Here is a 51,676-nt window from a genome sequence, read left to right as displayed (position 1 = left end):
TGCGGCTTTTGCCATGCGTTCAAACGGGAACACTGAGTGAAGCCTGCCAAGCTCACTCTCATTAAAACTTTTGCGGTATTTTTCCAGAACATCAAATTCTGTGAAGCCCAAAGTTGGGTGAATTTCGGAAATATTTTGTATCTTAGCCATATCTTAGTCGGGGAATTTCCCCCGTTTTGGCCTTCAAACCTTATTTGCGGGGGAATACCTAAAGATACAAAAAAGCCAGCTAATTCGCAATATTTTGTGTATGAATTAGTTGGCTGATTTTATATTATTTACTGAATGTCCCTTTTTTTAATGCTATCGTCATAGGCGGATAATTTAAAATCGCTATCTTTGTTTATCCGTAAGAGTGCGGTAGCTTATAGGCAACCTTATTTAGACAACTTCAAATAAATAGACTTATGAAACGATTGATGTATGTGTTGTTCTTTGTCCTGCTGGCAGGCACATCCTATGCAGGGCAGGCAAAGTATGTATTCTATTTCATCGGCGATGGAATGGGAGTGAATCAGGTAAACGGTACGGAGATGTACCTGGCGGAACAGGAAGGGCGTATCGGGGTGAAACCGCTTTTGTTCACCACCTTCCCGGTTGCTTCCGTGGCTACCACCTTTTCCGCTACCAATTCCGTAACGGACTCTTCGGCGGCGGGCACGGCTCTTGCTACCGGCGAAAAGACATATAACGGTGCTATCGGCATGGACGATGAAAAGAATGTCCTGCAAACCGTTGCCGAGAGAGCGAAGAAGGCCGGGAAGAAGGTAGGCATCACTACCAGCGTCAGTGTAGACCATGCCACTCCTGCGGCGTTCTATGCCCACCAACCCAACCGTAGCATGTACTACGAGATAGCTCTGGACCTTCCGAAAGCAGGTTTCGACTTCCATGCCGGCGGCGGTTTCCTGAAACCCGCCACGACTGCCGATAAGAAGGCGGCGCCGAGTATCTTCCCCATTTTGGAAGAAGCGGGCTATACCATTGCCAGGGGGCTGGACGAATACAAAGCTAAGGCGGCAGATGCGAAGAAGATGATTCTTATTCAGAAAGAGGGTGCGCAGCCTTCTTGCTTGCCTTATGCTATCGACCGCAAGGAGGGCGACCTTACCCTGGCGGAGATAACGGAGAGTGCTATTTCTTTCTTGACCAAAGGAAACAATAAAGGTTTCTTCCTTATGGTGGAAGGCGGTAAGATAGACTGGGCTTGCCACAGCAACGACCCTGCCACGGTTTTCGAAGAAGTAATAGACATGGATAATGCCGTAAAGGTGGCTTATGAATTCTACAAGAAGCATCCGAAGGAAACGTTGATTGTCGTAACTGCCGACCACGAAACCGGCGGCTTGGGACTGGGAACCGGCAAATACGAACTGCACCTGAAATCCTTGCTGAACCAAAAACAATCCCAAGACCTCCTTTCCAAAGCGATTACCGACCTGCGGAAAGAGAAATCGGGCAGAGCCTCATGGGAACAGGTCAAGGCATTGCTTGCCGATAAAATGGGTTTCTGGAAAGAGCTGCCCCTGACCTGGGAACAGGAGAAGATGCTCCGCGACGAATACGAAACATCTTTCGTAAAGAACAAGGTCGTTTTCGAGGAGAGCCTGTATGCCAAGACCGAACCTTTGGCTGCCGCTGCCCGGAAAGTGATGAGTCAGATAGCAATGGTAGGGTGGACCAGCACGGGACATACGGCGGGATACGTTCCTGTATTTGCCATAGGTGCGGGCTCCGACCTGTTTACCGGCAAAATGGACAATACGGAGATACCGAAGCGCATAGCGAAAGCGGCGGGGTATAAATAAGCTTTCTTTCACCACAGATTATACGGATTGGTATGGATTTTATTCTCGATAAAGAAAATATCCGTACCAATCCGTATTAATTCGTGCTAATTCGTATCGCTTCGTACCGACCTGTACCAATCCGTATTAATTCGTATCGCTTCGTACCGACCTGTACCAATTCGCACTAATTCATTTTACTTCGTACTAACTGTACTCAATCCGTACCAATCTGTGTCGCTTCGTGTAATCTGTTGTGGTGAACCTTTATTTCAGTTCCTCCTTGATTATCTCGTCCATTTCTTTAATCAGCTTTTTCCGCTTCCTGGCAGATTTTACTTTCTTGTTTTTGTATCCGAGGTCTGTACGTTCGGTAACTTCCTCACTCCACTCCTCGAACTCGTTTTTTGCCGGGCGGCCGTTGGGGTCTATATTCTCTTCGGCAATAGAATCATTTCTGTAAATCATATCATCCATAACGGTGTTGTTTTAATAGTTATGATGATATTACAAGATTGCAGGCGAAAAAGTTCCGTAACCCGTCGCTTTTTCGTAATCATTTAATAAGAATAAACAATTCTTGCCCGTCGGGGCGAATAGTCTACAGCTTGGTTTCCCCTTCGATGAACTCCTCCAGGAACAGGTTCTCGCCGTCGAATACGGCATACGAGAAGTAGTTTATCCAGTCGCCCAGGATAAGTACACGGGTGGTGGAGCTCAGCATCAGGTCTAACTCGATGTGGCGGTGTCCGTAGATGAAGAAGTTGATGTCCGGGTGGCTTTTCAGGTACTCTTTGGTGTACAGCACCAGGTGTTCGTTGTTCTCGCCCATATAGTCGGGCTCTTTCCCGTCTATCCTTTTCAGGCGGCTGTGTTTGGCCCATGTCAGTCCGAGCTCTACGCTCCAGCGGGGGTGGAGGGCGGAGAACAGAGCCTGGAGGGTGCGGCTGTGGAACATGGTACGCAGCAGTTTGAACTTCTTGTCCGGGTCGCCCAGCCCGTCGCCGTGGGCAAGGTAGAACTCTTTCCCGTAGATTTCCGTGGTGAGGGGCTCGCGGTGGATGATTACCCCGCATTCCTTACTCAGGTAATCCCCGCACCAGATGTCGTGGTTGCCGGTGAAGAAGTGTACCTCCACGCCCCTGTCTGTCAGCTCGGACAGCTTGCCGAGAAAACGGGTGTAACCCTTGGGCACGACCGTGCGGAACTCGTACCAGAAGTCGAACATGTCTCCCAGCAGGTATACGGCAGATGCCTTGTGTTTGATACTGTCGAGGAAGTTCACCAACCGTCGTTCCTGTGTCCGTCCGTGTTCAATGGCGCGTGAACCCAGATGCGCGTCCGAGAGGAAATATACGTTCTTCATCTTATTATCCGTTATTAGCAGTGTGGTTAATCAAAGGAAACCCAGTTCCAGCTTGGCTTCTTCGCTCATCATATCCTTGTCCCATTCGGGCTCGAATACCAGGTTGATAACGGCGGAGGACACGCCGTCTATCGACTCTATCTTCTGGCGGATATCTTCCATGATGAAGTCCGCCGCAGGGCAGTTGGGAGCTGTCAGGGTCATATCTATGATTGCCTCTCCGCTGTCGGAAACATCTATCTTGTAGATTAGCCCCAGGTCGTACACGTTCACCGGAATTTCCGGGTCGAATACGGTTTTCAGCATGGCAACGATTTTCTCTTCTATCTCAAATCGGGTCATATTCGTACGGTTTGTTGGTTTAGCGAAGCAAATCTAAAGATTTTAATTGAAACTGCAAAGAATGTACCGGTTACATTACAGCACTCCTTCGTCATTGAAACTGTAATATCTGCCGTCCGTCACTATAACGTGGTCAATCAGGCGGATGTTCATGGTCTGGGCGCCTTTCCGTACGAACTGTGTCAGTTGCCGGTCGTCTGTGCTGGGCTGCGTGTTTCCCGAAGGGTGGTTGTGCACCAGTACGATTTGCGTGGCGCGTTGCAGCAGCGCTTCGCGCAGGATGCTCCTTACATCGGCGGTGGTCTGGTCTATACCGCCCCGGCTGATGCGCACCTTGTCTATGACGCGGGCTGCCCGGTTGAGCAGGAGTACCCAGAACTCCTCCGTTGTGAGGTCGCACAGCAGCGGGTGGAAAATCTCGTAGATGTCTTTGGACGAGCGTATGGCAGCACGTTCCGGATGCGCCTGTTGCTTCCTGCGCTTGCCCAGTTCGAGGGCGGCCATAATGGTGACGCTTTTGGCGGGACCGAGGCCTTTAAAGCGGGAGAAGTCGTGCACTTCCCATTTCCCCAACCGGTTCAGGTCGTTGTCGCAGCAGGCAAGTGCCCGTTGCATCAGTGCTACGGCGCTTTCTTCCGTATTTCCCGAGCCGATGAGTATTGCCAGCAGTTCTGCATCGCTGAGGGCTTCCGCACCTTTCAGCATCATTTTCTCCCGCGGGCGGTCTTCCGCTGCCCATTGGTTTATTGTTAATTTCTCCATTCCTTTTCTTTTACCGCCTGCTACTCCTTCATTGCCCGTCATTTATAAAAGTTCTTCTTGAATGCCTCGAACTCGTCTTTACCGAGTATGCAACGATTCCACCAGGCACGCCAGAAACCGGTTCCGTATCCGATAAGCTGAATGAAAGATGCGGCAATGGAATAGATGCCGATGCGCAGGCTTCTGTTCTGAATGGTGGAGTCCGCGCAGACAAGCAATGCGTACAATGCAATCGGGAGCAGACTGTATGGGCAGAATAGTGCGCCTGCCAGCAATACGGCTACCCCTAATGTGAATGCGCCCGGCAGCAGGTGAACTATTTTCAATGATTCGGGATATTTCTTGTACAGGTTGATACGGGCGATGCCGGAATTGTGTACCTGCTTGAAGAACTTCTTCAAGTCCGTCCGCCGTTTATGATATACCCATGCTCCGGGAAATAGCCTGCATCTGTATCCGCCTTTGAAGATGCGGATGCTGAAATCGATGTCCTCTCCGAAACGCATCTGCGAGAAGCCGCCCAATGCTTCATAGACCTCGCGGCGTACTCCCATATTGAAGCTCCGCGGATAGAACTTATCCATTTTCTTTTTCCCGCCGCGGATACCGCCGGTGGTAAAAAACGAGGTCATGGAGTAGTTGATAGCCTTCTGTATATCGGTAAAGGACTCGTGCGCCCGGTCTGGTCCGCCGAAAGCATCGACGGGGGCTTTCCGCAGTTCTTTTTCCACAGCCTCGAAGTAGCCTTCGGGAAGAATGCAGTCGGAGTCCAGTATAATCAGGTATTCCCCCCTGCTGTGTCTGGCGCCGTAGTTGCGCGTTTGCCCCGGCCCGGAATTGGGCTTAGCATAATAGTGTATGTCCAGGCGATTCCGGTATTTATCTGCCACATCCTTGCAGGGAATTGCAGAGCCGTCCTCTACAACGACGACCTCGAAATCCCTGAAGCTTTGCAGGGTGAGGCTCTGTAAAAGTTCGTCCACTTCATCGGGGCGGTTATATACGGGGATGATAACGGAATATCGCATATCTCTGTGTCTTTTTACCGGGTTGCGGGGTTGATGTTGCAAAGATACATTTTTATTCGATGCGCGGATTATCATTTGGCCGCGCATTCTCCGGATAGGCGGAAAAAAGAGGTGCAGTGGCAGGACTTCGTATATATAAACCGGATTCGGTAGCGTTCCCTGTGGATTTGGAAAAAGGCTTTATCCGTCATGCTGTCACACCGATACTGCATTGTTTTATGTTACAGCCTATCGAAGTGTAAGAGATATAAGAGATAGATGTGATAGATACCTTTCCCTCAAAAACTATCTTTCCCCAAAATTATCTGTCACACTTGTTTCATAGGGTATGGCGGCAGGTACATGCCTTTCTTTTATTCGTTAAGCAGGATACTTTATTAGTTCACAGCGGTGAACACTTTGTTTCATCGCATAAAAACACTTTGTTCGTGCATGCTGAAACAAAATGTTTCTATTGACCGAACACTCTGTTTCAACGTACTGAACAAAGTGTTTCACCGTGCTGAACACTTTGTTTCATGCCTTGAAACTTATCGTATCCCTGGTTGAAACCCGAAGTCTTTATGGGGATAACGGGAGGGAACTCTGTGCGAATGGAGGGATGTGCTGAAAAGAAGAAGCCCGTCGGGATAAGCTATCCGGACAGGCTTCCAAATATCGGAAGAGGTAAGTATGTCGCTATTACGCGGTTTACGTAGAAACAGCGTTTCGCTCTTTTATCGTTGCAGTTTTAAAAGTTGCCAATGGCTTTCCTGCTAATGTATGGCATATAGCAATGAGCTTTCCAGTACCTTTCCCCGTTTGGTGTACTTTTCTGTTTTCACAACACCTATATTGGGGGCATACCAGGTTATGCTGTATTCCGATTGAGAGATGAACATGAGACTGCCTTTGGATTCTGTGTAGATTTTAACACACTCAAAATCTCCTGCCGGGGTGTGTATCGTTTCTTTTCCCTTGTATTTCCCTTTGAGGGAAGCATTTATTTTCATCGGTCCCATTTTTTGAAAGTACTTGCATGGAGGCAGTTCCTCATCCATATAGGCATTTCCCTTGATAGGAATGCATATGCGCCCTTCGGCTCTTATATACTTGCTATATCCTTGATACTCTTTTTCGGCTTTGATGCTGTCTTTTGGGGGATAGTGGGCAATGAACCCCTTCCGTGTCTGTGCATTTTCTGTTTCTGCATCCAGCATGATATAATCTGTGACACCGCTCTTTTTATGATATATGAGTATCTCCCGATTAGTACCGTCCATAATGCTTGCTATACTGTAACTGTCGCCATACCACCGTTGTTCTACTACGGTGCGTTCTTCGTCGTCGGCTACATCTTTAATGAAAATCGAGTCTTTCAATGTCTTTCCCTCTTTCTTATCGGTGGTGACATAGTGGAGAACCTTTCCTGCTTCTGTGCAGCAATACTGTGCGCTCATGGAGAGCACATTGGATAAAAATAATAAAATAATGACTGCTCTCATAACGCTTTTAAATAAAATTTTGCAATTATGCAAATATAATTAAAAACATTGATTATGAAAGCATTATCGGTAGAATTTGTCTCCGAGCTTGAATGTTGTTTTGATTATAGGAGTCTCAGGCTCGGTATTGGATTGGTTGGGAACCAATCTGCTTTTTAATCCGGGGTAGTAAAAAGAAACGGTTTCCCTTGCCGGATTTCTTGTGTACAAGCCTTGCGGGTAAACGGACGCCGGAGTGTTTGCTATCCGGAGTGCTTGCTATTCGGAATGTTTGTTATCCGAGATACTTGTTATCCGGAATCCTTATTACAAAGTCCGCATAAAAAATCCCGTCCGGTTCGAAACGAACCGGGCGGGATAATTCTCATATTTCACTTAATTATAAAATTCGTTTATGCTTTTACACGGCCTACGTAAGAACCGTCGCGGGTATCGATTTCAATCGTTTCGCCTTCGTTGATAAACAGCGGCACACGTACGGTTGCACCCGATTCTACGGTTGCGGGTTTCAGCGTGTTGGTAGCTGTATCGCCTTTCAGCCCCGGTTCGGTGTAAGTAATCTTCTGCTGTACTTTGATAGGCACATCAGCATACAGAACCGTTTCGGTGGAGGCATCGGACACAACGTCTACAATCATTCCTTCCAGCAGGAAGTCTACGCCGTTAATCAAGTCGTGGGCGATAGGAATCTGGTCGAAAGTCTCCTGGTTCATGAACTGGTAGTTGTCGCCGTCGTGGTAGAGGTATTGGTGGGGACGACGCTCTACACGTACGTCTTCCAGTTTTTCACCGATGTTGAAACGGCGTTCGAGCACGTAACCGTTCACTACGTCTTTCAATTTGGTACGCATGAAAGTGTTGCCTTTTCCCGGTTTTACATGCAGGAAGTCAATGCAGAAATACAGCTTGCCGTCCATGCGGATGCAAGTTCCGATTTTAATGTCTTGAGCATTAATCATACTTTGTTATTATTATAATGTTATTAAGATATTTCCTTGCGATTTGCGGATGCAAAAGTAATGGAAATCGGTAAAAAACACAAAAAGTTTTGAGATAAAATGAGTTATCTCTTGGTTATTTTAGAAAAAGTATCTATTTTTGCAGCCCGATTACGTAGAATAATAACATAAAACAAGATACAGTAATGAAAAGAACATTTCAACCCTCTAACAGAAAGAGAAAAAACAAACACGGATTCCGTGAGAGAATGGCTACAGCCAATGGTCGCAGAGTATTGGCCGCACGTCGTGCCAAAGGCAGAAAGAAACTGACTGTTTCCGACGAATACAACGGAGTGAAGGCATAAGTCATTCCTCTTGATAGAAATAAGGAAGCCGCAAAGGACTGGTGACAGTGTTTTGCGGCTTTTCTTTTGTGAAACTTTCAAGAAAACACTATTGTAATGCGCCCAAATTACATTATCTTTGCAACAAAAGCGAAGATAAGCTGCACCTCGGCATAAAAAATGAACAAGTTCATTTTATTCTGCTCTCGGTTTGCATTATCTTTGCACCAAATTGTAGTGATTATGACTATAAAGGAATTTTTTTCTTTCCGTCAGAACAAATACTTCTGGATAAACATCGTGGCGATGATTGTCGTGGTGGCGCTGTTGCTGTTCGGAACATTAAAAGGAATAGATATATACACTCACCACGGTGAGGCCGTGGTAGTGCCTGATGTAAAGGGCATGACGGTGGGAGAGGCCGGAAAGGTATTCGGAAACAGGGGGCTGGTCTGCATTGTTTCCGACTCCACTTACGTCAAGGACAAGCCTGCGGGTTGTATCCTGGACTATAATCCGACAGCCGGACAGAAGGTGAAGGAAGGCCGTATCATTTACCTGACAATCAATGCTGTGAATATACCTTTGCAGGAAGTGCCCGATGTGGCGGACAACAGCTCCCTGCGTCAGGCGGAGGCACGCATCCTGGCATCCGGTTTCAAGCTGAACGACATCCGCTACATAGCCGGTGAGAAAGACTGGGTGTACGGCGTGGAATACCGGGAACGCATGCTGGCTATGGGCGAGAAAGTGCCTATGGGAGCCACGCTGACCCTGGTGGTGGGCAACGGCGAAAAAGAAGTGCTTGAAGGCGATTCCCTGGCAGTGGACGAAGGGGCGGAGATACAGGAAACTGTTGGTTCCGGAGAGTCTGCGGCCGATGAATCCTGGTTCTGATGTTAAACGTATGTGTACGGGAATGAGCTGTCTTTAATTCTTAAAGAGGACAAACGATGATTGAAGAATTACCGGACGACATAGAGAACGATGTACTGGACGATATAGAGCCTGTCGGTGACGAGTCGCAGCTTTACGAGCACTTCCGCGTAGTGGTGGACAAAGGGCAGGAGATGATGCGTGTGGACAAATACCTGTTCGACCGGTTGACCAATGCTTCGCGCAACCGTATACAGAAGGCCGCCGATGCCGGATTCGTAATGGCGAACGGCCAGCCGGTCAAGAGCAGCTACAAGGTGAAGCCCCTGGATGTGATAACGGTGATGATGGACCGTCCCCGTTATGAGAACGAGGTGATTCCCGAAGACATTCCCCTGGATATCGTTTACGAGGACAAATACCTTATGGTCGTCAACAAGCCGGCAGGTCTGGTCGTGCATCCCGGACACGGCAACTACCGCGGCACACTCGTCAACGCCATTGCCTGGCACATGAAAGATATTCCCGACTACGATGCCAATGACCCGCACGTAGGGTTGGTGCACCGCATCGATAAAGATACCTCCGGTCTGCTGGTTATTGCCAAGACGCCGGATGCCAAGACCAACCTCGGTCTTCAATTCTTCAATAAAACTACCAAGCGTCGTTACCGTGCCCTCGTCTGGGGAAATGTGGAACAGGACGAAGGGACGATTACGGGTAACGTGGGGCGCAATCCTAAAGACCGTATGCAGATGACCGTTCTCCCCGACGACCAGGGGAAGCACGCCGTTACCCATTATCGCGTGCTGGAGCGCCTGGGATATGTAACGCTTGTGGAGTGTATCCTCGAAACGGGGCGTACTCACCAAATCCGTGTGCATATGAAGCACATCGGGCACATCCTCTTTAACGACGAACGCTATGGCGGGCATGAAATCCTGAAAGGAACCCGTTTTGCCAAATACAAACAGTTTGTAAATAATTGCTTCGATACTTGCCCGCGACAGGCGTTGCACGCCATGACGCTGGGATTCGTACATCCCGTTACCGGGGAGGAAATGTATTTCACCTCGGAGTTGCCGGACGATATGGCACGGCTGATAGACAAGTGGAGGGGCTACATCAGTAATAGAGATTTAGAATGAAACGCACGATTGCTATTGTATGCGGGGGAGACACATCCGAGTTCGAGGTTTCCCTACGCAGCGCACAAGGAATTTACTCCTTCATCGATAAGGAGAGATACACATTATATATCGTAGAAATGCGCGGAGCAGACTGGCACGTGCAGCTTCCCGACGGAACGAAAGCCCCGGTAGACCGCAACGATTTCAGCTTCCGGCTGGGCGGCGATAAGGTGGTGTTCGATTTTGCCTATATCACCATTCACGGAACGCCGGGTGAGGACGGACGCCTGCAAGGATATTTCGACATGCTGCACATACCGTATTCCTGTTGCGGGGTGCTTGCCGCCGCATTGACTTACGACAAGTTCGTATGCAACCAGTACCTGAAAACCTTCGGGGTACGCATTGCAGACTCTTTGATGCTCCGCCGGGGGCAGTCGGTTTCCGACGAAGACGTAATCGGGAAAATCGGTTTGCCCTGCTTCATCAAACCCGGTCTGGGCGGCTCCAGCTTTGGCGTAACGAAGGTAAAGACGAAAGAGCAGATACAGCCCGCCATTGCGAAAGCTTTCGGGGAAGCGGAAGAAGTATTGGTAGAGGCTTTCATGGACGGCACGGAGCTTACCTGCGGTTGCTACAAAACCCGCGGGAAGTCGGTCGTATTCCCCATTACGGAGGTGATATCGCACAACGAGTATTTCGACTATAAAGCCAAGTACGACGGTGAGTCGGACGAGATAACCCCGGCACGCATCCCCGACGAGCTGCGTGACCGCGTGCAGAAGCTCACTTCCGCCATTTACGATATCCTCGGCGCTTCCGGTATTATCCGCGTAGACTATATCGTTACCGAGGGAGACAAGATTAACCTGCTGGAAGTGAACACTACTCCCGGAATGACCTCCACCAGCTTCATCCCGCAGCAGGTGCGTGCGGCGAACATGGATATTAAAGATGTGATGACAGATATAATAGAAAACCAATTTTAGATATTAACTATTAGGTATCAACCGACTATCGGATGCCCGTTTGATTAGTCTTGAAACCGAATACTTATTGTTTAGAATTTAAAATTGCATATCATGGAATTTGAAGAAATCCGCCCTTATCATGACGAAGAACTACCTCAGATTTTTGAGGAATTAATTGCTGACCCGGCATTCCAACAAGTGGCTTGCGCCGTTATGCCGGGTGTTCCTTTCGAGGCTATCGCACAGAAAATGCGTGCAAGCAAGACCAAGCAGGAGTTCCAGGAAAACCTCTGCTACGGCATCTTGCATAAACTTGCCAAGGATACTACAGACGGACTGATACTCGAGAGTATGGCTGTGCTGAACAAGCAGTCTGCCTATACCTACGTTTCCAACCACAGGGATATCATCCTCGATTCCGGGTTCTTGTCCGTTCTTCTGGTAGAGCAAGGGCTGGATACCGTGGAAATCGCTATCGGCGACAATCTGCTGATTTATCCCTGGATTAAGAAACTGGTGCGTATAAATAAATGCTTCACCGTGCAGCGTGCACTGACCATGCGCCAGATGCTGGAGTCCTCCATTCGCATGTCGCGCTATATGCACTATACCATTGCCGAGAAGAAGCAGTCTATCTGGATTGCCCAGCGCGAGGGACGCGCCAAGGATTCCAATGATATCACGCAGGATAGCGTCCTGAAGATGCTGGCTATGGGCGGCGACGGGGATATCATCACCAATCTCCAGGAATTGAATATCGTGCCGCTTTCCATATCTTACGAATACGACCCCTGCGACTATCTGAAAGCGCAGGAGTTCCAGTTGAAACGCGACATACCCGACTATAAGAAAACCACGGACGACGACCTGCTGAATATGCAGACCGGGCTGCTGGGCTATAAAGGGCGCGTATGCTTTCGTATGGCATCCTGCATCAATGACGACTTGGGCGAACTGGAGCGCACATTGCCCAAACCGGAACTATTCGTAGCCATATCCGCTTTGATTGACAAGCGTATCCATGCCAACTACCGTATCTTTGCCAACAACTACGTGGCTCATGACCTGCTGTATGGCAAGGAGGAGTTTGCCGGCCATTATACTGCCGAAGACAAGAAACGCTTTACGGGATATATCGACGGGCAGTTGGACCGTATCGCCATTCCCAACAAAGATGTGGACTTCCTGCGCGGAAAGCTGCTGATGATGTATGCTAACCCGTTGACGAATTACCTGGCTGCAACCAAGTAAGCTGCCGGGAAGCTATAACCGAGTGTGGTAAACGAATATGAAGAAGTATTGCTGTGGACTATTGGCCGTTGTCTGGTCGTGGCTGCTGGTATCGTGCGGCGACGATGATTACTATTATCCTTCCGTGAAGCAGGATTTCCTGACTGCATTCTACGGTGCGGACGGGCAGTTGGAGGCGGTGCAGACCGACGACGGCGAAAAACTCCGGGTCGTCGAGGATATGTCGGGCTCGCGTGCGGACGCGGATGCGTCTGTCCGCATCATTGCCAATTACGAAACGGTGCTGTCCGACAATGAAGTTGCCGGCGTCAAGTTGTATGCTTTGTCGCAGACGATTTCTCCCGTTCCCCTGCCTGCCGACAAGTTCGAGGAAGGCATAAAGACGGAGCCCTCGGAGGTGCAGAGCATCTGGCGGGGGCAGGATTACCTGAATATCGTCCTGGAGGTAAAGCAGCAGGGGCAGCACCTTCTGCATTTTGTAGAGGACGAGGTTGTCGTAGACGAAACCGGCGGACGCGCCACCGTGCGGCTCACCTTGTATCATGCCGTAAGCAGTACCGTGCAGGACTATGGCAAGCGTGCGTATCTGTCCGTTCCCTTAAAGCAATATATGGTCGGAGGCGTGCAGGAGGTGGATGTCTATTTCAGCGTTTATACTTATTCCGACTGTTTTAAAACGTATATCCTGGATGAGACGGGACTTCGTATAGAAAAAAACTGATTTTTATATATATAATAAGGTGAAACGAAAACCGCTCCTTGTGCGGCGGGTAAGAAACGGATTACACGGAATATCGCGAATAAGCCTTAAGAAATAAGGAAAGCCGCGATATTCCGTGTAATCCGTTTCCGGGGACAAGACTGCCTGTCTTTCTTCCCGCTTTAAATGTTATTGTGGTGGCCGGCATCGGCAATCGTCAGCTCGATACCCATTTCCTCTATACGCAAGGCAGTGGAAGGAGGGATGCGGGAATCGGTGATGATATGGTCTATATCCTCCATTTCGGCTATTTTGCTGAATCCGCGCCGCCCGAACTTGGAGGAGTCCGCGAGTACGATTGTCTTTTGGGCGGTTTGCATCATGACACGGTTCAAGCTCGCTTCCATCATATTGGTAGTGGTGATGCCGAAGTCGAGGTCGATGCCGTCCACCCCGATAAACAGCTTGCTGCACGAAAAGTCCGCCAATATATTCTCCGCATATTTTCCTACTACGGAGAGGCTGCTATGGCGCAGGATGCCGCCGAGCTGGATAATATAAATATTCTTTTCGCTTGCCAGAATACTGGATACCTCCATAGAGGCAGTAATCACGGTCAGCTCGTCCACCGGTACTATGCTGCGTGCCAGGGCGTGCATGGTAGTGCCCGATGCTATCAGTATGGAATCCTTGGGAGCGATGAGGCTGGCGGCTTTCATTCCTATCAGCCGTTTTTCCTCCACATACAGCTTTTCCTTCTCGCTGACATTCCTGTTGTCGATATAAGGGTCTATCAAAATAGCTTTCCCGTGGTTCCGGTATAGTTTCTTTTCTCTTTCGAGGTCGGTTAAATCCTTCCGTATCGTAACTGATGAAACGTTGAGATGTGCGGCTAAGTCTGTTACCAAAATAGAATTATGCTGCAGCAACAATTCTAATATAATAGATTGTCTCTCTTCTTTTGTCATATTAAGCCCGAAAATTGTATTTAATGCGCTAATATACTTGAAAAAAACAGTATAAGGAAACTCTTGATGCTAAGAAATGGTAAAAGCCGCCCCGAAACACTATCTTATGAAACGTAAACTGTATTACCCCCGTTTTTACGCCGAAATTACTGTTCGAAGAACTTTTTTTCTTATTTTCGAGAAATAAATAAGGAAAAGTTTCGTTATTCTAAAAATAGAATTTATATTTGTTGCGAAATGAAACCTTGAAAGTTTTGATAAGAAAGTTTGGTGCTCTGATACGAAACCCGAATATCGAACGACGTTAACTAATATTATAAAAACATGGTACTTAATAGCGAAATGAACGAATTTGACATCATCATCATAGGTGGAGGTGCTACCGGAGCGGGTACGGCGAGGGATTGCTCCTTGCGCGGAATGCGGGTTCTGCTTGTAGAACGTTTTGATTTTGCTGCCGGCGCTACCGGGCGAAACCATGGATTGCTCCATAGCGGCGCCCGTTATGCGGTAACCGACAGGGAGTCCGCTGCCGAGTGCATCACGGAGAATATGATTCTTCGGAAGATAGCACGCCATTGCGTAGAAGAAAACGGAGGATTGTTCATTTCCCTACCGGAAGACGACCTCTCCTACCAGGATTTGTTCGTAGAGTCGTGCCGGGCTGCGGGCATCGATGCGCAGGTAATAGACCCTGCCGAGGCAAGGCTGATAGAACCTTCCGTAAACCCCTCGATTATAGGTGCGGTGAAAGTACCCGACGGGTCGATAGACCCTTTCAGGCTCACCCTGGCAAATATCATCGACGCCAAAGCTCATGGAGCGAAAGTACTGGTGTACCATGAGGTGACGGCACTTATTCAGGAGCGGGGAAGCATCGTCGGAGTCACCGTATTCAATCATAAAACAAAAACCGGACATAATTATTATGCGCCTCTGACTATTAACGCAGGAGGCATCTGGGGACATGGCATTGCTGCAAAAGCAGGCATAAGGGTGGACATGTTCCCGGCAAAAGGCTCGTTATTGATTTTTGGGCATCGAATCAATAACATCGTACTCAACCGCTGCCGTAAACCGGCCAATGCAGATATTCTCGTTCCTGGCGATACAATCTGCTTGATTGGAACGACGTCGAGCCGTGTAGGTTTCGACGAGGTGGATGAAGTACGGGTTACATCGGAAGAGGTCGATTTGTTGTTGTCGGAAGGAGAAAAGTTGGCTCCCGCCCTGGCTACGACCCGCATTTTGAGGGCATATGCCGGCGTTCGTCCGCTGGTGGCTGCCGATAACGACCCTTCCGGCCGTAATATAAGCCGGGGTATCGTGTTACTGGACCATGAGGTGCGTGATGGTGTTCCGGGTTTTGCCACTATCACCGGCGGAAAACTGATGACTTACCGGCTAATGGCGGAATGGGCTACGGATTTGGCATGTAAGAAGCTGGGGATTGACAAACCCTGCACTACGATGCACGAACCCCTTCCCGGCTCGCGCCTGGAAGAGGGGCAACCCGGCGGCAGGCAGGCGGCAGACCGCCCGAAACGCTCCTCGGTGGGGCGTCACGGCGAAATGGCCGATAAGATAGCATCGGAAAGCAAGTACGACAACAGCCTGGTTTGCGAGTGCGAGGATGTCACCGTAGGCGAGGTGAACTATGCGGTGAACGAGCTCGATGTGCACAACCTGGTAGACCTGCGCCGCCGTACGCGCGTAGGCATGGGTACATGCCAGGGAGAACTTTGCGCATGCCGTGCGGCAGGCTTGCTCGGCGAGGCGCATAACTGCTCGCAAAAGGCGAGGACAGACTTGGCATCGTTCCTGAACGAGCGCTGGAAAGGATTGTATCCCGTGGCGTGGGGCGAAGCCCTGCGTGAGAGCGAATATACCCAGTGGATATACGGTGGAGTTTGTGGAATGGAATAAAACGAATTGGAAATGAAATTTGATACATTGATAATAGGTGGAGGACTTGCCGGCTTAACGTGTGGAATCCGTTTGCAGAAGAATGGCGTGAGATGTGCTATCATCTCCACCGGGCAGAGTGCATTGCATTTTTCCTCCGGTTCATTCGACTTGCTCAACGGGTTGTCCGACGGAACGAAGGTAGATAACCCGGTTGCCGCCGCCGGGAAAGTGGGCAGCAACCACCCATATACGAAGTTAGGCGAGCATTTTGCATACTATGCCCGGGAAGCAAAACAGCAATTGCTGGAGTGCGGCATCGAGGTGAACGGCGACGCAAAGCATAACCATTTCCGCATAACCCCTATGGGCACGCTGAAACCTACATGGCTTACGTTTTCCGATTTCACACCGCTCCCGTCGGCAGATGATATGGCAGGCAGGAAAATCCTGGTAGCCAATATAGCGGGTTTCCTCGACTTCAATACGAAATTCGTGGCGGACAGCTTCGAAAAGCAAGGAGCCGAATGCCGTATTGCCTCCATTAACCTCCCCGAGTTGGAAAGGTTGCGGATTAGCCCCACGGAGATGCGTTCCACCAATATTGCCAGGGTACTGGAAAACGAAAAGGTGCTTGAAGCCCTGATTGCGGAACTGGCGGGGCATACAGCCGGTTTTGATACTGTTGCACTGCCTGCCGTATTCGGATTGTCGTCTGCAACACCTGCAAAGAAATTGAAGGAAGCGCTGGATATTCCGGTATGGCTGATTCCTACGATGCCGCCTTCCGTTCCCGGTATTCGCGCACAACAGCAGCTTCGCCGTTCTTTCGAGGAGCTGGGCGGAGTTTATATGCTGGGCGATACGGTCGTAAAGGCAGATTTCCAGGGGAATAAGGTGCAGGCGGTATATTCCGTCAATCACGGAGACATCTCGTTTGCGGCAGAAAACTTTGTCCTTGCATCGGGCAGTTATTTCAGCAACGGGCTGGTTGCCCGGCCTAACAGCGTCATCGAGCCCGTTTTCGGTTGCGATGTCGATTTTACCCCCGGACGCGACAGTTGGTACGACAAATCCTTCTTCAACAAACAGAACTACATGACATTCGGTGTGGCTACTGACGAAAAGTTACGGGTCAGCATCGGGGGCGATACGCAGCAGAACCTGTTTGCGGCGGGCTCTGTCCTGAGCGGCTCCAACACCATACATGAGGGTTGCGGCGCCGGGATTTCCATGCTTACGGCATTATATGTAGCGGATAACTTAATAAAAGGATGATGTCATGAATATGCAGAACAATATAAGCGAGAACAATTTTGAGCAATGCATCAAGTGTACGGTTTGCACGGTATATTGTCCGGTTATTCCGGTAAATCCCGAATATCCCGGGCCGAAGCAGGCCGGACCGGACGAAGAACGCCTTCGCCTGAAAAGGGGAGAGTACTTTGATGAAGCGCTGAAATACTGCCTGAACTGCAAGCGTTGTGAGGTAGCCTGCCCGTCGAATGTAAGGATTGGTGATATCATCCAGTTGGCACGCATCAAATACAGCAAGAAGAAACCGGCACTGCGCGACATAATGCTGGCAAATACGGATTTCGTAGGTACAATGGCATCCGCCTTCGCCCCTGTGGTAAATACGACGCTCTCCCTGAAACCGGTAAAAATGGTAATGGACGGAGTGCTGAAGATAGACAGCCACCGTGTTTTCCCGAAATACTCCTCCCGGACATTCGAAAGCTGGTTCCGAAAGAACGTAATGGCATCGCAGGATAACTACAAGAAACATGTAAGCTTTTTCCACGGCTGCTATATCAATTATAATTTCCCCCAGTTGGGAAAGGATATGGTGAGTGTGCTTAATGCAATCGGTTACGGGGTACACCTGCTCGAAAAAGAGAAGTGCTGCGGAGTGGCTTTGATATCCAACGGTCTGATAAACCAGGCGCGCAAGCAGGCCGAAACGAACCTGCACTCTATCCGCAAATCGATTTTTGAGGACAAGCGTCCGGTAATCGGAGCCTCGTCCACCTGCATTTTTACGATGCGCGACGAATACCCGCACCTGCTCGGAGTTGACAATGCGGATGTGCGCGACGGTATCGAGCTGGCTACCCGTTTCATCTTCCGCCTGCTCGAGGACAAGAATATAAAGCTGAAGTTCCGCAATGACACGAAGCTGAAGATTGCCTATCACACCCCTTGCCACATGGAAAAGCTGGGTTGGGCATATTACTCTATCGCATTGCTGCGCAGCATTCCCAACATACATCTTACCGTACTCAACTCCCAGTGTTGCGGGATAGCCGGTACATACGGTTTTAAAAAAGAGAATTACGAAACATCGCAAGGAATCGGCGCTTCGCTGTTCCGCCAGATAGAAGAAGTGGCGGCCGACTTTGTAGCTACCGATTGCGAAACCTGCAAATGGCAGATTGAGATGTCTACCTCCGCCAAAGTAAAACACCCCATTTCGATACTTGCAGAAGCTCTGGACTTGGAAGAAACCAGTAAACTAAATAAGTAACAAATAACATTATTCTTAAAATCTTAGTACTATGTGGAATTTTTTAGCACCACCTGCTTATAAGCAGGAACTACCGGCGGAAAAGATTGAGTCAGCGTACAAAAGCTATCGTTGGCAGGTCTTTCTGGGTATATTTATCGGTTACGCAGGTTTTTATATCGTGCGTAAGAACTTTTCGATGGCCATTCCGGAGCTTGCCCAGTTCGGTTTCGAAAAAGGTGAGTTGAGTATCGTTCTTTCCATGAACGCCGTTGCCTATGCGCTGTCCAAATTCTTAATGGGAAGCGTGTCCGACCGCAGCAACTCGCGCGTGTTCCTTCCGTTGGGGCTGGTCTTGGCTGCCGTTTCCATGATGTTCATGGTGGTGCCGGTACAGTTCTTCGGTCCGGAAAACAAGTCGTTGGCTATTATCGTAATGGCTGCCCTCAACTTCCTGGTAGGCTGGTTTAACGGTATGGGTTGGCCTCCTTGCGGACGTGTCATGACCCACTGGTTTTCGGTAACCGAACGCGGAACGATGATGTCCGTCTGGAATTGCGCCCATAATGTGGGCGGTGCGCTGGTAGGGCCAATGGCTGTATATGGTGCATTGTGGTTCGGCTCTTGGTTCTATGGCGCCGATTCGTCCCGTTACTTTCTCATCGGTACATACGTATTCCCGGCAGCAGTCGCTCTCCTTGTGGCATTGGTGGCATATTGCCTGATTCGCGATACTCCCCAATCGTGCGGTCTTCCTTCTATCGAGAAGTACCGTAACGACTATCCCAAAAATTACAGCGCGAAGCAGGAAGAAGTGCTTACGGTAAAAGAGATTTTCTTCAAGCATGTGTTCAACAACAAGATGCTTTGGTACATCGCTATCGCCAACGCCTTTGTCTACATGGTACGTTACGGCTGCCTCGACTGGGCTCCCACTTTCCTGAAAGAGGCGCAAGGATATGATATCAAACAGGCAGGCTGGGCATATTTTGCATATGAGTTCGCCGCCATACCCGGAACATTGGTTTGCGGTTGGTTGAGCGATAAAGTCTTTAAGGGCGGACGTGCGATGACTACTATCATCTTCATGGCTATCGTAGCCGTATTTATCTTCCTCTACTGGCATTTCTCCGACAACTACATAATTGTAACCTTGTCCTTGATTGCTATCGGTTTCTTCATCTACGGCCCGGTAATGCTGATAGGCGTCCAGGCACTCGACCTCGCTCCCAAAAACGCCGCCGGTACAGCCGCCGGACTTACCGGGTTCTTCGGGTACTTCTTCGGAACCGCTATCCTTGCCAACGTAGTGCTCGGCTACGTAGCCGAAATGGCAGGCTGGGACTGGACTTTCATATTGTTGCTCATAGCCTGTGCCTTGTCCATTTTGTTGATGTCTTTCACTTACAAAGACGAGAAGGCATTGCTGGAGGAAAGGAAAAAGAAATAATCTTTCGATAGATAATTATAAAATGAATTTTACTCAGTATTTACCTTAATTTATTAACCATGTTGAAGAATCCAATCAAGTTAAGTGCAGCCTTATTAGGTGTGGCCTTAATGACTTTTACTTCCTGTGAAGACCAAGATTTTACAGATGTGAATAATGACGCAACACGCGTTGAAGTGAACACGATTTCTGCCGAAATGGCGAAAGTACGCGATTATGTACCTGCTTATGCTGTAATGGCGCATCGCGGTTCTACTTTTTGGACTCCGGAAGAAACAGAGACTGCATGGCGTTGGGCACGTGAAATGGGTGCGGACTACCTCGAATCGGACTTGCAATGTTCTAAAGACGGTGTTATCCTGGCTAATCATGATGATAACCTGAAACGTACCACCAATATCGAAAACCTGTATGGCGAGTTGGTTCCGAGTACCCGCAAGCAGTTCTATATGAATCACGGCATGAGCGAAGCCAAAGCCGAGGAACTTGTAAAAGAAGACCAGAAGAATTTCCGCCCCTACTATGCAATGTCTTATATGTACGACGAACTGGCTAAGCTTGATGCCGGAACATGGTTCAATGAGGCAAGCCTCGAGCAGGCACGCGAGGGGTTCACGGAGCATCACCAATATATTTCGGCGCTCGAAGACCAAATCCGTTATGCGGAAGGTAAAATGCTGAAACGCGATGCCAGCGGCGAACGGATATATACCATAACCGGAACCTGGGACCCGGAAAATCCGAGAGATTGCCTGAAATATGTTTTTGAGTACGAGAATGACCCGCAAGATACGGGCAACCGTCCGGGCGTTTACATCGAGTTTAAAGAATCCTGGTTGAATCCGTCGGACTTCGAGCAACGTGTATATAACAAGCTCGACGAACTGGGCTGGAACATCATGACAAAACCCTGCAACGGAGAACCTTTCTATAAGAATGGTAAAGTGAATGTAGGCAACACCAATGGTAAGGTCATTCTCCAGACATTCTCCCTCGAAAGCCTCCGCCGTTCGGCCGAGATATTTAAAGGCCAGATTCCGATGTGCTTCCTTTTCTGGGAAGGCACAGCAGCTACCGATTTGAAAGTCGATACGCCTCAGGGCTATGCCTCTTTCATCAATATCGGATTGGAATACAAGGCACATATCATCGGCCCTTCTATTGCAGGCGCTCCGAACGATTATCCCGAGATGAACGCACCCTGGCAGGCTTACCTTATCAAGAGAGCCGGTATGCTGAATCACCCGTACTCATTCGACTCTTATGCACAAATGGCAAAGTATTTCGGTACGTATAACTGGGGAAATACCGTAATGTACGATGAGCTGCTGCATGGCATCTACGGCGACGGTCTGTTTACCAACCGTTCCGAAATGAGTATTAAGTATTTGATAGATAACGGACTGCGCGACAAGAATGCTCCGCAAATCGTTCCCGATGCAGTCAAGACGCTCGAAAGACTCGGTTACGGAAAGTAAAATGTTTGATTATTTATTTAATATAGAATGTATCTTATGAAAAAGTATATATTAATGCCTGTTTTAGCAGCTTTATCGCTGGCAGGTACGGCTGTGCAGGCCCAGGACTTTGACAACAAGCCAGTTGTAAATGTAAGTAATGATAAGGAAAACCTGAATTTCACCATTGGTGCGCGTTTCATGATGGACGGTGCGTACTATCATTCTGATTTTACTCCAGTGAAGTCGGGAGCCGCTATCACCGATGCACGTATCCGTACATCGCTCTCTTATGAGGATTGGTATTTCTATGCGGATTTCGATTTCTCCAAAGGCAAATTCTCGCAGAAAAATATCTTTCTGCAATATACACTGCAAGGTATGAAAGGCAACCACCTATTCAAAGCCGGTTATTACAACAATCCGGCTACTATGGCTAATAATACCAGCCGCGGCAGTTTGCATTTCATTTCACGTTCGGCAGCGTCCAACGCTTTGTCGACAGGACGTGAACTGGGTTTGAGCTACATTTTCTATAACGACCACTTTTTTGCCAATCAGGGTGTGTTTGCCGAAAACAAGTACAATAACCAGATTGACGGTTATCAAGGCGTGTCGTTCGGAGGCCGCTGGATATGGCGTCCTGTCAACAACGACGATGCTACCTTCCATGTCGGTGCTACTTTCCGCTATGCCAACATAGCTACGGGCGAAGCACAAGGTGGCAACGTACTGAAAACATCACTGGATTTGGGCACTTCATTGGAAACTTATACAGACCCTACTACGGAGTTCGTATCGGCCACCCTGCCTTGGGCAAAGAATGTGTACGATGTGGGTGCTGAATTCCTCTACAAGAATGATAACTTTTTTGCAAGAGGCGAATATATGTACAAATACGTTACGAAGGAACGCGACGACGAAGCTCTTTTCGAGGCCAATCTCGGCTCTATCGACTCTTGGACGACTTTGGAATCCTGGCAAGCAGGCAATCCCCTCGGAGCCAACTCTTTTCATGGCGCATACGTAGAGGCCGGCTATAAAATCTTCGGTAATTCTTATCAGTACAGTAATTCCGACGCTTTGCTGAAGGGATTGGACGGCAGGTCTTTGGAAGTCGTTGCACGTTATAGCTACGTAGGCCTTAATGACATCCGCAGCGGAGAAAAGTATGTATTGGGACGCGACCAGTACTATCCTGAAGGTTTGTTGAAAGATTATCCTGCAACTTCCAAGAGTGTCGGCGGCGGTAATATGCATTCGGCTACTTTGGGGGTAAACTATGCTTTCAATAAGTTTGCCCAGGTTATGTTGAGCTATACCTACAACCGCCTTGACCGTGATAAATATCCTTCGGATAAGAATTTCCATGTACTTCAGGCACGATTGATGTTCCAGTTCTAATTGTGTGCGTTTGTTTACAATAGTGGTTAGTATGCCTCTGGGATAGGGGTAAAACAGAAAAGAGGGTACTGTAAAGTATCCTCTTTTTGCTGTATGGGATGAAAGTGCAACAGATATTTTCCGGTATATTCTGGTATCATAAGTGAAAAAGTGATAACTTTGATTACATTTTCAACCTACATTAAAATGAGTAAACTTATGAAGGCATTCTTTGCAGGCGTTTGCCTGTTCTTTTCCACCCTCTTTTCCTGCCAACAGAAGGGGGGAGATTTCAAGTCTGTTTCGGCAGATGAATTTGCAACACTGATAACCGACCCCGATATTCAGCGGTTGGACGTGCGTACGGTTGCCGAATATTCGGAGGAGCATATTCCCGGCAGTATCAATATCAATGTGCTGGACAAACAGTTTGCTGCCATAGCGGATTCTACACTCCAAAAAGACAAACCGGTAGCTCTTTATTGCCGTAGCGGAAAGCGCAGCAAAAAAGCCGCCGCTATCCTAAGCCAAAAGGGATATACGGTTTACGACCTCGACAATGGTTTTATCAGTTGGAAAGAAGCCGGGAAAGAAACGGAGAAATAGTGAAAATTCTCGTCACTCGTCACTTTTAGGGATAATCTCCTGTATATGATGAAGTTGGTGAGTGATGACAACCGATATGACGAGTGACGACCGACATCCGGTCATCACTCGTTTTTTAGGGAATATACTTACCTTCTCTACTGTAATTTTCTTATAATCAGTATTGTATATAGGATAATCGCCATTATTCCCATACTGGAACAAAGTGGGGAAATGGTGGTTAGTACTGTTGTTTTTGCCTCTTTAGTGCAGCCAAGATACCGCTATACTTACAGTAAAATCCCGTTTTGCAGTTGCGGGCTGTGCAGTTGCCAACTGTGGGCTGTCGGGCACACAATTGAAAACCGTTCGTCCCGCAGTTGCGGGACGAAGAAAAGCATAAGGAGCAATGGCATTTTACATCGGATACAAGCGCATTATCCACAAGGGATGCAGCGATTATATTGCGGGGAAATGCTTCTTACCGTAGCAGCCCGTTCCTTTTTTGAACGTAAAAACGCTTTTACAGGCCTTCTATCAGGCGTTTCAATACCACCGTTGCCGAAATCTCACGGTTGGCGGCTTCCGGTATCACGATAGACTGCGGGCTTTCAATCACGTCGTCCGTTACAATCATATTGCGGCGTACCGGCAGGCAGTGCATAAAGTAAGCATTATCGGTTACAGCCATTTGGCGGTCGCTTACGGTCCATGCACGGTCTTTACTCAGTATCTGCCCGTAGTTGTCGCCGGTATAGGCAGCCCAGTTCTTGGCATATACGAAGTCCGCACCTTCAAAGGCTTTCATCTGGTCGTATTCCACACGGGCATTGCCCACGAATTTCGAATCGAGTTCGTAACCCTCGGGGTGAGTAATGACGAATTCATAATCCGTAGCATTCATCCACTCGGCAAAAGAGTTGGGAACGGCCTGCGGCAACGGACGCGGATGCGGAGCCCATGTCATAACGACTTTGGGACGCGCCTTTTTCTTGTATTCCTCAATCGTAATGAGGTCTGCGAAGCTTTGCAGCGGGTGGCGTGTGGCGGCTTCCATAGAGAATACCGGCCGGCCGGAATATTTGATGAACTGGTTCAGTATTACTTCGTTGTAGTCGTATTCGCGGTTTTCGAAACGGGCGAAAGAGCGCACGCCGATTACATCGCAATAGCAGCCCATTACCGGAATCGCTTCCAGCAGGTGCTCCGGCTTGTCGCCGTCCATGATGACGCCGCGCTCGGTTTCCAACTTCCACGCTCCCTGGTTGATGTCCAGCACAATAACGTTCATGCCCAGGTTCAGGGCGGCTTTTTGGGTGCTGAGGCGGGTACGCAGGCTCGAGTTGAAGAATATCATCATTAACGTCTTGTTACGTCCCAGCTCTACATATTTGAAACGGTCTTTCTTGATTTCAAATGCTTCGTCCAGCGCAGTTCTCAGGTTGCCGATGTCCTGCACGCAAGTAAAGTTCTTCATACTTTTTTGGTAATTAATGATTAATGTTCTTACTTTCTTATCTGTCCTTCTCCTTCGATAATCCATTTGTACGTGGTGATTTCCTCTAAAGCCATAGGGCCGCGTGCATGCAGTTTCTGTGTACTGATGCCGATTTCGGCTCCCAGCCCGAACTGTGCGCCGTCTGTAAAGGAGGTCGGGGCGTTTACGTAGACGCAAGCCGCATCCACCTCGCGGCAGAACCATTCGGCATGTGCCTTGTCTTCGGTTACGATACATTCGCTGTGCCTGGAGCCATACTGCTGTATGTGCGCTATGGCGCTATCTATGCCTTCAACGACTTTCACGGCCATTTTGTAATCCAGGAATTCCGTACCGAAATCTTCTGCCGTGGCTTCCTGCAACAGCCCGGCAGGATAATGCCCCTGCAGGGAGGCGTATGCAAACGGGTCTGCATAGATAATTACATTGCTTTCCTGCAACGGCGCACAGAGCGCGGGCAGGTCTTTCATACGGTCGCCGTCTACGAGCAGGCAGTCCAGGGCGTTGCACACGCTGACGCGGCGTGTCTTGGCATTGTTGATAATGGCAGCTCCTTTCTTTACATCTCCATAGCGGTCGAAAAATGTATGGCATATGCCCGCACCGGTTTCTATCACCGGGATAGTGGCATTTTGGCGGACGAAGTCGATGAGGCTGCTACTGCCGCGCGGGATAATCAGGTCTACATAGCCGTTGGCATGCAGCAGCTCTGTCGTGGCTTCACGGTCGGCGGGAAGCAGCTCTACGATATGCGGGTCTGCCCCGAATTGTTTTAGTACATCGTGTATCACGCTGATAATGGTGCGATTGGAGCAATCTGCATCGCTTCCGCCTTTCAGTATGCAGGCGTTGCCGCTTTTCAGGCAAAGCGAAAATACGTCGAAGCTCACATTGGGGCGTGCCTCGTAGATGATGCCTATCACTCCGAAGGGCACGCTTATACGTTTTATTTTCAGTCCGTTGGGCATTACTCCCTGCTTCTGTATGCGTCCTACCGGTGAGGGGAGCTTGGCAACCTTGCGGATATCGTTTGCAATACCTTTCAAGCGGTCTGCGGTCAGCATCAGGCGGTCGTACTTGGGGTTGGAGGGCTCCATGCGTTCCAGGTCTTTCCGGTTTTCGGCAAGGATAAAGTCTGTTCTCTCCTTGGCTGCATCTGCAACGGCCAGTAATATCCGGTCAATCTCTTCGCCGTTCAGCGCCGATAGCTTACGGCTGGCGTACTGCACGGCAGCAAAGGTTTTGTTTAAATCCATTATTTTGTAGTTTATTAATTGATTGTTCTGCAAATGTAGTGATTATATCGATAAGTAGTACATTAAATGTAATATCATATAAACGTAAACCCTATATGGATAATAGAGACGATATCTTGAATGAAAAACACCTTTCCGCAGGCATTGCTCCAATGACTTACGGAAAGGTGTTTTCATTTAGAATTTTATTCGGGCTGGCTATTCCTCTTTAGGTGTTTCACAGCTTTCTACAGGTTGTGAGGTGAAAACGTGTTTGGCATAGTTCAATCCTTCTCTTTGGTAGAGTTTTACAAGGTTGTCCAGGCGTTGCAGGAAGTTTTCATAGTTTTTTTTGGCAGGTTGCATCCATTGTACTTCCGATAATGCTGCCATGCGCGGTAGAAGCATGTATTCTATTTGGTCGACAGAAGTAATGTATTCTGTCCATAAATTAGCTTGCACACCGACGATGTATTTCTTTTGTTCTTCTTTAAGGCCGTTGGTCGGTTCCAGACTATAAACTTTTTCAACCGGTACATAACCGCCGATAGCCATATAGGGTTCATTCTCGGTATCTTTTGCCTGGTAGTAATCGAAGTAACAGAAGTCGTTGGGAACCATAATTACATCGTGTCCCAGTTGGGCGGCTTTGATACCACCGGTACTGCCCCTCCAGGACATAACGGTGGCAGTCGGGGTGATGTCGCCTTCCAGAATTTCATCCCAGCCAATGACTTTGCGCCCTTTGCTGTTGAGGAATTTCTCGATGCGTGCCATGCAGTAGCTTTGCAGACGGTCTTCGGCAGAGTGTTTTCCATCGTCTTTCAACCCTTCTGCTTTGATGCGTGCCTGGCATTTCGGGCACTTCTCCCAACGGGTGCGTGGTACTTCGTCTCCACCGATGTGTATGTATTCGGAAGGGAATATGTCGATGATTTCACTCATGACATCTTCCAGAAATTTTAGAGTCTTGTCGTTTCCGAGGCAGAGTACATCTTCGAATATTCCCCAGTTGGGACATACTTCGTATGGACCGCCGGTACATCCTAACTCGGGATAGGCTGCAAGGGCTGCTAACATATGTCCGGGCATGTCGACTTCCGGAATAACGGTGATATAACGTTCTTGGGCGTATTTCACGATTTCACGGGCTTCCTTTTGGGTATAGAAGCCACCGTGGGGGATGCTGTCGTATTCGGGAGTGTTGTGGCCGATAACCGTACGGTTACGCATGGAACCGATTTCGGTAAGTTTGGGGTATCGTTTGATTTCAATTCTCCAACCTTGGTCGTCGGTTAGGTGCCAGTGCAGGGTGTTCATGTTGTGTAGTGCCAACAAATCTATGTATTCTTTGACAACTTTGATCGGATAGAAGTGGCGGCAGATGTCAAAGTGCATAGCACGGTAACCGAAGCGAGGCTCATCCTTGATTTCTCCTGCCGGAAACAGAATGTCGGCGCCGGTGGCTTTTGCCGGAATGGATTTACGTAAGGTCTGTATGCCATAGAATACCCCCTTTTCTGTTTGTCCCTTTAAAATGATGTTATCGGCGGTAGTCGTCATTACATATCCTTCTTTATTGGGGATATCGGCATCCAATGTCAGGGAGATAGCTCGTTTGACACTTTCTCCTTGAGGGATTGCTTCTATTGGGGGGGCATATCCTGTAGCCTGCCGGATGTACTCGGACAGGAATTGTGCGTTACGTTGTAATAGTCCGTTCCCTTCCGGATAGACGATGCGTGTACTGTTGTTTAATTTAAACCCGCTTTCTTGTGTCGTATTTATCTCCTGTGGCAAGGGGATTACGGAATAAGAAGCTGATTGCTCGTTGTGGCTACATGCTGCAAAAGCACATGCCATAAGCGGTACTAATAGTTTGTTCATGGCTTTGATTATGTAATGTTTTACGTATAGGTTGATTAATTATGTTCAGAATATTCTTTAAGATGTTTGTATTGTTGTTGCAATGTTTCGTAGAGACCCTGCATTTTTTCATCTTTTGAGAAAATGATTGCTTCTGCCTGGCAGGGTTTCAAATAGTTCCGGTTGATAGTAGTAAAGCGTTGGTTTAATTTTTTTGCGTCGGCTATAATTACTTTCAAACGCTCTGCCAAGTTTCCGGATTGGCTAATTTCATAATTGTTTGATTCGTAGGCTGCCTCTACTTCTTTGAATTGCAGGTAGTTTATGCGTAAATCCAGCATCAAGCAGTAATGCTCGAATTCTTCCGTATGCGTACGGGGGGCTAATCGGCTGAAATCCTTTTTCAGCTTTTCACACTCCTCTATAAGGGTGGCAATAGGTTGTCCTTTTGTATCCTTGCCCTGTTGAATGGTTTCTTGAGGCATTTGGAAGTAATGGAGAAAAATAGATGCTTCTTTTGCCGAAAGCCCGTAGCGTTCTTGTGCATAGTTTTTAATGAACGTTTCCGGATGAATCGGCTCAGGGCTATCGGCTGCTCGGCAGAAAGCGTCAATCAGTATCTGAAAACCCGACATTGGGTACACTTGCCGGATAGGTTGCATTTCGGTAATTTCCCAGTTTGTATCATAATGGAATCCATACGTTCCGCTGGTAGACCAGGATGTTTGTATGATGCCTTCGTAACCTTGTTGACGGGCGAAAGGCAGGAATGTTGCCAGGTTCTCGAAATGTTTCATCCATTGTGTCAAATAGATGTTGTCCGGATGGGAGCGTAAAGAAGGAGCACCCCACATTTTTACACCTAAGTTAATCAGGTTGTCCAGCTTGCCGAAATAATCGGGTTCCCAACCGTAATTCCAATCTACGTAGATAATATCTTTAGGAAGTTCCTGTATGGCTTCGGGATGTTTTAAAATGATGTCTGCCCAAATAACAGGCTGTTTCCCCATTTCCCGGACAAGGTCGGACATGGCTTTTACATAGTTTACGAATAAACGCGACTTGTCTACTTTGGAGCATTGCCGGCAGCTCCCCAACAGGTAGGTTTCATCTGCTCCTATATGGAAATAAGGAGAGGGATGCAGTGCTGCCACTTCCTGGAATATTTCTCTGAATATAGCTTTGGCATCTTCAATTTTGAGTGGGCACACTTGTGATACCTCTTTGGAATCTTCGCGTAATAGTGCATAGCGTTCGTGCCTGAGAATATATTCGCAATGTCCGAAACAATTTTGCAGAGGGATGACATCAATACCCAAAGAGTTGCAATAACCAACTATGTCTTTGACCTCTGCTTGTGTAAATGCTTGTTTGTTACGGAGTGTGGCATGCTTTTGAAAAGGAAAGGATGCTTCGTACTCTAAAATCAATGTGTTGATTCCTTTTTGGGAAAGGTCATATGCCAATTTTTTAATGGCAGAAACGGACATGACTTGTGTACGGAAATCCAAATGAAAAGCTCTTACGGCAAATGGTTTTTCTGCCGGATTGGCATACAAGGGAAAACTGATGCACAAGAGGAAATAGAATATGAATATTTTATGAAGTCTTGTTTTCATAACAGGTTTGTTTTTAAGGGTAATAAAGATGCGCTGTCTTTGTCGCAAAAGAGGGTAGCTTGTGGATGCGTACGCAAAATGGAAGCAGGGCATTGGGTACTGATAGGACCATATAATGTTTCTTTTACGGCATGAGCCTTTTGAACTCCGGGAACCATGCATAATAAGCATTGGGCTTTCATGATAGTAGGGATAGTAACGGTAACGGCTTGTTGGGGGACTTCACTTAAACTACGGAAACAGCCGTCGTGTACCTGCTGCATCCGGCATATTTCGTCCAGGAATACGGTTTTTACAGACTGTGGGTCGTTGAACGATGCAACATGCGGGTCATTGAAAGCTATATGGCCATTTTCGCCGATTCCCATGAATACAATGTCGATAGGATACTGGTTTAGAACTTTTTCATATCGTTGGCAAATGGATTGGGGTATTTCGTTTTCTCTATACAAATAATGAATCGATTTGAAAGGAACAATGTCGAAAATGCGTTCTTTCAGAAAATTGCCGAAACGTTGAGGAGCGTCCTGGGCTAATCCGATATATTCGTCCATGTGCAGTGCATTGATGCGCTTCCAGGGAATGTCTTGGTTTTGTAGAGCAGCAAGGAACTCGTTTTGAGAGGGTGCGGCTGCAAACAGAATATTGATTTCTTCTTTTTGGTTCAGCAGCTTATTTACTTTAACGGCCGCCAGGCGAGCGGCTTCTTCCCCCAACATTTCTCTGTCGGGGTATATCCGGGTGAGCAAAGTTTCTGTTTTGATTTCTTGAATGTTCATGGTTGTCGTCATTATATTAGTTTTTCTCCGTTAATAAATACTTGTTGAATTTGTACTTCTTTATCAAAAATAACGATGTCGGCATCATAGCCCCGTGCTATTTGCCCTTTGCGGTTTTGGATACCCATGATTTCAGCAGGTGTCTGCGTCATCATACGGACTGCTTCGGTCAAAGGGCGTTCTCCCATTCGGTGCATATTACGTACCAGGCGGTCGGCCGTTGCCACACTACCGGCAAAAGCTTGACGGTCGGGCAATTTGGCAACACCGTCTTCGATAATGACCTTTTGACCTTTTTCACGGCCTCCCAGGATGCTCTCCCCTTCGGGCATACCGGCTCCGCGCATAGAGTCTGTAATAAGTGCTACCTTTTCTGCACCTTTGTTTTTTACGGCAAGTTTCATTAGCGGTGCAGGAACATGGATTCCGTCGGCAATGAGCTCAATGGTTATGTTGTCCAACAGGTAACCTGCTTCTATACAGCCGGCATAACGGAATGCATTTCTACGGGTAATGCCATTCATACAGGAATAGAAATGGGTGATGTGCGTAAATCCGTGTTTCACGGCTTCGACAATGTCTTCATAAATTGCATCTGTATGGGCAATAGAAGGAAGAATACCTCGTTGACAAAGTAAATCCCCGAATTCAAGTGCACCCGGAAGTTCGGGAGCAATGCTCCAACGAACGATGTCCTGGCTTCTTTCTAATATTGCCAAGTATTCGCTGGGGATAGGGTTACGCAGGTAACGGGCATCTTGCGCTCCGCGGAAAGCATGTGCAAAGTAGGGACCTTCCAGATGCAAGCCTCCGAATGCCGCTCCTTGATGTTGTGTTTTTACTTTGTCGTAAACGTCGAGAAAACGCAATAGTTCTTGATTGTCCGAAGCCAATGTGGTCGGAAACAGCAGGGTTGTACCGTGGCAAAGGTGTGTGCGGGCTATGTTGAGGCAATCTTCTTCCGTACAGTCCATAAAATCGGAGTTACCGGCTCCATGGGTATGAATGTCTATAAATCCCGGTGCGATATAACTACCGTGGGCATCATAGCAGATGCAGTTTGCTACTTCGTAGTCCCCGCTTTCTACACCAATGATTTTTCCGTCGGTGATGATAACGGAACCGATGCCTAAATCTTTACCTGATGTCAGAATATGACCGTTATAGATTTTTGTTATTTGTTTTTTTTCAGTTTCCATAATTCAGACCAATGATTGAGTTTATATCCGTAAAAAGCGTAAAATATCAAGTAAAGAAAACATGGTATGAGTACTACATACCCGATACGTAATCCATAGTTATCAGCTATCAAGCCATAGATGACTGGCATGAATGCGTTACCGCACAAAGCCATTACCATGAACGACGAACCTAAATTAGTCCATTTACCCAAATCGTGGATAGCGAGTGGCCAGATACCGGCATAAATAAGTGCATTGCATACTCCCATTAAACTTAGGCATAGGATAGAGAGCGAAGTATCGTGGTCGTAAATTTCGATGCTTCCTGGAATAAATAAAACGCAGAGTGATAAAATAAGTCCCCCTATCGTACAAAGACGGAATAGCTGTTGCTGACTGGCAAAACGAGGTATTAACAAAATGCCCAGGAAATAACCGAGTAAAGCGCATGTCAGGGTTAAGCTGGGAAAGATTTTAGCTTCGTGCAGATTAAATCCCATGCTTTCGGCATAACTGATAATCGTGTCGATAGAAATGACTTGTGCCGCGACGTGGAAAAAGATGGCAAACACTCCGAGTACCAGGTAAGGAAAAGAGCCGATGCTTCTATGGCCGTTCTCGCTGGGAATACTTCCTTTTTCTTCTTTTTCATTCCCTAATTCTGGTAACCGGATGAAATGTACAAGGCAACCGAAAAGGAAAAGAAATACGGAAAGAACTGTGTAGGGGATGATAACGCGTTGTATCAGTTCGTTCAGTAAAGGCTCTTTGTCTATTACAGATAAATTACCCGATTTCAATGTCTCAAACAATATCGTATCGGAGTTTCTCAGGATAATAGCAGCAAATAATAATGGTGCAAGGATACCTGCCACTTTATTACATAATCCCATGATACTGATGCGTCGTGCTGCCGACTCGATAGGACCTAAAATTGTAACGTAAGGGTTGGCAACCGTTTGTAAAATGGATAGTCCTGTTCCTATGGTAAATAGTCCTGTTAAGAAAATCGGATAAGCCCTGGTGTAGGCGGCAGGAACAAAAAGCAGGGTTCCTACGGCCATTAACCACAGTCCGGCAATAATCCCTTTTTTAGAGCCAATATGCCCTATCAGTTTGGCTGCCGGAATGGACATTACCAAATAAGCAATATAAAAAGCCAATGCTACGAAATAAGATTGTGTGTGGGTTAGCTCGCATGCCACTTTAAAGTAGGGTATCAGAATGGAGTTGACCCATGATACCAATCCGAAAATGAAAAACAGCATGCCCAGCATAATCATAGGTAGCAGGTTGGGCACTATTGGAGATTTAGAGTTATCTTTCAACATATCTTTTTACAGTTTTATATAAATGCGTCTGCGATATAATAAATAGCCTGGTATCCAAATAAGGCCTATATATAATAAAGCATATAGTAGGGAACTTGCCTTTTCGTCTAATACCGGTTGTAGTACTTGCTGATAGACTAAGGCTTTAATGCTAAGGGTTTGTCCTTCATAAGGGATGAAGGACAGGTTGAATAGTACGCTGACAATCCATGCTAAGCAATACATGAATAAGGGATTAACTCCAAATGCTTCGAAAAAGCGGGTCCATTTCTTTTGTTGGCGAATGTCTATTACTTCAATTAACAACACTAAAAATAAAGATGCAGCACCACAAGTTACCAATGTGTAAGATGTAGTCCATAACTTTTTGTTGATAGGGTCTAGGTATTGCAGCAAAAAGCCCATAAATAATATGATAATACCGAATAGAGCGATTTTCCGGATTTTCTCCTTGTTGTCGAAAGTACTTGTGATAAGATATCCTACATATGTACCCAATAATACATGTGCCCAGCAGGGTATGGTACTGAGCAATCCTTCTGGTTCGAAAGGGAAATTTCCGCCTTTTGCAATTTCCTGGGTTAAATGGTTTGCTCCCAATAATTTGACATCTATAACAGATATCAAGTTATCTGTAGAATGTACATATCCATTGAAATATTGTAATAGAATAATATAGGTTAATAGCAAAATCCCTGCCGTACCGAGATAATATTTCTGAGGTAACAATATAGTTAAAAAAGCACCTCCACAGTAAGCCAGCGCTAGACGTTGCATTACTCCTAATATCCGTAAGTTTTCCCATGAGAATATTCCATTGCATAAATTGGAAAAGCATTCTAATGCGATACCCACTGCAAAAAGTGCTACTGTGCGACGAATGATTTTGAATGTTACCCGTTTATCTATTCTATTAAATTTTTGCATGGAAAAATGTATTGCAATACCCATAATGAACATAAAAAAAGGATATACTAAGTCGGTTGGTGTCAATCCGTTCCATTGGCTGTGTTGCAAAGGAGAATAAATGTATTGCCAGGAGCCCGGATTATTTACCATAATCATGCCAGCAATAGTAATTCCTCTTATTACATCAAGAGCCAGCAATCTGTGGTTTGACGTTTGTGCCATATTCATTTTTGACTTTGTGTAATAGTTACTTGTTGTTGAGGTACATTCCAACCAGACATAACAAGGGTTATGTTTTGGGAAAGTACAGTCGACTTAGGAATAAGACATTGTATCGTCCGCTTTTCTCCAGGAGCTAATGTTAAGTAGTTGTCTTCCCAGAAAATAGGCGATATTAATTCCCCTTGTTCATCTTTTAAGCTGAGACGGATGAAAAATGCCAATGCTTGGGGGGTATTCTCCAAAGTAATCTGCAATACTTTGTCTTTACCTTGGGGGACAAATTGGGCATTGATTTTACAGTTGCTTTTTGCCATTGTTGATAATTGGGTAAAATCTGCGGTTTGCTTTAACGGTGTTCTTATCCATGTCGTTTTATCCCAATCGGGCTGGTCGGGTTGTGCTGCAAGATAATAAAAATTGTCTGCTTTATACTCTTTTTGGGTATCTTTCGTATTTAAAAATAAGAATGAATTTTGAGATAATGCAGGAAGCTTAAAAACTTCGACCACATTGTATGGTGCAATAACCAAAGATTTTGTTTGTTGATTTTGCAGGCGGTTGTCAATACCGTACAAAGACATACTTGCCTGTATGTTACAAGTATCTGCTCCTTCATTGACTGCATAAACTTTATTTTGTATGTAGTCATAAATTAATTGTTGTGGCATATTCGCTTTTTTTACAGAGTAATATGCGGCTGTAGGAATCAGATAGTAATCATATAGTTGCCAGTAGAAAGACGGCCATGCCGAATTCAACATCCATTGTACAATACCTGTTGCTTTAGGAATGTTTACACGAAATGCTTCGAACATAGCACGTGTACCTTCGTAGTTCAATAAGTCGGCCTTTTTTAAGAAATTATCCAGGTTGTTAGGGGTGCCATATCGTGCGGTAATGCTGTTTTTTAATACATCCAGCGTGTTCATTGCTTCTGTTGCTGTTGTACAATGATAGTCCCATGTCTTATTTATCGGCCAAAGTTGATTGGCAGGAATCATTTTCTTTATGGATTCTATTACGGGTAATTGTGCTCCGATTCCTGTTTCTGTATTGAATCCGAATGCACCTCCCGGAGCTTTGGGTGAGTACCAATAGTTAGGTGAGACATAGTCGTATGGCCCTGCCATTTTCATACCCGTTGCGCCTGTAACATTACTTGTTAACTCTTTTGCGGCACATATATAGGGGCGGTTGTCTATTTGTGACAATATTGCTATGTATTTTTTTTCAAGTTCTGGTCTTGGCAGCATGTCGCTTCCTAAAAACCATGCAATAATACTTGGATGATTGCGTAGCCAAAGGACTTGGTCTTTTAATGAGGTTGCGATAAGCTCCATGTCCGTTTCGGATTTGATGCCACCGAATTCATCACAGGGACTTCCTAAATAATGTTCCCACTCCCAATGGCAGCTCCAACCTACTAAAACTAACAAACCGTATTTGTCGCACAGATTGTATAAGTTTTGTGAAGTGCCCCAAAAGTTTTCCAGACGGATAGAATTCAGGTTCATATCGCGAACATATTTAAGTTCTGTTTCGTTGCGCTTGGGTGAATTACGCAAGAATATATCATCGGTCCAGCCTGCACTTCTAACAAGTACTTTTTTCCCATTGAGAAGGAAACCTCTGTATCCTTCTTCGGTAAAATAGTCTTGAATATCACGTATTCCAAAATGAATGTTCTCTTTATCAGATATTTTATTATTTATAAGAAATGATAGCTCCATTTGGTACATTTCGGGCTTCCCCATGTTATGGCACCACCATAATCTCGGATTTTTTAGGTGAAGAATATCCGCTTTAGATGGAGATATCTTCTCGATACGTTTTTCTTTAGGCTGTAAGGTGATAGGAATGTTAAAGGTTTTACCTTCTAATTTCCCGGTTAATACTCCTGTTACTTGTTTGTCTGAATAATTGGTTAGTTCAGTTTCTACAGTTAGCCATGCCTCATCTAAGGTTTTAAGGTTGACCTTTGAACGTATAGCTGTGTGGTTTATTGAAACTTCATTGTTTAATGCAATATGGACTTCACGGAAGATTCCCATATTTTCATCGGCAGGACGTGGGTTCCAATCGACAAATCCGATATTAGGTTCTCCGGGCTGAGCTTTAAACACTTCTACAGCCAATATGTTTTTTTCTTTAACAAATGGAGTGATATCTAATTGGAATTGTCGAAAAGCCCCCCGGATAGAGTTCCGATTGGCTATTTGCGTACCGTTCAACCATATGTTCGCAGAGTAACTAATACCGTCGAAACTTAAAGTTGCATGCTGGTTGGGCTCTAAAGGAGGGAGTACGAATTCTTTGCGATACCACCATGATTGTTCAAAAGGACTTTTGTCGATATTTTTATAATTCGTACCTATGAAAATATCCTTGTATTTATCATATTGGCTTAAAACTCCCATAACTGTTGCAGGAAGAGTTGTAGGATACCAATCATCGGTGGTAAATTGAGGAGATGAAACTTCTTTTCCTGAAGCATTTATTTGTTGGGAAGATTGTATTTTCCAATTATCGGTTAATAACATATCAGGCTTTATTTGTGTTTGGGTATTTTTGTTGCCTGAAATGACCGGTTGTACTACACAGACGAAACAATAAATTTGGCAAATTATGGTTATGAGTTTTTTCATGGTGATAATTTTGATTTATAACAAATTGTTGTTCACTAAAGCTGAAGCTCCTAATAAGGCTATGTCTTTGTTTTCCGATATTAATATCCTTATATTTTTAAGTGTCTCTTTATAAGGAAAACTTTGCATGCACTTCCACATGGATTGTTCGAAGAGGTTGAATGCAGATGATATTCCTCCTCCTATAATGATAACATCAGGGTCATAAGTATATAAAATTGCTTTTATCATTTCTCCGATATGGTGTCCGAATTCATTCCAAACAGTTTGTATGCCTGTTTCTCCTAATGTTGCTTTTTGAGCTGCTTCTTGAGCAGTCATCTCATAATACATTTTAAAAAAGTGACTACTGCAATAATGTTCAAAGTCATATTTTAAGTAAGGGAGAGAGCCGATTTCACCTGCTCCGGCATTTCGTCCGGCATATAACTTTTTATGGATGATAATACCGGCTCCAAGCCCTGTACCAATTGTTACTCCGACAATATTCTGAAAGTTTATACCTTTACCGAAAAGATTTTCTCCTAAAGCAAAACAGTTGGAGTCATTGTTTATGAATACAGGAATAGAAAAGGAACTTTCCAACTCATCTTTTAAATGAATTTCTTTCCATGAAGGAATATTGGTAACATTATATACTATTCCTTTTTTAACATCTACGACAGAAGGTACTCCGATACCTATTCCTTTTATCTCTTTGTTGATATTGTTTTTAATTAATGTTTTTAATTGACTCAGGACTTCTTCGTCATTTTCGTAGGATGGACATGAAATACATTCTTTTTTAAGAATACTGGCATTTTCTATGACACCAAGTCTTATATTGGTTCCACCTAAATCTATTCCTATATTCATTTGTTTCTGTGATTTATGTTTTATTTACTTTTTTCTAAAACACCAGAATGTGGCATCGGACCATGCTTCCGCATCTGCAGGATTCCAACATAATACCATTCTATTTTCTGTTAATTCAAGAATTTCAAAAGTTGTGATTATGTTAGTTTCATCATAATATGCATGTCCACTCAAAACAGAAACGCCACTAATCGTAAGTTGCCCGATAGACCATTGGGTTCCGTGGTCGGGATTTTGCTTAATGACTGACATATCAAAAGCAAAAGTGCCTTTTTCTATGATATTCCCATTGGCATCTTTCTTAGAAAGATTAGGACCGCCATTTAAATCGAATACTAATTCACAATTTGCATCTTCTAAATTTTCGGGTTCACAAACATCCCACGAAGGAGCAAATTCTGTTAACCAGCCTCCTGTTCCATAAACTATGCCATTATAGTCTTCCAAATTCCAAACCCAGCTTTTGCCTGATATTTCATTACCAGCAAATAAGCTCCATTCTTGCGTTATAGGGTGGTCTATCTTATCGATAATAACTTTTCGGGTGGTCGTTACCGTACCTCCCTTACAAAAACCGGTAAAAGTTATCTCTTGTTCTCCCATAAACGGTAGAGTTACAGTTACTGATTTCTGAGCGGCTACTCCTGTTATATAATTCCAGTAACTGCCTACTCCTGGTGTATTATTAGTCATTATGATTTCATTGCCACCTTCGGTTGTGTTATGTACATCCAAAACTAAATCATCTTCTGAGATGATTTCTCCTAATGGTTTATTATCAACTAAAGGTTCACAGCTGCAAAATGCCATGAGTAAAAGGAGTATAGAACATATATTTTTCATATTTATTTATTTTTTAATTTAAGTTACTTTCGTTTCCCCAACCAGGATTTTGTTCTAATAATCCGGCTGATAAGTCAATCTGGGTTTGTGGAATGGGCATCAATCCTTTGGTTTCTTGAATCCGTTGTGCAAGGTCTCCCATATTCATGGTTGTTTCAACCATATTATCCAAGACCTTAACACCATTTTGCTTATTCAAGGCATCTCCTGCAATTCCCCAACGTAGCAAATCCCAGTAACGTAATGCTTCGAAAGCGAACTCCCAACGTCGTTCGTCCCGTAATGCCTGTTCAGAGTAGCTAATTGCGGGAAGGCCGACTCTTGCCCGTACTCTGTTTAACGGTGTTGCATCTTGGCTTAACTCTGCAGCCATTAAAAGTACGTCAGCAAAACGAATGATAACAATGTCTTGTGTGTTATTTAGCTGGTAGTCCGAGTCGATATCAGGATACAATATACAGCTATAATTAACACTTTCTCCTGCATCATTGTAAGCGTTGATTGCCATATATTTTTTCTGCCAATATCCAGTTTCATTCATTTGCTTATCGCATCCCCATACATAGTTTGGAAGTTCTTTTTCTACGCTTAAGATGGAGCCTTCACGTCGGATGTCATTGGCCGGCCATTCATCCCATAATTTAGTATTAACGGGAGCTACACCCCAACCTGTTCCAAAAGGAAATATATCATCTAAACTTTCTGGAGTACGCGGTGAAAAATGTAAACATGTTTCATTGCTGTACCACGGATTATCCCATGTACCTTTCGAAGAGAACTTTATGGCGAATACTGTTTCAATGTTATTCCCGTCTTCACCTACCCAACTCAGATTGTTATCTTGTGCGTATTTGTAGTCTTTTTTAGTGTATTCGTTACTATAAGGCCACAAATTACGGAAGTCACCGACAAGGTCGTGCCCACTATTATCTATACAATCATTTAGAATTGTAACAACTTCATCTTTTGTCAAACTGTTATTTTCATCTATGGGGATGTTTGTTTGCTGATAGTATCCAGTATAAAATAGGAATACACGTGCCAATAATGCTTCTGCAGCCCATTTGGTTGCTCTTCCGAGTTCGGAATTATTAGCTGGGTTATATTTATTAGCGGGTAACAAATCAATTGCTTTTTTTAAATCACTGGCCATTTGCCCATATAACTCCGCAGCTGTGGCACGTGGGAGATTTTCTGTCGTTGGAGCTGTTATGAGAGGAACGGTCCCGAACATCCTACATAAATCGAAGTAGAAATATGCTCTTAAAAAATAAGTTTCTCCTTCTATCTTGTTCCGAGTTTCTTCATTTTCCCAAGATACATTATCCAATGAACCTAGTAACATGTTACAACGATAAATGCCACGATAGTTTTGTTTCCAAATATCAGCAAATGTATTCTCATCGACCTTCTTGAGCCTATCCATTGCGTGTTTTCGTCTGTTATCAGGACCGCCGCCACCAAAGCAATTATCAGAGAGAACTTCTGAAGCGATGAAAAAGTTTTGCCTGTCCGAGCCGGGAGTCATTTCACGTAGCGAGGCATAGGCTCCTGTCAATGCAATTTCTGCATCTGCAGCAGTTTGAGGGAAATTGGAATTGTCTTTTTTGACAAGGTTCTCTGTATCAAGAAAGTCCTCACAATTGGAGAATGTCAATAATACCAGGAAGTATATTAATATCTTTTTCATAATATTTTTTATTTAGAATTTTATATTTGCGCCTACCATATAAGTTCTTGGACTGGGATAGAATCCTAAGTCAATACCGGAAGCCCAGTTGTGATGCCCTCCGTAACCGATTTCAGGATCCATGCCGGAATAGCCGGTAATGGTGAATAAATTTTGGGCCGTTATATAGAGGCGAAGTTGCTTTAATGGTAAAGATTTGAACAGTTTCTTGAAATCATATCCTATGGTGATATTTTGCATGCGTAAATAATCTCCATTTTCCATATACAAATCGGAATTGTATTGCCAATTAGTGTGTGTGCCAGATGTTAGCCTTGGCAGTTTATTGGAAGTTCCTTCTCCGTGCCAACGTCCAAAAATATCGGATGTATAATTCTGGCGTGTCAAATCTACATATGAACGGTAAGATTTCATTATTTGATTGCCAAATGCTCCCGTCATTGCCATGTTTATGTCAAATCCTTTATAAGAAACATTCAAACTTAATCCTAAGTTTACATCAGGATGAGGGTTACCTATCATGCCTTGGTCGTTTTCGTCAATCACGCCATTTCCATTACGGTCTACCCAAATGACATCTCCAGGTTGTGTTCCTTCGAGTTTTGCTCCTTGATAGTTGGCAATTTCTTCTTCAGTTTGAAAGATACCAGCTGTTGAATAGCCATAGAAATAGCCGATTGGATAGCCAACTTGTGCCCGGTAAACTTCTGTTGTCAGATTACTTAAAATATCCGGGTCTCCATGAATAATTCCTTCTGAGTTAGCTATACGCGTAACTTCGTTTTTGTTGTGGGCAATGTTTATTGTTGCTCCATATTGAAAGTCACCGATATTATCGTTCCAACTAAATGAGAATTCGAATCCTTTGTTTTGAACGTCTCCACCATTAATAAAGGGAGCCTGGGTTCCATAGATATCAAGTACCGGTGCTTCGACTAACCAGTCTTTTGTGTTTTTAATATAATAGTCAAAATTGATTCCGAGTCTGTTATTAAATAAGTATGCATCGAAGCCTAAGTCGATTTGTTCTGATGTCTCCCAAGTAACTTCTTCATTGGGCAAAATATCCGGGTAAGAACCAGAAGACAAGATAGATTTGTCAGGTCCGAAGCTGTAGTCGGCATCTTTAAAACGAATTGTGGCTAAATATTGGAATGGGTCTATATCCTGATTACCATTTTGTCCCCAACTTGCACGAATCTTAAGAAAATCCAGCCATTTTTTACTCGGTGCCATGAAACTTTCTTCGGAAATGACCCAACCAGCTGATACAGAAGGGAAGTAGCCCCACCTGTGCCCCCGTGCAAAATTGGAAGAACCATCCATACGCATTACAACGGTTGCCATATACTTGTTTGCGTAGTCATAATTTACACGTCCAAAAAATGAGGCTAATTTATTTTCTTCCCAAGGACTTCCTCCTAAGGTTGTTCTATTTGTAATTAAAGTCGTATTATTGAGATAGGCATGTTTGAAGTCATCGAAAATAGAATTTATATTACTTCCATTCATACTGTCGCCTAATCCGTGTTTCTCTATAGATTGTCCTACTAAAACATTGACTGAGTTTCGTTTGATTTTGAAATCGTAAGTAAGCGTATTTTCCCACATTAGGTTGCCTCCCATAGACATTTCCTGGGAAACAGTATTACTATCTTCAAAAACATTACTTGCTAATTGATAAGTCGGAACGAAACGTCTATAATTATTAGCACTGAATGTGTATCCGAAACTACTACGTATTTTTAAACCTGATATAGGTTGAATGGTCGCAAAAATATTTCCTTGGAGAGTATGGGACTTGGATAGGTTATTACCATTAACATAATCCATTTTCCCTATAGGATTTGCTTCACGTCCCTCCCAGGGTATAGCATAATGATAGTCCCCATTTTCGTCTTTATTAGGCAGAAAAGGGCTGGCATTTAACATATCTCGTATATCATTGCTCCATGTGTCACCAATAGCAATACCGTTTTTCTCACTATAAGAATAAGATAGGTTTTCACCTATTTTTATTATATCTAATTTACCCTTTTTATACAGCGTGTGTTCTGAATTGATACGTGCAGTATAACGTTTATATTGAGGCTCAACAGGTTTTCCTATCGTTCCTTCTTGTGAAGTATAAGCTAAACCTATAGAATAAACAGACTGCTCTGTACCACCTGTAATATTCAAAGCATGATTTTGGATAGGGGCATTTTCGTTTCTTGTCTCTTCTAACCAATTAGTCCCTTTCCATGTACCATTCTTGATGGCTTCCCAGTTAGGTACTAATGTTTCATAATCATAATCGGGTAAGCCATCCATCATTCGGGCTTCACTCATAATCATAGCATATTCTTGTGCATTTAATATATCGGGCATTCGATATACATTTTGTACTCCATAGTAACCGTCGTATGAGATTTCAGGCTTACCTATATGTCCTTGTTTGGTTGTAACTAAAATTACACCATTTGCTGCTCGTGAACCATAGATTGCTGCGGAAGCTGCATCTTTTAGTACATCAATGGACTCTATATCGGAGGGATTAAGACTGTTTATATCTCCACCGGCTATGCCATCGATAATGTATAAGGGGGTTGCTGAACCGGTAGTACCCAAGCCGCGGATTGTAACTTTGAAGCCTTCACCCGGCATTCCGGAACTTTGAGTAATATTAACACCTGGAGTTTGGCTTTGTAATGCCCCTAATACATTTACAGTGTTTAATTTGGCGATATTATCACCCTTGACCTGTACAGTAGCTCCTGTAACCAGTTTTTTCTTTTGCACACCATATCCTACGACAACAACTTCATCTAATAGTTCTGTTGCTTCTTGTAGAGTAATTGTTAATTCTGTACGCCCATTTAGAACAACAGTTTCACTTTTCATTCCTATATAATCAATTTGTAGTACAGCGTCTCTGGAAGCTACTTTAATGGTGAACTTACCGTCTACATCAGTAATTACACCGGTTTTACTGTTGGGGTCTTGTACAGTAGCACCGATGATAGGCTCTTTGTCAATCCCGATTACTTTGCCGTTTACAGTAAAACTGTTTTGGGCAAACATAATAAGGTTACAACACATACATACAGCAAGGAAAATACTTCGCCGTAAGGAAGTTTTTTTCCCGACGAGTGGATAAAGAACTCTCATTGTTTCTCATTTTTATTAAGGTTAATACTCAAGTTTATTTTTCCGTATTTATAATAATTTCTATATTGTGTCGGTGTCATTTTATAAATCCGTTTGAATGATTTAGTCAGGTTAACATAATCTTCGTATCCCAGTTCAAATGCGATGTCCATAATAGGTAAATCAGAGGTCAGCAACTTTTCAGCGAAACAGGATGTGCGGAAATCTAAAATATATTGATAAATGGAGATACCGATTTCTTTTCGGAAGTGTTTTTCCAGAACACGTCGGGATACGCACAGACGGTTTAGGATTTCTTTGATATTGATAAGTCCGTTCTGCTCATCTTCAATGAGTTTCAGCGCATCAACCACTAATTTGTCGTTAACGGAATACCCTTCGGTGGACTTTCGCCGTTCAATACGTATCGGGTTGATAATGATGTTGAATTGCGGTAAAGAATGGTCTTTAATAAGGGCATGTAATTGTTTGGCTGCCTGATACCCCCCATTTTTTACATCCAGTACAATGGAAGATAAGGGAGGGTCGGACATATTACATAAAATCTCATCATTATCTACTCCTAAAACTGCAAGTTCTTGCGGCACTTGGATACCACAAATACCACAGACCTCGGTAATGCGAAGGGCAAATACGTCATCGCAAGCGAATAAAGCGGTTGGACGGGGTAATTGTTGCAGCCAAGTTTGCAAAGTTTGTAAGTTAGAAGTTGAGCCATATCGTATATTGCTTTCTTCGTTGTAAGTATATACTTTTTGTCCTACTGAGGCAAGTTTTGTACGGAATCCATCTTCTCGTTCACGTGACCAAATTGTAGCGCTGGTTCCGTAGAAAGCAAAATTTGTAAAACCTTTCCGTAAGAAATAACTGGCTGCAATTTCCCCTGTACTGTAATAATCGCCAGTGATATTCGATATCCCTTCTACGCGATTAGTATAGTTTTGTAAAATAATGGGAATGCCAATGCTACGTAAACGAACTGCGTTATTTTCGGATAATTGCCCCAAAATAGCATTTGCCCCCCAGCGTTGCGCTATTTCGATAACAGTTTCTATAGCCTTCTCGTCTTTCAGGTCCTCTCGGGTTAAAGGTATGCGATAGAAACGCCAATTACCAACTTCCATGGAGTAATTCAGGAAACCTTTTAATAACAGTCGGCTGTAGGCACTGGTAAAATCAGATAATAGCAAAACTTTAATCATGATATTATTAGTATTAAACTTGTCAGTTCGCTTTTTATTTATTTGACGTAAAAGTACGCCATTTCTATTTGTCGATATGCGACGATAAGAGTCTTTTTGTTGTTAAAATACGAATAATTATACTTTTACGAATAGATTATGTTGCTATTGGATGATTATGATACAAGTATCATTATGTATTAGATATGACTATAGATAGTATGTTTGGGACACTGCCTATCTTTTAAATTAAGGAATTTATGCGGAGTCAATAGGTTGTATGGCCCAAATACATAAAAAGGATTTTGTCTAGGAGGAAGAAGGTTTGGGGGATTAGATGACGTGTGTAGGACAAATTATAGAGTGCACAGTTCGTACTGAGATGTCCTTGGTTATATAGGAGTTGGCTGAAAATAAGATATACATACCAATTTAATTCCATGATTTGGTACATAAAATACCATACATAAATGTGCGATACCAAAGATTAGCATGTAGCATACCAATCTTTGGGTAATTAGTACCAGGTTTTGACACTATCTTTACTTATTCTATATAAAGATAATCATAGTGCACTACGGGTTTCTTGCCATGCTTGCCCATGACCTCGCGCGCCTGTTCCGAGCTGCAATTGGCTTTGCCTACGCCCACCGGATTTCCCTCGAAATCTATGATGCGTACGATGTCGTCCTTTTCGAACTCACCCCGCACGGCGGTGATACCTATGGGGAGGATGCTGACGGCTTTGTCGGAGGCAAGTACCTGCGTGGCGCAGTCGTTGATATGTAGCTCGCCTTTGGCAAACCCCTCGCTGTGGGCTATCCACTTCTTTACGCTGGATACGGGTTGGGAGGAGGGGATAAAACGGGTGTATCGCAGTCGGGAGTCGGAAGCCGGAGCCCGGGAACCGGTGAACAGGGCGGGAGCTTCCCGGCAGAGAATATCTACGAGGATGTTATCGCGCTTGCCGTTGGCAATGATAACGGTGATGCCTTCGTCGGCTACCTTACGGGCAATGTTGGTCTTGGTGAGCATGCCGCCGCGCCCGAAACTCGATTTGGAGGTTTGTATGTAGGAGGAGAGGTCTTTGCCGTGCTCTATCTCACGGATAACCTCCGATGCGGGGTCGGCGGGAGCTCCGTTGTAGATGCCGTCGATATTACTGAGGATAATCAAGGCTTGTGCGTTCATCATGGAGGCTATCAGCCCGGAGAGTTCGTCGTTGTCGGTGAACATCAGCTCGCTGACGGAAATCGTGTCGTTCTCGTTGACGATAGGGATTACGCCGTTTTCCAGCATCACGGTCATGCAGTTTTTCTGGTTGAGGTAGTGGCGGCGGGTGGCGAAGTTCTCTTTCATGGTGAGTACCTGCCCCACGGGGATGCCGTGCTCGCGAAAGAGTTCGTAATAGCGGTTGATAAGCTTGGCTTGCCCCACGGCGGAGAATAGCTGGCGTTGGTCTACGCTGTCCAGTTTCCTGGCGGGGTGTATCTCGCTTCGCCCCGACGCAACGGCGCCGGACGAAATGAGGATAATTTCTACGCCTGCCTTGTGCAGCTCGGCTATTTGGTCTACAAGGGCGGACATACGGGTTACGTCCAGTGTGCCGTCACGGCGTGTCAGTACGTTGCTGCCTATTTTGACAGCAATCCTCGTTAGTTGTTGCTCCATATTTGTGTGTGTCCCGTTACGGGAAAGTTTAGTCTCCGTTTTCTTTCTTCTCGTACGAACGAACAACCTCCATGGCTACTTCGTAGTCCGCTTCATTTACAAGTACGGCTACATCGATTGCGGTATCGGGCAGGACAATGTTTACCACCATTCCGTCTTTCAAGGTCGATTCGATGTCGTTGTTTCCTAACAAACTTTTTACAAGTTCGGCTTCCCAAAGTGAACCTTTGAACACTTCGATGAGCTTGCTTTTATCTTCTTCTTTCATAATGGTATGAATTTAGAGTTCTTGTTCTACAAATATAACAAGATTTTTTGATTAAATGTTTAATGTCCGGCAATTTGTGCCTACAACTCGATGTGCTGCACCGTTACCGCTTCGTTCAGAAAGATAGATGCGGATTCGACGAATTTTTCTTCCGCTTCTGTGGTGTAGTAGGTGCATTTTCCGCCCCGGGTGCATTCGGCATCTATTTCGGGGTGGCGGCGGAGGTAGTCTTTCAGACTGTCTGCTACTAATTTGCCTTGTGATACTATGGTGATACCGGGCGGCATGTATTGCCGGATTTTAGGCAGTAGTATCGGATAGTGCGTGCAGCCCAGGATTGCGGTGTCTATATCCTGGTCTTTGGCAAGGAGTTCGTCTATGTATTTGCGGATGAAGTAATCCGTTCCGCCTCCTTGCGCTTCGTTGTTTTCTACGAGCGATACCCATAGCGGGCAGGCTTCTCCGCTGACTTTGATATCGGGAAAGAGTTTGTGTATCTCCAACGGATAGGATTCGGACTTGATAGTGCCGCTTGTAGCAAGTATTCCTACGTGCCGGCTGCGGGTGATATTGCCTATACATTCCACGGTGGGGCGGATAACGCCCAGTACGCGGCGTGCGGGGTCGAGGTGCGGGAGGTCGTTTATCTGTATGCTGCGCAGTGCTTTGGCGGATGCCGTATTGCAGGCGAGGATTACGAGGTGGCAGCCCATTTCGAATAGTTTGGTAGCTGCTTGCCGTGTAAATTCGTAGACTACTTCGAACGAGCGTGTACCGTAGGGGGCGCGGGCGTTGTCGCCCAGGTAGATATAATCGTATTCGGGCAAGGTTTCCCGTATTTTACTCAGGATAGTAAGCCCGCCGTATCCGGAATCGAATACACCGATAGGGCCGGGAGTGGAAGGTAGTTTCGGTTTCATACAATCTTTCTGACGCTAAGAGTATAGTGTGCAGCAAAGATAATGTAATTTACGAGGATAGGGCACGGATTGTGCAGGATTTTGCGGACGGGTAAACCGATTCCGTATATTTTTCCGCATAGTCCGTGCCCGTGGGAGGCTTACTTAATCTTTTCGTAGATGTAGAGTTCGTGGATTTCGCCCGTATAGCCTTCTTCGCTGAACGGGTTTTGCGACATGCCCAGTACGATTTGAGTACCGCGGTTGTTCAATACCACGAGGTCGTCGTTTACGGGGTCAATGGAAACGCCTTCTATCTCACCTGCACGGCGGAAGTCGCTCATTTCGCGGAACAGCTCTACTTTTCCGGCTTTGGCTCCGGCTGCGATATTACCTTTACGTGTCACTACTTTTCCGTTTTTGTCTATCTTTACGCTGAACGGGGTGTCTCTGACGGGTTCTACTCCTTCTTCCAGTCCAGTATAGGTTACTTCCGTGATGTCGGCGATATAGATGTTATCGGGGATTTGGTAAAGAGATTCGCCGTCGTCCGAGGTGAAGAGCATTTTGCCGTCGGCAATGAAAATACCCTGGCACCAATAAGGAGTGGGGCGGCATTGCATCTTGGTATAGTACTTACCGGTTTCGAGACTGTAGCAATATACATAGCGGCTGTCTACCCAGTCGGACATCCATACCATGTTTTTGTCACGGTCTACGGCAAGCCCGGAAACTTCTACTTGTCCGGATTCGGGACACCAGGGTAAGTCTCTTTCCCATTTCAGTGTTTCGGCGTCGTACACTGATACGGCGATGTTGTATCCACGGCCGTACTCGAACTTTTCTACGCCGCAGTAGATTTCACCGTTATAGACGTCGATGTCGCCGAAGTGGTTGGCTATCTCGGGATGCTGGAACGGCTGGGCGTTTTTCATCAGTATGTTGCCCTCCTTGTCGTATTTGTAAAGGACTTTTGTGTCCGATACGTAATAGTAGTCCTTGTCTACGGCGATTCCTTGGCGCCCGGCAACCGGAATGACTTTCTTCAAACGATATTCCGTACCCAGGTGCTGCGCACTTACGGACATTGCACCCGTAACGAGTGCCAGTAAAACGAATAACTTTTTCATGATAATATGATTTTAGTATGTTTAGAAATAGAAAACACCCATTAATTGAATCTGGTCAGAACCTCTTTTGCCCTTGTTGCTTGCATCCTTTGCTTTGTCGGTATAGAAAGAGTGGCTGTAATTAGCTTGTATCTTTACATGGTTGCAAGGATTGCAGGTAAGTCCCAGGAGCACGCGGTCGTAGTTGTTCAGGCTACTGTCGTTTACCTTGTCGCGATAGAAGTCGTAGCGTACTACCGGCAGGAATTTGCCTGCATGCCAGCCTGCCAAAGCATAGAAACCGTCTTCTTTGATTACATCGTGCCCGTCTGCGCTGCTTCCTATGTGCCCGTATTCCGCACGCAGGTCAAGGCCTTTCGGGTCGTTGTACCATGCGCCTACGATGACGCGGTTCATCGGCTGGTAATTGAATGATTCGTCGTTGACCGTGCCTTTGTATTCGCCCCAGTTGTAGGAGGCTTTTATATTGAAAAATTTTGTTGGGCGGAAGGTCAGGGCGGCAACGAGGTCTTTGGACTTGTTGTTGTCGTCTTTCATCGGGAGATGACCGTTAGACAATGACAGGTTGTAGCTTAAACGGCTGAATCCTCTTGCTTCGTCCGTGAAAAGGTCGCCGAAGGCCATGATGCCGAGGTCGCGTCCGTAATCTACGAAGTCGTACCCGATAGCATTGCGGCAGACCATACGGTAGCAGATGTTCGAGAAATCGACGGTTTCCAGCGTTGCCGGGGAGAGGTCGTAGTTTTCGTAACCGAGTGGCAGATAGTATTGTCCTACACGTACCTGGAAGGCTTTCGAAATCTTTGCGGTAACAAAGGCGTCCATTATTTGCAGGTTTTTCTGCCCGTTGCCGTTGGTGGAGCCGGCAATACCGTTGAAGCCTTCAATCTGTAAGCGGAAGGATATGTTCTTGGTTACATTTCCGTCCATTATCAGGCGGAGGCGTTTTGCCTGGAACGATGATGTTCCGTCGCCGACGGAGCTGTAGTTCCAGCCGGTTTGAAGATAGCCAGAGAGCTTGGGCAGTTTCTCCAATACTTTTTCCCATTTTGCCGGTTCGGAGCTTTCGGCAGCAACGGCCTCTGTTTCTGTAACGGTTAGAGTCTCTGTTGCGGCTTCCGGTTTGGAGTCTGCAAATGCAAGGTTTGGTACCAGCATGGTACCGCTCAAAAAGAGCACACCGATGATTTTTTGTTTCATGTCGTATAGATTTAATATGAATAATGTTCCTCTTAGCGAGGATTTGGTTTGTTGGTTCTGATTTTCCAACTCTCTGTGTGGAACTTTGTTTCGGGGTCGGGAACGTCGTTGCATCTCACGATAACCGCGCCTTCTTTTTCCCAGTATTGCTTGACGGTATAGCCGCTCATCGCACCGTCTTCCTTGCCTCTTACGGTTGCATCGTCCGGGTTTACGACAATCTTTAGGCCGCACGACTGGTTCAGCATGTCCATATCGCCACGGCTGTTGCCTCCGACAACCAGTGGGCGCGTTTTGATGAAGGTAGGTATTACATTGGCTTTACCGTCGTCCTGGGGAATGGGCATGATGATTTCGTCCGTCAGCACTCCGTTTGCAACAACGGATTTTACTCCCAAGATTTGTGTATCGGGTAGTCCCAGTTCTTCCGCAAGGAACTTTTGGTAGAGAAATTCCGGCGATGCAGTCAGTATCCATACTTCGAAACCGTATTCTTTGAGGTTGGCAATCAGCTGTTTCATTTCGGGGTAGAACTTTCCTTGATATGAGTCGAGGTAGCATTCGTAACCCATGTCCATTATTTCGGCGGGTGTCATTCCGGACAGAAAATGTACGCGGTCTTCTACGTAGGCTTTGCCTACGTTATTACCGTCTTTCACCATGCGGTTCAGTATGGCGAGCTTGCTCACCGCCTGCGGGTCTTTCCTGCCTTTATAGTATTTATCGGCATAGCGGTAGAGGGCTTCATCGGCAAGGTAATAAGGGGTTTGCCCGATAACGGTTCCGTCGCCGTCGAATACGGCTACCTTGCGGATATTCATTGTAATCGTAGTGTTCAGAAAGCTTTCAATCCTATTGTTGGTTTCATCCGTCCAGCCGGATATTTTGCGGTAGGTTTGTGAGGAACCCGATACCGGGTAGCTGCTTACTAATAGGATTATGAACAAAAATCTATATATGGAATGTATATTCTTATTGCTCTTGTCTTGTTGTGTGGAATTCATATTCTTCATTGTTATTTGTTTGTTTTTGTAGTACTATGTTGCTACCTTCTAGCAGCTTTCTCTTCTTTGTATGTAAAGGACATAAAGACAATGGATAGGGCGCAGGCTATTATCAGCAGTATGAAAGTCCAGTCCCAGCCTGCCATTTCGGCTACGTAGCCGAGCACTACGTTGGCAAGGATAGCTGTTCCGAAGAAGTACCCGAAGAACTAACTAACTCTGTGACCTCCGTGAAACTCCGTCCCCTCTGTGTTGAAAAAGGATTTGGTGAGGAAAAATGAGAAGTGAAAGAATGAGAAAGAAAGGAAAGATGAAGAAAAGGGGGAAAGGGAAGGTGAGGAAAAGTGAAAAGGGAAACGAAGGAAGACAAAGAGAAGGTGAAGGAACAGTGAGAGGGCAGGGTATAAAAAAAGGTCAGGCTGCTGACAGCCTGACCCTTCGGGTGAATTCCTCGTTTAGAGGTATGCGGTTTGTTGGATACCGGCGCTATTTGATGCCGAGCTGCGTTTTTACTTTGGCAGTTACATCTATACTTTGTGTACCAACGTAAGGTATCGGGGTACGCGCCAGGTCGAAGATATATACTACGCCTTCGGCTTTGCCTACAGCCTGGATAGCCTCGTCCAGCTTTTTATAGATAGGAGTCATGGCATCTTGCTGTGCTTTTTGCATGGATTGGTAAGCCTCTTGCTGGAATTGCTCCTGGCGCTGTGCCATGTCCTGCAATTCTTTTTGGCGTCTTTCTGCGATGTTCTTCGGCAGTGAGTCGGCTTGTGCCAGGAATTCCTGATACTTCTTATTGAACTCTTCCTGGGTACGCTGCATTTCTGCCTGGTACTCTTTGGACATATTATCCAGGTCGGATTGCGCTTTAGTGTATTCCGGCATGGTGATAATTACCTCTTGCGAGTTCATGTGAGCGAATTTTGTTTGCGCCATAGCCCCCAGGGGGAGGGCAAACATAACTACGAGCAGTGCGATTTTTTTAAGCATAATGTTATTATTTATTTGATTATTCGTTGTATAGGATGCAAATGTATGAAATTAATTTGAATATCCTAATTTTGTAAGTACTTCATTACTTATGTCGATGCTTGGAGAGGCGAAGATAATGCTCGATGCAGATGCGCGGTCTGCTACTACGGCATAGCCTCTCTGTGTCGAAATTTCCTTTATGGCTTCGTATATATCGTCCTGGATAGGCTGCATCAGCGCCTCGCGCTTTTTGAAAAGTTCGCCTTCGGGACCGAAGTATTTACGACGC

Annotated in this window: 44 protein-coding genes and 2 pseudogenes (1 of these 46 only partly in view); 14 read left to right on the top strand and 32 right to left on the bottom strand. The window is 45.6% G+C overall.

Features of this window, described 5'->3' with window-relative positions; genetic code table 11:
• A pseudogene (locus C233_RS23640) lies at positions 1 to 150 on the bottom strand (DDE transposase); the annotation flags it as partial.
• Between the two features lie 257 nt (positions 151 to 407).
• Here C233_RS23640 and C233_RS0110875 point away from each other — a divergent pair.
• Positions 408 to 1,808: an alkaline phosphatase gene (locus tag C233_RS0110875; RefSeq protein ID WP_025069191.1), complete on the top strand. Its 1,401-nt coding sequence runs from the start codon at positions 408 to 410 to the stop codon at positions 1,806 to 1,808.
• A gap of 246 nt (positions 1,809 to 2,054) precedes the next feature.
• On the opposite strand, the gene C233_RS0110870 is transcribed toward C233_RS0110875, so the two are convergent.
• From C233_RS0110870 to efp, 7 genes are all read right to left on the bottom strand, one after another.
• The gene (locus C233_RS0110870; protein ID WP_018667623.1) at positions 2,055 to 2,264 is read right to left on the bottom strand and encodes a hypothetical protein; all 210 of its coding nucleotides are present in this window, start codon (positions 2,262 to 2,264) and stop codon (positions 2,055 to 2,057) included.
• Between the two features lie 124 nt (positions 2,265 to 2,388).
• Entirely contained in the window at positions 2,389 to 3,153 is a 765-nt protein-coding gene (locus tag C233_RS0110865) for a UDP-2,3-diacylglucosamine diphosphatase (protein WP_018667622.1), read from the bottom strand.
• A gap of 30 nt (positions 3,154 to 3,183) precedes the next feature.
• A complete protein-coding gene (locus C233_RS0110860; protein WP_018667621.1) occupies positions 3,184 to 3,495 on the bottom strand; it encodes a metal-sulfur cluster assembly factor in 312 nt (103 codons plus the stop codon).
• Positions 3,496 to 3,570: 75 nt separating this feature from the next.
• The gene (radC, locus tag C233_RS0110855; protein WP_025069190.1) at positions 3,571 to 4,257 is read right to left on the bottom strand and encodes a RadC family protein; all 687 of its coding nucleotides are present in this window, start codon (positions 4,255 to 4,257) and stop codon (positions 3,571 to 3,573) included.
• 38 nt (positions 4,258 to 4,295) lie between these two features.
• A complete protein-coding gene (locus tag C233_RS0110850; protein WP_018667619.1) occupies positions 4,296 to 5,285 on the bottom strand; it encodes a glycosyltransferase family 2 protein in 990 nt (329 codons plus the stop codon).
• A gap of 755 nt (positions 5,286 to 6,040) precedes the next feature.
• Positions 6,041 to 6,769, bottom strand: coding sequence for a TapB family protein (locus tag C233_RS0110845; RefSeq protein WP_026314831.1), 729 nt, complete (start codon positions 6,767 to 6,769; stop codon positions 6,041 to 6,043).
• Positions 6,770 to 7,161: 392 nt separating this feature from the next.
• Positions 7,162 to 7,728, bottom strand: coding sequence for an elongation factor P (gene efp / locus C233_RS0110840; protein WP_018667617.1), 567 nt, complete (start codon positions 7,726 to 7,728; stop codon positions 7,162 to 7,164).
• Between the two features lie 185 nt (positions 7,729 to 7,913).
• On the opposite strand from efp, the gene rpmH reads away from it, so the two are divergent.
• The 6 genes from rpmH to C233_RS0110810 all read left to right on the top strand — a co-directional run bounded on the left by rpmH (position 7,914) and on the right by C233_RS0110810 (position 13,003).
• A complete protein-coding gene (gene rpmH, locus C233_RS0110835) occupies positions 7,914 to 8,075 on the top strand; it encodes a 50S ribosomal protein L34 (protein ID WP_004292199.1) in 162 nt (53 codons plus the stop codon).
• A 222-nt stretch (positions 8,076 to 8,297) separates the two neighbouring features.
• Positions 8,298 to 8,951, top strand: a complete 654-nt coding sequence (locus C233_RS0110830) for a PASTA domain-containing protein (RefSeq protein ID WP_025069189.1) — start codon at positions 8,298 to 8,300, stop codon at positions 8,949 to 8,951.
• A 56-nt stretch (positions 8,952 to 9,007) separates the two neighbouring features.
• Positions 9,008 to 10,078, top strand: coding sequence for an RluA family pseudouridine synthase (locus C233_RS0110825; protein WP_018667614.1), 1,071 nt, complete (start codon positions 9,008 to 9,010; stop codon positions 10,076 to 10,078).
• Positions 10,075 to 11,049 carry a D-alanine--D-alanine ligase gene (locus tag C233_RS0110820; protein ID WP_018667613.1) on the top strand — a complete coding sequence of 325 codons (975 nt, stop codon included), beginning with the start codon at positions 10,075 to 10,077 and terminating at the stop codon, positions 11,047 to 11,049. Before C233_RS0110825 ends, C233_RS0110820 begins: the two co-directional genes overlap by 4 nt.
• 93 nt (positions 11,050 to 11,142) lie before the next feature.
• Positions 11,143 to 12,282 (top strand): 1-acyl-sn-glycerol-3-phosphate acyltransferase, encoded by a 1,140-nt coding sequence (locus C233_RS0110815; protein WP_018667612.1) that lies wholly within the window; start codon positions 11,143 to 11,145, stop codon positions 12,280 to 12,282.
• Between the two features lie 37 nt (positions 12,283 to 12,319).
• Complete coding sequence (locus C233_RS0110810) at positions 12,320 to 13,003, top strand: NigD1/NigD2 family lipoprotein (RefSeq protein ID WP_026314830.1); 684 nt, start codon at positions 12,320 to 12,322, stop codon at positions 13,001 to 13,003.
• Between the two features lie 161 nt (positions 13,004 to 13,164).
• Here the strand turns inward: C233_RS0110810 and C233_RS0110805 are convergent, their stop codons facing one another.
• Complete coding sequence (locus tag C233_RS0110805) at positions 13,165 to 13,950, bottom strand: DeoR/GlpR family DNA-binding transcription regulator (RefSeq protein WP_018667610.1); 786 nt, start codon at positions 13,948 to 13,950, stop codon at positions 13,165 to 13,167.
• A 324-nt stretch (positions 13,951 to 14,274) separates the two neighbouring features.
• Between C233_RS0110805 and glpA the strand changes: the two genes are divergently transcribed.
• The 7 genes from glpA to C233_RS0110765 all read left to right on the top strand — a co-directional run bounded on the left by glpA (position 14,275) and on the right by C233_RS0110765 (position 23,257).
• Positions 14,275 to 15,876 (top strand): anaerobic glycerol-3-phosphate dehydrogenase subunit A, encoded by a 1,602-nt coding sequence (gene glpA / locus C233_RS0110795; RefSeq protein ID WP_018667609.1) that lies wholly within the window; start codon positions 14,275 to 14,277, stop codon positions 15,874 to 15,876.
• Positions 15,877 to 15,888: 12 nt separating this feature from the next.
• A complete protein-coding gene (gene glpB / locus C233_RS0110790) occupies positions 15,889 to 17,133 on the top strand; it encodes a glycerol-3-phosphate dehydrogenase subunit GlpB (protein WP_018667608.1) in 1,245 nt (414 codons plus the stop codon).
• A gap of 4 nt (positions 17,134 to 17,137) precedes the next feature.
• Positions 17,138 to 18,382 (top strand): anaerobic glycerol-3-phosphate dehydrogenase subunit GlpC, encoded by a 1,245-nt coding sequence (gene glpC / locus C233_RS0110785; RefSeq protein ID WP_018667607.1) that lies wholly within the window; start codon positions 17,138 to 17,140, stop codon positions 18,380 to 18,382.
• A gap of 31 nt (positions 18,383 to 18,413) precedes the next feature.
• The gene (pgtP, locus tag C233_RS0110780; protein ID WP_018667606.1) at positions 18,414 to 19,811 is read left to right on the top strand and encodes a phosphoglycerate transporter protein PgtP; all 1,398 of its coding nucleotides are present in this window, start codon (positions 18,414 to 18,416) and stop codon (positions 19,809 to 19,811) included.
• A gap of 59 nt (positions 19,812 to 19,870) precedes the next feature.
• Complete coding sequence (locus tag C233_RS0110775; RefSeq protein WP_026314829.1) at positions 19,871 to 21,289, top strand: glycerophosphodiester phosphodiesterase family protein; 1,419 nt, start codon at positions 19,871 to 19,873, stop codon at positions 21,287 to 21,289.
• A 36-nt stretch (positions 21,290 to 21,325) separates the two neighbouring features.
• On the top strand, positions 21,326 to 22,672 hold the full coding sequence (locus C233_RS0110770; protein ID WP_025069123.1) for a porin: 1,347 nt from the start codon (positions 21,326 to 21,328) through the stop codon (positions 22,670 to 22,672).
• 186 nt (positions 22,673 to 22,858) lie between these two features.
• Positions 22,859 to 23,257 (top strand): rhodanese-like domain-containing protein, encoded by a 399-nt coding sequence (locus tag C233_RS0110765; RefSeq protein ID WP_018667603.1) that lies wholly within the window; start codon positions 22,859 to 22,861, stop codon positions 23,255 to 23,257.
• Between the two features lie 502 nt (positions 23,258 to 23,759).
• Here C233_RS0110765 and C233_RS0110760 read toward each other — a convergent pair.
• From C233_RS0110760 to C233_RS0110655, 23 genes and pseudogenes are all read right to left on the bottom strand, one after another.
• Positions 23,760 to 24,713, bottom strand: a complete 954-nt coding sequence (locus tag C233_RS0110760; RefSeq protein ID WP_018667602.1) for a Rossmann-fold NAD(P)-binding domain-containing protein — start codon at positions 24,711 to 24,713, stop codon at positions 23,760 to 23,762.
• Positions 24,714 to 24,742: 29 nt separating this feature from the next.
• Positions 24,743 to 25,990 carry a glutamate-5-semialdehyde dehydrogenase gene (locus C233_RS0110755; RefSeq protein WP_018667601.1) on the bottom strand — a complete coding sequence of 416 codons (1,248 nt, stop codon included), beginning with the start codon at positions 25,988 to 25,990 and terminating at the stop codon, positions 24,743 to 24,745.
• Positions 25,991 to 26,188: 198 nt separating this feature from the next.
• The gene (locus C233_RS22625) at positions 26,189 to 27,868 is read right to left on the bottom strand and encodes a beta-N-acetylhexosaminidase (RefSeq protein WP_373278754.1); all 1,680 of its coding nucleotides are present in this window, start codon (positions 27,866 to 27,868) and stop codon (positions 26,189 to 26,191) included.
• 23 nt (positions 27,869 to 27,891) lie between these two features.
• Complete coding sequence (locus C233_RS0110745; protein WP_018667599.1) at positions 27,892 to 29,454, bottom strand: family 20 glycosylhydrolase; 1,563 nt, start codon at positions 29,452 to 29,454, stop codon at positions 27,892 to 27,894.
• On the bottom strand, positions 29,451 to 30,233 hold the full coding sequence (locus C233_RS0110740) for a glucosamine-6-phosphate deaminase (protein ID WP_025069121.1): 783 nt from the start codon (positions 30,231 to 30,233) through the stop codon (positions 29,451 to 29,453). Before C233_RS0110740 ends, C233_RS0110745 begins: the two co-directional genes overlap by 4 nt.
• 11 nt (positions 30,234 to 30,244) lie before the next feature.
• Positions 30,245 to 31,432, bottom strand: coding sequence for an N-acetylglucosamine-6-phosphate deacetylase (nagA, locus tag C233_RS0110735; protein WP_018667597.1), 1,188 nt, complete (start codon positions 31,430 to 31,432; stop codon positions 30,245 to 30,247).
• A complete protein-coding gene (locus C233_RS0110730; RefSeq protein WP_018667596.1) occupies positions 31,408 to 32,745 on the bottom strand; it encodes a sugar MFS transporter in 1,338 nt (445 codons plus the stop codon). The genes nagA and C233_RS0110730 overlap by 25 nt, the downstream gene beginning before the upstream one ends.
• Positions 32,746 to 32,751: 6 nt before the next feature.
• Entirely contained in the window at positions 32,752 to 33,876 is a 1,125-nt protein-coding gene (locus C233_RS0110725) for an acyltransferase family protein (RefSeq protein ID WP_025069120.1), read from the bottom strand.
• Positions 33,877 to 33,878: 2 nt separating this feature from the next.
• Complete coding sequence (locus tag C233_RS0110720) at positions 33,879 to 36,521, bottom strand: glycoside hydrolase family 2 protein (protein WP_025069119.1); 2,643 nt, start codon at positions 36,519 to 36,521, stop codon at positions 33,879 to 33,881.
• Between the two features lie 15 nt (positions 36,522 to 36,536).
• A complete protein-coding gene (locus tag C233_RS0110715; protein WP_018667593.1) occupies positions 36,537 to 37,376 on the bottom strand; it encodes an ROK family protein in 840 nt (279 codons plus the stop codon).
• Positions 37,377 to 37,400: 24 nt separating this feature from the next.
• A complete protein-coding gene (locus tag C233_RS0110710) occupies positions 37,401 to 38,219 on the bottom strand; it encodes a hypothetical protein (protein WP_018667592.1) in 819 nt (272 codons plus the stop codon).
• 13 nt (positions 38,220 to 38,232) lie between these two features.
• Complete coding sequence (locus C233_RS0110705; RefSeq protein WP_018667591.1) at positions 38,233 to 39,909, bottom strand: RagB/SusD family nutrient uptake outer membrane protein; 1,677 nt, start codon at positions 39,907 to 39,909, stop codon at positions 38,233 to 38,235.
• A gap of 12 nt (positions 39,910 to 39,921) precedes the next feature.
• Positions 39,922 to 43,059, bottom strand: a complete 3,138-nt coding sequence (locus C233_RS0110700; RefSeq protein ID WP_018667590.1) for a SusC/RagA family TonB-linked outer membrane protein — start codon at positions 43,057 to 43,059, stop codon at positions 39,922 to 39,924.
• The gene (locus C233_RS0110695) at positions 43,056 to 44,261 is read right to left on the bottom strand and encodes a DNA-binding transcriptional regulator (RefSeq protein WP_018667589.1); all 1,206 of its coding nucleotides are present in this window, start codon (positions 44,259 to 44,261) and stop codon (positions 43,056 to 43,058) included. Before C233_RS0110695 ends, C233_RS0110700 begins: the two co-directional genes overlap by 4 nt.
• A 525-nt stretch (positions 44,262 to 44,786) precedes the next feature.
• Positions 44,787 to 45,911 carry a glutamate 5-kinase gene (gene proB, locus C233_RS0110690; protein WP_018667588.1) on the bottom strand — a complete coding sequence of 375 codons (1,125 nt, stop codon included), beginning with the start codon at positions 45,909 to 45,911 and terminating at the stop codon, positions 44,787 to 44,789.
• 28 nt (positions 45,912 to 45,939) lie between these two features.
• Entirely contained in the window at positions 45,940 to 46,179 is a 240-nt protein-coding gene (locus tag C233_RS0110685) for a DUF2007-related protein (RefSeq protein ID WP_018667587.1), read from the bottom strand.
• 80 nt (positions 46,180 to 46,259) lie between these two features.
• Positions 46,260 to 47,099 (bottom strand): glutamate racemase, encoded by an 840-nt coding sequence (gene murI, locus C233_RS0110680; protein WP_018667586.1) that lies wholly within the window; start codon positions 47,097 to 47,099, stop codon positions 46,260 to 46,262.
• Positions 47,100 to 47,239: 140 nt separating this feature from the next.
• Positions 47,240 to 48,208, bottom strand: coding sequence for a YncE family protein (locus C233_RS0110675; RefSeq protein WP_018667585.1), 969 nt, complete (start codon positions 48,206 to 48,208; stop codon positions 47,240 to 47,242).
• Between the two features lie 21 nt (positions 48,209 to 48,229).
• Entirely contained in the window at positions 48,230 to 49,408 is a 1,179-nt protein-coding gene (locus tag C233_RS0110670) for a porin (RefSeq protein WP_018667584.1), read from the bottom strand.
• A 32-nt stretch (positions 49,409 to 49,440) separates the two neighbouring features.
• The gene (locus C233_RS0110665) at positions 49,441 to 50,421 is read right to left on the bottom strand and encodes an HAD family hydrolase (RefSeq protein WP_018667583.1); all 981 of its coding nucleotides are present in this window, start codon (positions 50,419 to 50,421) and stop codon (positions 49,441 to 49,443) included.
• A gap of 32 nt (positions 50,422 to 50,453) precedes the next feature.
• Positions 50,454 to 50,621, bottom strand: a pseudogene (gene glpT, locus C233_RS24825) (glycerol-3-phosphate transporter); the annotation flags it as partial.
• 277 nt (positions 50,622 to 50,898) lie between these two features.
• Complete coding sequence (locus tag C233_RS0110660) at positions 50,899 to 51,405, bottom strand: OmpH/Skp family outer membrane protein (protein ID WP_018667582.1); 507 nt, start codon at positions 51,403 to 51,405, stop codon at positions 50,899 to 50,901.
• Positions 51,406 to 51,456: 51 nt separating this feature from the next.
• Positions 51,457 to 51,676 carry the end of an OmpH/Skp family outer membrane protein gene (locus C233_RS0110655; RefSeq protein ID WP_025069022.1) on the bottom strand. It continues 296 nt past the right edge of the window, so the window shows 220 of its 516 coding nt (coding positions 297-516); its start codon lies off the right edge, out of view; its stop codon occupies positions 51,457 to 51,459.

Origin of the sequence: Bacteroides gallinarum DSM 18171 = JCM 13658 (assembly GCF_000374365.1) — a bacterium.
In the GTDB taxonomy this organism is placed as follows: Bacteria; Bacteroidota; Bacteroidia; order Bacteroidales; family Bacteroidaceae; genus Bacteroides; species Bacteroides gallinarum.
This window is presented reverse-complemented; position numbering and strand designations above follow the sequence as displayed.

Bases quoted from the DNA above. Each gene is read 5' to 3' on its own strand.
- C233_RS0110875 (WP_025069191.1), top strand. From the start codon at position 408: ATGAAACGATTGATGTATGTGTTGTTCTTTGTCCTGCTGGCAGGCACA.
- C233_RS0110870 (WP_018667623.1), bottom strand. From the start codon at position 2,264: ATGGATGATATGATTTACAGAAATGATTCTATTGCCGAAGAGAATATA.
- C233_RS0110865 (WP_018667622.1), bottom strand. From the start codon at position 3,153: ATGAAGAACGTATATTTCCTCTCGGACGCGCATCTGGGTTCACGCGCC.
- C233_RS0110860 (WP_018667621.1), bottom strand. From the start codon at position 3,495: ATGACCCGATTTGAGATAGAAGAGAAAATCGTTGCCATGCTGAAAACC.
- radC (WP_025069190.1), bottom strand. From the start codon at position 4,257: ATGGAGAAATTAACAATAAACCAATGGGCAGCGGAAGACCGCCCGCGG.
- C233_RS0110850 (WP_018667619.1), bottom strand. From the start codon at position 5,285: ATGCGATATTCCGTTATCATCCCCGTATATAACCGCCCCGATGAAGTG.
- C233_RS0110845 (WP_026314831.1), bottom strand. From the start codon at position 6,769: ATGAGAGCAGTCATTATTTTATTATTTTTATCCAATGTGCTCTCCATG.
- efp (WP_018667617.1), bottom strand. From the start codon at position 7,728: ATGATTAATGCTCAAGACATTAAAATCGGAACTTGCATCCGCATGGAC.
- rpmH (WP_004292199.1), top strand. From the start codon at position 7,914: ATGAAAAGAACATTTCAACCCTCTAACAGAAAGAGAAAAAACAAACAC.
- C233_RS0110830 (WP_025069189.1), top strand. From the start codon at position 8,298: ATGACTATAAAGGAATTTTTTTCTTTCCGTCAGAACAAATACTTCTGG.
- C233_RS0110825 (WP_018667614.1), top strand. From the start codon at position 9,008: ATGATTGAAGAATTACCGGACGACATAGAGAACGATGTACTGGACGAT.
- C233_RS0110820 (WP_018667613.1), top strand. From the start codon at position 10,075: ATGAAACGCACGATTGCTATTGTATGCGGGGGAGACACATCCGAGTTC.
- C233_RS0110815 (WP_018667612.1), top strand. From the start codon at position 11,143: ATGGAATTTGAAGAAATCCGCCCTTATCATGACGAAGAACTACCTCAG.
- C233_RS0110810 (WP_026314830.1), top strand. From the start codon at position 12,320: ATGAAGAAGTATTGCTGTGGACTATTGGCCGTTGTCTGGTCGTGGCTG.
- C233_RS0110805 (WP_018667610.1), bottom strand. From the start codon at position 13,950: ATGACAAAAGAAGAGAGACAATCTATTATATTAGAATTGTTGCTGCAG.
- glpA (WP_018667609.1), top strand. From the start codon at position 14,275: ATGGTACTTAATAGCGAAATGAACGAATTTGACATCATCATCATAGGT.
- glpB (WP_018667608.1), top strand. From the start codon at position 15,889: ATGAAATTTGATACATTGATAATAGGTGGAGGACTTGCCGGCTTAACG.
- glpC (WP_018667607.1), top strand. From the start codon at position 17,138: ATGAATATGCAGAACAATATAAGCGAGAACAATTTTGAGCAATGCATC.
- pgtP (WP_018667606.1), top strand. From the start codon at position 18,414: ATGTGGAATTTTTTAGCACCACCTGCTTATAAGCAGGAACTACCGGCG.
- C233_RS0110775 (WP_026314829.1), top strand. From the start codon at position 19,871: ATGTTGAAGAATCCAATCAAGTTAAGTGCAGCCTTATTAGGTGTGGCC.
- C233_RS0110770 (WP_025069123.1), top strand. From the start codon at position 21,326: ATGAAAAAGTATATATTAATGCCTGTTTTAGCAGCTTTATCGCTGGCA.
- C233_RS0110765 (WP_018667603.1), top strand. From the start codon at position 22,859: ATGAGTAAACTTATGAAGGCATTCTTTGCAGGCGTTTGCCTGTTCTTT.
- C233_RS0110760 (WP_018667602.1), bottom strand. From the start codon at position 24,713: ATGAAGAACTTTACTTGCGTGCAGGACATCGGCAACCTGAGAACTGCG.
- C233_RS0110755 (WP_018667601.1), bottom strand. From the start codon at position 25,990: ATGGATTTAAACAAAACCTTTGCTGCCGTGCAGTACGCCAGCCGTAAG.
- C233_RS0110745 (WP_018667599.1), bottom strand. From the start codon at position 29,454: ATGAAAACAAGACTTCATAAAATATTCATATTCTATTTCCTCTTGTGC.
- C233_RS0110740 (WP_025069121.1), bottom strand. From the start codon at position 30,233: ATGAACATTCAAGAAATCAAAACAGAAACTTTGCTCACCCGGATATAC.
- nagA (WP_018667597.1), bottom strand. From the start codon at position 31,432: ATGGAAACTGAAAAAAAACAAATAACAAAAATCTATAACGGTCATATT.
- C233_RS0110730 (WP_018667596.1), bottom strand. From the start codon at position 32,745: ATGTTGAAAGATAACTCTAAATCTCCAATAGTGCCCAACCTGCTACCT.
- C233_RS0110725 (WP_025069120.1), bottom strand. From the start codon at position 33,876: ATGGCACAAACGTCAAACCACAGATTGCTGGCTCTTGATGTAATAAGA.
- C233_RS0110720 (WP_025069119.1), bottom strand. From the start codon at position 36,521: ATGAAAAAACTCATAACCATAATTTGCCAAATTTATTGTTTCGTCTGT.
- C233_RS0110715 (WP_018667593.1), bottom strand. From the start codon at position 37,376: ATGAATATAGGAATAGATTTAGGTGGAACCAATATAAGACTTGGTGTC.
- C233_RS0110710 (WP_018667592.1), bottom strand. From the start codon at position 38,219: ATGAAAAATATATGTTCTATACTCCTTTTACTCATGGCATTTTGCAGC.
- C233_RS0110705 (WP_018667591.1), bottom strand. From the start codon at position 39,909: ATGAAAAAGATATTAATATACTTCCTGGTATTATTGACATTCTCCAAT.
- C233_RS0110700 (WP_018667590.1), bottom strand. From the start codon at position 43,059: ATGAGAGTTCTTTATCCACTCGTCGGGAAAAAAACTTCCTTACGGCGA.
- C233_RS0110695 (WP_018667589.1), bottom strand. From the start codon at position 44,261: ATGATTAAAGTTTTGCTATTATCTGATTTTACCAGTGCCTACAGCCGA.
- proB (WP_018667588.1), bottom strand. From the start codon at position 45,911: ATGGAGCAACAACTAACGAGGATTGCTGTCAAAATAGGCAGCAACGTA.
- C233_RS0110685 (WP_018667587.1), bottom strand. From the start codon at position 46,179: ATGAAAGAAGAAGATAAAAGCAAGCTCATCGAAGTGTTCAAAGGTTCA.
- murI (WP_018667586.1), bottom strand. From the start codon at position 47,099: ATGAAACCGAAACTACCTTCCACTCCCGGCCCTATCGGTGTATTCGAT.
- C233_RS0110675 (WP_018667585.1), bottom strand. From the start codon at position 48,208: ATGAAAAAGTTATTCGTTTTACTGGCACTCGTTACGGGTGCAATGTCC.
- C233_RS0110670 (WP_018667584.1), bottom strand. From the start codon at position 49,408: ATGAAACAAAAAATCATCGGTGTGCTCTTTTTGAGCGGTACCATGCTG.
- C233_RS0110665 (WP_018667583.1), bottom strand. From the start codon at position 50,421: ATGAAGAATATGAATTCCACACAACAAGACAAGAGCAATAAGAATATA.
- C233_RS0110660 (WP_018667582.1), bottom strand. From the start codon at position 51,405: ATGCTTAAAAAAATCGCACTGCTCGTAGTTATGTTTGCCCTCCCCCTG.